The organism is Streptomyces sp. NPDC091371 (assembly GCF_040684275.1).
Classification (GTDB): domain Bacteria; phylum Actinomycetota; class Actinomycetes; order Streptomycetales; family Streptomycetaceae; genus Streptomyces.
This window is the reverse complement of the sequence record NZ_JBFBFP010000026.1, coordinates 4,698-62,368: the sequence shown is the minus strand read 5'-3', so window position 1 is coordinate 62,368 and position 57,671 is coordinate 4,698. Positions and strand designations below refer to the sequence as shown.

Sequence of the window (57,671 nt, the reverse complement as noted above, 5' to 3'; positions counted from 1 at the left end):
CCGCCGCGGGCGTCGCGGGCATCATCAAGATGGTCATGGCGATGCGCCACGGCATCCTGCCGAAGTCCCTGTACGCGGACACCCCTTCCGACCAGGTCGACTGGTCCGAAGGCAACGTGGAACTCCTCGCCGAGGCGCGCCCGTGGGAGCGCACCGGTGCGGTACGACGGGCCGGCGTGTCCTCCTTCGGGATCAGTGGGACGAACGCCCACGTGATCCTCGAGGAGGCGCCGGCCGAAGCGGGGGAGACGGCCGTGCGGGCCGAACTCCCCGTGCTCCCCTGGGTGGTGTCGGCCAAGACCGAGCAGTCCCTCGGCGCTCAGGCCGCCCGCCTTCGGGAACGGGTCACGGGAGGGCCCGAGACCGGTGCGGCGGACATCGGGCTCTCCCTGGCCACATCACGCTCCGCCTTCGCCCACCGGGCGGTGGTCCTGGCCGACCCCGAGAACGGACTCGCCGCGCTCGCCGAGGGCGAGTACCACCCCGGGGTGGTGACGGGCCGCATCCGCCGCGGCGGAAAGACCGCGTTCCTGTTCACGGGGCAGGGCGCGCAGCGGCTCGGCATGGGCCGGGAGCTGTACGAGGCCTTCCCCGTCTTCACCGAGGCCTTCGACGCGGTGTGCGCGGAAATCGACCCGCACCTCGGCACCTCCCTGCGCGACCTGGTCTGGGGCGAGGACGCGGAGGCACTGAACGCGACCGCGATCACCCAGCCCGCCCTGTTCGCACTCGAAGTCTCCCTCTACCGCCTCGTCGAGGCCTGGGGCGTCAAGCCAGACGCGGTCGCCGGCCACTCCATCGGCGAACTGGCCGCCGCGCACGTCGCGGGAGTCCTCTCCCTGGCCGACGCGGCGCGGCTGGTCGTGGCCCGCGGCCGGCTGATGCAGGCGCTTCCACCCGGCGGCGCGATGCTCGCGATCCAGGCCGCCGAGGAAGAGGTCCTCCCACTGCTCGCCGACGAGGTGGGCATCGCGGCGATCAACGGGCCGGACTCCCTGGTCGTCTCGGGCATCGAGCGCGCCGTCCTGGCAGTCGGCGAACACTTCGCCGCCACCGGCCGGAAGACCAGCCGACTCGCCGTCTCGCACGCCTTCCACTCCTCCCTCATGGACCCGATGCTCGACGAATTCCGTTCAGTGACCCGGCAGTTGACCTACACCGAACCGAAGACCGGCTTCGTCTCGACCGTGACGGGCGGCTCCGACGCGGACTGGCGTTCCCCCGACTACTGGGTGAACCAGGTCCGGGAAGCCGTCCGCTTCACGGACGCCGTCGAAGCGCTCGAGCGGCAGGGCGTCACCCGCTTCCTGGAGATCGGCCCGGACGGCATCCTCACCGGCCTCGCCACGCAGAGCCTCGACTCCGACGAGGCCGTCCTCGTACCCGCCCTGCGCAGGAACCGGCCCGAACCCGAAGCCCTGGTCGCAGCGCTCGCCCACCTCTACGTGGACGGCGTACGCGTCGACTGGCCGGCCCTCTACGCCAACTCGGGCGCCCGGGTCACCGACCTCCCCACCTACGCCTTCCAGCGCACCCGCTACTGGGTGGACGCCGCCGGCTCCGGGCCCGTCGGCCCGCCAGCCGTCCATGACGTGCCCTCCGCCGAGGAGTCCCGCGAAGCCGCGGCCGCCCTGCGGGCCAAGCTCGACGGGGCCGGGGCGGCCGAAACCGGCAGGCTGCTGCTGGCGCTGGTACGCACGCACGTCGCGGCCGTCCTCGGCCACACCTCCAGCGCCGCCGTCGAAACGGACCTCGCCTTCCGCGACATGGGCTTCGACTCCCTCGCCGCCGTGGAACTGCGCAGGCGCCTCACCGCCGCCAGCGGGTGCGACCTGCCCGCCACGCTGATCTTCGACTATCCGACCCCGCGGGCCGCGGCCGCCTTCCTCGGCGAGCGGCTGGCGGCCGAGCGCACGGGCAGTGACCCGGCCGCGGCGGCGCTGGCCGAACTCGACCGCATCGAGGCCGTACTCGCAGGGTTCCCCGCCTCCGGCGGTGACACCGGGCAGATCGGCGCTCGCGCGGACGCGATCACCGCCCGGCTGGAGACCGTCGTACGCCGCTGGCGCGACACCCACGGCGGCACGGCCGACGACGGCCCCGACTTCGAAACGGTCACCGACGAGGAGCTGTTCGACGTGCTCGACAGCGAATTCGGCAACTCCTAGATTGGTTGAGGTTCGATGAGCAACGACGAGAAGCTCCGGGACTATCTCAAGCGCGCCACCACCGAACTCCAGCGCACCCGGCGCCAGTTGCGCGAAGCCGAGGAGCGCGGCAGCGAGCCGGTCGCGATCGTGGCGATGGGGTGCCGTTTCCCCGGCGGCATCACCTCGCCCGAGGAGCTCTGGCAGCTGGTGGACGCCGGCCGGGACGCCGTCTCGATCTTCCCCGACGGCCGCGGCTGGGACACGGAAGCCCTGTACGACCCGGAGCCGGGCACGCCCGGCAAGACGTACTGCCGCGAGGGCGGCTTCCTGCACGACGCGGGCCGCTTCGACGCCGACTTCTTCAAGATCAGCCCGCGTGAGGCCCGGGACACCGACCCGCAGCAGCGGCTGATGCTGGAGGTGTCCTGGGAGACGATCGAGCGCGCCGGGATCGATCCCACCTCCCTGAAGGGCAGCCGCACCGGGGTGTTCGCCGGCGTGGTCTACCACGACTACCCGGGCGGCGGCGGTACCGGCGGCCTGGCCAGCGTCGCCTCCGGGCGCGTGGCGTACTCCCTCGGCCTGGAGGGCCCCGCGGTCACCGTGGACACGGCCTGCTCCTCCTCCCTCGTCGCCCTCCACCTCGCCGTCCAGTCGGTACGCAGCGGCGAGTGCACGCTCGCCCTCGCCGGCGGCGTCACCATCATGGCCAGCCCCGACTCCTTCGTCGGCTTCAGCCAGGACCGCGGCCTCGCCCCCGACGGACGCTGCAAGTCCTTCGCCGCCGCCGCAGACGGCACCACCTGGTCCGAGGGCGTGGGCATGGTCCTCGTCGAGCGGCTCTCCGACGCCCGCCGCCTCGGCCACCCCGTCCTCGCCGTCGTCCGAGGCTCGGCGATGAACTCCGACGGCGCGTCCAACGGCCTGACCGCACCCAACGGCCCCTCCCAGCAGCGGGTCATCCAGCAGGCGCTGGCCTCCGGGCAGCTGACCCCCGCCGATGTCGACGCCGTCGAGGCACACGGCACCGGCACCACCCTCGGCGACCCCATCGAGGCGCAGGCCCTCATCGCCGCGTACGGCCGCGACCGGCCCGCCGACCAACCCCTCTGGCTGGGCTCGTTCAAGTCGAACATCGGCCACGCCCAGGCCGCGGCCGGAGTAGGCGGGGTGATCAAGATGGTGCAGGCCATACGGGCCGGGGTGCTGCCGCGCACCCTGCACGTGGACGAGCCGAGCCACAACGTCGACTGGAGCGCGGGCACCGTACGCCTCCTGACCGAACCGATCCCCTGGCCGGACCGCGGCCGCGCCAAGCGCGCCGGAATCTCCTCGTTCGGCCTGAGCGGCACGAACGCCCACGTGATCATCGAAGAACCCGAGGCTGCCGCCCACCCCAGCCGGGGTCGGGTGTGCGCCGGGGCGCCCCCGCAGGGCTCCGAACTGGGCCTCCCTCTCCCCTCCGACCCCTGGAAACGTTCGGAGCCCGAGGAGGTGCCCCGGCGCGCGCCCGGCCCCGGCGGCACCACCGAGCCCGCCGCAGGCGCCCCCGCCACCGCCGAGCCGGCCGCAGGCCACACCGCCGGCCCCCGCTTCGTCCCCGTACTGCTCTCCGCCCGCCGCCCCGAGGCGCTCGCCGCGCAGGCCGCCCGCCTCGCCGACCACGTGGAGGCCCACCCCGGCGACGCACTCGCCGACACCGGCTGGTCCCTCGCCACCACCCGCGCCGCCCTGGAGCACCGCGCCGCGGTCGTCGCCGACGGCCGCGCCGAAGGCACGGCCGAACTCGTCCGCGCCCTCCGCGCCCTCGCCGCCGACCCCGCCCCGCCCGCCGCAGGCGCCGGCGCGGACGCGCTGTGCGCCGTACTCTTCACCGGCCAGGGCGCCCAGCGCCTCGGCATGGGCCGCGAGCTGTACGCCGCGCACCCCGCGTTCGCCGAGGCCTTCGACGCCGCCTGCGCGGAGCTCGACCCGCACCTCGACGGCCCGCTGCGCGACACCATGTGGGGCGAGGACGGCGCGCTGCTCGACGACACCGGCCGCGCCCAGCCCGCCCTGTTCGCCTGCGAAGTGGCCCTGTACCGGCTCGTCGAGTCCTGGGGGATCCACCCCGACTTCCTCGCCGGGCACTCCGTCGGCGAGCTGGCCGCCGCCCACGTCGCCGGCGTGCTCACGCTCGCCGACGCCGCCCGCCTGGTCGCCGCCCGCGGCCGGCTGATGCGGGCCCTCCCGCAGGGCGGCGCGATGGTCGCCGTCGAGGCCGCAGAGGACGAGGTGCAGCCCCTGCTCACCCCGGCCACCGGCATCGCCGCGCTCAACGGCCCCCGCGCCGTGGTCGTTTCCGGGGAAGAAGCCGAAGCCCTCGCCATCGCCGCGCACTTCACCGCACTCGGCCGCAGGACCAAGCGGCTCGCCGTGTCGCACGCCTTCCACTCGCCGCTGATGGAGCCGATGCTCGACGAGTTCCGTACCGTCGCCGAGAGCATCGCCTACGGGACCGCCCGCACCCCGATCGTCTCCACGGTCACCGGTGAGCTCGCGGGCGACGACGAACTGTCCTGCGCCGACTACTGGGTGCGCCACGTCCGCGCGAGCGTCCGCTTCAGCGACGCGGTCCGGCTGCTCGCGGCCAAGGGCGTCGCCACCTTTCTGGAACTCGGCCCCGACGCGGCCCTCACCCCGCTCGGCCCCGACTGCCTCACCGGTCCGGAGGCGGACGACGCCGCGGACCGGCCGGTGTTCACCGCCGTCCTGCGCCGCGGCCGCGGCGAGGAGCGTGAGATCGCCACGGCCGTCGCCCTGGCCCACACCCGGGGCGTCCACGTCGACTGGAACGCGTACTTCACGGCGGCCGGCCACGCTCCCCACCGGGTGGACCTGCCCACGTACGCCTTCCAGCACCGCACCTACTGGGCCGACCAGCCCGACGCGCACGCGGCCGCCACCCCGACCGACTCCGCCGCCGCCGACCCCGGCGAGGCCCAGTTCTGGGAGGCCGTGGAGCGCGAGGACACGGCCGGGCTCGCCGAGCGGCTCGGCATCGACCCCGCCGCACTCGCCCCCGTCCTGCCCGCGCTCACCACCTGGCGGACGGGCCGCCGCGAGGCCGCCGCCGTGGACGCGCTGCGCTACCGGATCTCCTGGACGCCCATCGCCCCCGCACCGGCCGCCCCCGCCCCGCTCGCCGGGGACTGGCTCGTGCCGCACACCGCCGCGCACCGGCCCCTCGCTCAGGCCCTCGCGGCCGCGCTGACCGCCCGCGGCGCCACCCCCGTCCTCGTGGAGGCCGGCGGCGCGGACGGCCCCGTACTCCCCGGCACCCCCACAGCCCCCGCCGGGGTACTGAGCCTGCTCGCCCTGGACGACACCCCGCACCCCGAGCACCCCGCGCTCTCCCGGGGCCTCGCGGACACCGTCGCCCTGCTCCAGGAGACCGCCGCCCGGCAGTGGACCGCCCCCGTGTGGTGCCTCACCCGGGGCGCCGTCGCCACCGACGACGCCGACGCGGCGGCCCGGCCCGTGCACCCCGAGCAGGCCGCCGTCTGGGGTCTGGGCGCGGCCCTCGCCCTGGAGGCCCCCGGCACCTGGGGCGGGCTCGTCGACCTCCCGGCCGGGACCGACCCCGGCGAGGCGCTCGCGCAACGGCTCTGCGACGTCCTCGCCGGGACCACCGGCGAGGACCAGGTCGCCCTCCGCCCCGAAGGCGCCTACGCCCGCCGCATGGTCCGCCCCGCGCAGCCCGACCCGGTCGGGCCCTGGCAGCCCCGCGGCACCGTCCTCGTCACCGGAGGCACCGGCGGACTCGGCGCCCACGTCGCCCGGATGCTCGCCGCCGACGGCGCCGAGCACCTCGTCCTCGTCGGCCGGCGCGGCCCGGACGCCCCCGGGGCGGCCGAACTCGCCGCCGAACTCGCCGAGTCGGGCGTACGGGTCTCCCTGGAGGCCTGCGACATCGCCGACCGGGAAGCCGTACGCTCCCTCCTCGCCGGCCTGCCCGACCTGACGGCCGTCATCCACGCGGCCGGCGTGCCGCAGCGCATCGCCCCGCTCGGCGAGCTGGGCCTCGCCGAGCTCGCCGAAGTGGCCGGGGCCAAGGTGCTCGGCGCCCGCCACCTCGACGAACTCCTCGCCGACAACCCGCTCGACGCCTTGGTGCTCTTCTCCTCGGGAGCCGCCGTGTGGGGCAGCGCCGGCCAGTCCGCCTACGGCAGCGCCAACGCGTACCTCGACGGCCTCGCCCACAGCCGCCGCGCCCGCGGCCTCGCCGCGACCTCCGTGGCCTGGGGTTCCTGGGACGGAGGCATGGTCGACGCCGAACTCGCCGCCGTGATGCGCCGGATCGGCGCCCCCGCGATGCGTCCCGACCTGGCCGTCGGCTCCCTGCGCCGCATCCTCGCGGGCGGGGCCTCGCACGCGGTCGTCGCCGAGTTCGACTGGCAGCGCTTCGCCCCCACCTACGTACTCGCCCGCCCGCGCCCGCTCCTCGACGCCCTGCCCGAAGCCCGCGCCGCCGTCGGCGCGAACGGACCGCAGGAAAGCGGCGCAGAGGACACCGGCCTCACCCGCCGACTGGCCGGCCTGGCCCAGCCCGAACAGCGCTCCGTACTGCTCGACCTGGTCCGTACGCACGTCGCCGCGCTCCTCGGCTACGAGGACCCGGCCGAGGTCGCGCCCGACCGCGGCTTCACCGACCTCGGCTTCGACTCCGTCGCCGCCGTCGACCTGCGGACCAGGCTCGTCGCCGCCACCGGCCGCCCCCTGCCCACCAGCATGATCTACGACCACCCCAGCCCCGCGGCCCTCTCCGCCCACCTGTGGTCCGAGCTCTGCCAGGACGACAGCGACGGCGAACTGCCGGTGCTCGCCCAGCTGGACCGGCTCGAAGAGGCCGCCGGCGCGCTGGCCGCCGAGGACATCGAAGCCACCCGCATCACCGCCCGCCTGCAGAGCCTGCTGGCCCGGCTGACCGGAACCCTCGACGCGAACAGCACGGGCGGCGGACAGGGCATAGGCGACCAGCTGGAGACCGCCTCCGCCGACGACGTCTTCGCCTTCATCGACAACGAACTCGGCCTCACCTGACCGACCGCGCGACCCCGCGACCCGACTCGACCTCACGCCATGAACAAGGACTCGGTGGGACCCAAGATGTCCAATGACGACGCAAGGCTTCTCGACTACCTCAAGCGGGTCACGGCGGATCTGCACCAGACCCGGCGCAGGCTCCAGGAGGTCGAGAACCAGGACCACGAACCCATCGCCATCGTGGCGATGAGCTGCCGCTACCCGGGAGGCGTCAGTACCCCCGACGACCTGTGGCGGCTCGTGGCCGAGGGCCGGGACGCCATCACCACCTTCCCCACCGACCGCGGCTGGGACCTCGACGGGCTCCGCGGCGACGAGGCCGACACTGCCGGCGGGTCCGGCGGCAGCTACGTCGACGAGGGCGGCTTCGTCCAGGACGTCGCCGACTTCGACGCGGGCTTCTTCGGGATCAGCCCCAACGAGGCGCTCACCATGGACCCCCAGCAGCGGCTGCTGCTGGAGGTGTCCTGGGAGGCCATCGAGCGCGCCGGGATCGACCCGGCGTCGCTGCGCGGGAAGCCCGTCGGCGTGTTCGCGGGCTCCGGGATCCAGGACTACGAGTACCTCATCGGCGCGGCGGGCGAGGTCGCCGAGGCCTACATGACCACCGCCAACGCGGCCGCCGTCATCTCCGGCCGGATCTCCTACGCCCTGGGCCTCGAAGGCCCCGCCGTGACCGTCGACACGGCCTGCTCCTCCTCGCTCGTCTCCCTCCACCTGGCCGCCCAGGCCCTGCGCCAGCGCGAATGCTCCCTGGCCCTCGCCGGCGGCGTCATGGTCATGTCCACCCCGTCGCCGTTCATCGCGTTCAGCCGACAGCGCGGACTCGCCCCCGACGGCCGCTGCAAGGCCTTCGCCGAAGCCGCCGACGGCACCGGCTGGTCCGAGGGCGCGGGCATGCTCGTACTCGAACGCCTCGCGGACGCGCGCCGCAACGGCCACCCCGTGCTCGCCGTCGTACGCGGCAGCGCCGTCAACCAGGACGGCGCCAGCAACGGCCTGACCGCCCCCAACGGACGGGCCCAGCAGCGCGTCATCCGCCAGGCCCTCGCCAACGCCCGGATCCCCGCCGGCCACGTCGACGTCGTCGAGGGACACGGCACAGGCACCACCCTCGGCGACCCGATCGAGGCGCAGGCACTGCTGGCCACGTACGGGCAGGACCGCACGGAGGACCGGCCGCTGTGGCTGGGCTCCATCAAGTCCAACATGGGCCACGCACAGGCCGCCGCAGGCGTCGGCAGCGTCATCAAGATGGTCGAGGCGATACGCCACGGGCTGGTGCCCAAGACCCTGCACGTGGACGAACCGTCCAGCCACGTCGACTGGTCCGCGGGCCGCGTCCGGCTGCTGACCGAGTCCCGCGAGTGGGAGCGCGCCGAGGACCGGCCGAGACGGGCCGGCGTCTCGGCCTTCGGCGTGAGCGGCACCAACGCCCACATCATCCTGGAGGAAGCCCCGGCCGAGGCACCGGCACAGGCCCCCGCCGAGGCGGCCGAAGCACCCGCCGCGCCCACCGCCGCGACCCCGCTGCCCGCCGTGCTGCCCTGGCCGGTCTCCGGCCGCGACGCCGCCGCCCTCGCCGCCCAGGCGGGCCGCGTGTACGCCCACACCCAGGCGGAACCCGAGCCGGCCGCAGCGGACCTCGCCTACTCCCTGGCCACCACCCGTGCGGCACTCGACCACCGCGCGGTCGTCCTCGCCGACGACCGCGAAGCGGCCCTGGCCGGGCTCGCGGCACTGGCCGAAGGGCAGGCACACCCGAACGTCGTGCGCGGAGTCGTCACCAAGGGGTCGACGGCGTTCCTGTTCACGGGTCAGGGTGCGCAGCGGCTGGGGATGGGGCGGGAGTTGTACGCCGCGTTCCCGCTGTTCGCGGCGGCTTTCGACGCGGTGTGCGCGGAGGTCGACGTACACCTGGGTCGGTCGTTGCGCGAGGTGGTGTGGGGCGAGGACGCGGAGGCGCTGAACGCGACGGCGCTCACGCAGCCGGCGCTGTTCGCCTTCGAAGTCGCCCTGTACCGGCTCGTTGAGGCGTGGGGCGTCAAGCCGGATGTGGTGGCGGGGCACTCGATCGGCGAGCTCGCCGCCGCGCATGTCGCCGGGGTGCTGTCGCTCGCGGACGCGGCCAAGCTGGTGGCGGCGCGCGGACGGTTGATGCAGGCGCTGCCGGCCGGGGGCGCGATGCTCGCCGTACAGGCCACCGAAGAGGAAGTGCTGCCGCTGCTGACCGACGAGGTGGGCATCGCGGCGGTCAACGGGCCCCGGTCGGTGGTCGTTTCCGGTGTGGAGGCCGCCGTCCTGGCGGTGGGCGAGCACTTCGCCGCCGCCGGCCGGAAGACCAGCCGACTGGCCGTCTCGCACGCTTTTCACTCGGCGCTCATGGACCCGATGCTCGACGAATTCCGGGCCTTGGCCGCCGGGTTGACGTTCAACGAGCCGTCGGTATCCGTGGTGTCGACCGTGACGGGTGAGGTTTCGGCGGGCTGGCAGTCGCCGGAGTACTGGGTCGGCCAGGTCCGGGAGGCCGTCCGGTTCGCCGATGCGGTGCGCACGCTGGAACGGCAGGGAGTGACCCGCTTCCTGGAGATCGGCCCGGACGGCATCCTCACCGGCCTCGCCGCCCAGAGCGTGGAAGACACCGTCCTCGCGGCGGCCCAGCGCAGGAACCGCCCCGAGGCCGAGAGCCTGTTCACCGCCCTCGCCCAGCTGCACGTCTCCGGCGTGGCCGTCGACTGGCAGGCCCTCTACGCGGGCACCGGCGCCCGGGTCGTCGCCCTCCCCACCTACGCCTTCCAGCGCTCCCGCTACTGGGTCGAGGGCACCGGCTCCCTCGGTGACATCTCCGCCGCCGGCCTCGCCGCCGCCGGGCACCCGCTGCTCGGCGCTGTCGTCTCCCTCGCCGACTCCGGCGGTGTCGTGCTGACCGGCAGGGTCTCCGTGTCGGCCCAGCCGTGGCTCGCCGACCACGTCGTCGGGGACTCCGTGGTCTTCCCCGGCACCGGTTTCGTGGAGCTGGCCGTCCGCGCGGGCGACCAGGTCGGCTGCGAGCTGCTCGAAGAGCTCATGCTCCAGTCCCCGCTCGTCCTCCCCGAACGGGGCGCCGTCGCCCTCCAGGTGGAGGTCGGCGCCGCCGACGCGTCCGGGCGGCGCCCGGTCAGCGTCCACTCCCGCCGCGACGACCAGCCCGACCAGCCGTGGACCCTGCACGCGGCCGGCGTACTGGCGGCCGCCGGGGCAGCCGCGTCCGGCTCCTTCGACCTCGCCACCTGGCCGCCCGCCGCTTCCACCCCCATCGACACCGACGGGGTGTACGAGGCGCTGGCCGCCGCCGGGCTCCCGTACGGCCCGGCCTTCCGTGGTCTGACGGCCGCCTGGCAGGCCGGTACCGAGGTGTTCACCGAGGTCGCGCTCCCCGAGCGGGCCCACGCCGAGGCCGCCGCGTTCGGCCTGCACCCGGCGCTGCTCGACGCCTCCCTGCACGGCTCCGTGTTCACGGACCTCTTCGCCGATGCCACCGGGCCGGTGCTGCCGTTCGTCTGGACGGGCGTACGGCTGCACGCCTCCGGCGCCGCGCGCCTGAGGGTCCGTATCGCCCCGGACGGCGCGGGCGCCGTCGCCCTGTCCGTCGCCGACGAGACCGGCCGGCCGGTGCTCTCCGTGGATTCCCTCGCGATGCGCGAGGTCTCCGCCGAGCAGCTCGCCGCCGCCCGCACCGTCGCCCACGAGTCCCTCTTCGGCCTGGACTGGGCCGAGCTGCCCGCCGCGGTCCCGGAGGCCGTACCGGCCGACTGGGCCACCCTGACCGCCGACGGGCCCGTACCCGACAGCGTCGTCCTGCGCTCCCGGCACTCCGGCTCGGAGCCCGCCACCGTGCGCGCCGCCACCGCCGAGGTGCTCGCCGCCCTCCAGCAGTGGCTCGCCGACGAGCGGTACGCCGACACGCGCCTGCTCGTCGCGACCAGCGCGGCGGTGGCCCGGCCCGGCGAGGCCCGCGAGGACGTCACCGACCTCGCCGGCGCCGCCGTCTGGGGCCTGGTCCGGTCCGCGCAGATGGAGAACCCCGGCCGGTTCCTCCTCACGGACCTCGAAGACCTCGGCAGCGCAACGCAGGCCGCCGCAGCACTGGCCGCCGAAGAACCCCAGACCCTCGTCCGCGGCGCCACCGTGTACGGGGCCAGGCTCGCCCGCCTCACCGACGACCCCGAACGCCGCGCCCGCCCCGACTTCGGCAACGGCACCGTCCTCGTCACCGGCGCGACCGGGGCGCTCGGCCGCCTGGTGGCCCGGCAGCTCGTCGAAGCCCACGGCGTACGGAGCCTGCTGCTGGTCTCCCGGCGCGGTACGGACGCCCCCGGCGCGGTGGAACTGCGCGCCGAGCTCCGCGGCCTCGGCGCGGAGGCCACCATCGCCGCCTGCGACGTCGCGGACCGCGACGCCCTCGCAGCGCTCATCACCGGGGTGCCGCTCACCGGCCTCGTCCACCTCGCGGGCGTGCTCGACGACGCGCTCGTCGCCTCGCTGACCCCGCGGAGCCTGGACACCGTACTGCGGGCCAAGGCCGACGCGGCGCTCCACCTGCACGAGCTGACCCGGGACCTGGAGCTGTCGGCCTTCGTGCTGTTCTCCTCCGCGACCGGCGTCCTGGGCGTCCCCGGCCAGGGCAACTACGGAGCGGCGAACGCCCTGCTCGACGGGCTCGCCACCCACCGGCGCGCCCACGGCCTGCCCGCCCAGTCCCTCGCCTGGGGCCTGTGGGCGAGCGGCATGTCCGGCGCCCTGACCGACGCCGACCTCCAGCGGATGAGCCGCACCGGCATCGGCGCGCTCACCGCCGAGTACGGCCTGGACCTCTTCGACCGGGCCCTGACCGTCGACACCCCCGTCGTGCTGCCGATCCGGCTGGACGTACGCACCCTCGCCGAGGCGGGCGAGGCCCTGCCGCCGCTCTTCCGCGGACTGGTCCGCGTACGGGCCCGCCGTGCCGCGGTGTCCGCGGCCGAGGCGGCCGGAGCGCTGCGCGGCCGGCTGGCCGGCCTGGACCGGGAGCAGCGCGAGGGCGTCCTGCTCGACCTGGTGCGCACGCAGGTCGCCGTGACCCTCGGCTACCCGGGGCCGCACGCCGTCGACGAGACCCGCGCCTTCAGCGAGCTCGGCTTCGACTCGCTCACCGCCGTCGAGTTCCGCAACGCCGTCAGCGCCGCCGCCGAAGTCCGGCTGCCCGCGACGCTGGCGTTCGACTACCCCAACCCGCGCGCCCTGGCCCGTCACCTGCTCGACGAACTCGACGGCGTCGGCGGCGAGTCGGCTCCGGCGTCGGCGGCGGTCCGTACCGGTGCGGGCGATGACGACCCGATCGTGATCGTGTCCATGGCCTGCCGCTACCCCGGCGGGGTGCGCACCCCCGAGCAGCTGTGGCAGCTCGTCGCCGACGGCGTGGACGCCGTCACCGCCTTCCCCGCCAACCGCGGCTGGGACCTCGACCGCATCTACGACCCGACCGCCGAGCGGCCGCACACCAGCTACGCCCACGAAGGCGGATTCCTGCACGAGGCCGGCGAGTTCGACCCGGCGTTCTTCGGGATCAGCCCCAACGAGGCCGCCGTCATGGACCCGCAGCAGTTCCTGCTGCTGGAGACGGCCTGGGAGGCCTTCGAACGGGCCGGCATCGACCCGGAGACCCTCCGGGGCAGCATGACCGGCTGCTACGCCGGAATGATGTACCACGACTACGCGGCCAACAACAGCACCGGAGCCATCGCCTCCGGCCGCGTCTCGTACGTGTTCGGCCTCGAAGGCCCGGCCGTCACGGTCGACACGGCCTGCTCCTCCTCGCTGGTCGCCCTGCACATGGCCGTCCAGGCCCTGAGGTCGGGGGAGTGCTCCTTGGCGCTCGCCGGCGGCGTCGCCGTCATGGCCACCCCGGAGGTCTTCGTCGAGTTCAGCCGGCAGCGCGGACTCGCCCCCGACGGCCGCTGCAAGTCCTTCGGCGTCGGCGCGAACGGAACCGGCTGGGGCGAGGGCGCGGGCATGCTCCTCCTGGAGCGGCTTTCCGACGCCCGCCGCAACGGCCACCCCGTGCTCGCCGTGGTCCGGGGCTCGGCCCTCAACCAGGACGGCGCCAGCAACGGCCTCACCGCCCCGAACGGCCCCTCCCAGCAGCGGGTGATCCGCCAGGCGCTGGCCAACGCGGGCCTCACGGCCGCCGAGGTCGACGCCGTAGAGGCGCACGGCACGGGCACGGTGCTCGGCGATCCGATCGAAGCGCAGGCGCTGCTGGCCACCTACGGCCAGGGGCGGGCGGAGGGGCAGCCGCTGTGGCTGGGCTCCATCAAGTCCAACATGGGCCACACGCAGGCCGCCGCGGGCGTCGCCGGCATCATCAAGATGGTGATGGCGATGCGGCACGGCACGCTGCCGCCGACCCTGCACGCCGAAGAACGCTCGGACCAGATCGACTGGTCCGCCGGTGACGTGGAACTGCTCACCGAAGCCCGGGAATGGCGGGCGGAGGGCCACCCCAGGCGGGCCGGCATCTCCTCCTTCGGCATCAGCGGCACCAACGCCCACGTCATCGTGGAGGAGGCCGCCGCCACCGAATCCGCCGAACTGTCGGCCGACGTCGAACTGCCCTTCACCCCCTGGGTGTTGTCGGCCAAGTCCGCACCGGCGCTGGCCGCCCAGGCCGAACGGCTGCTGGCCGTCGCCGACGAGCACGACCCGGCGGACATCGGCCACACCCTCGCCTCGGCGCGCAGCACGATGGACCACCGCGCGGTGGTGGCCGGCGACCGGGCGGGCGCGCTCGCGGCTCTCGCGGCGGGGGAGGAGCACCCGGGTCTGGTCGTCGGCCAGGCCCAGAGCGGCGGTCGGACGGCGTTCCTGTTCACCGGGCAGGGTGCCCAGCGCCTCGGCATGGGACGGGAGTTGTACGCGTCCTTCCCGGTGTTCGCGGGGGCCTTCGACGCGGTGTGCGCGGAGGTCGGTACGCACGTGCGCGAGGTGGTGTGGGGTGAGGACGCGGAGGCGCTGAACGCGACCGCGATCACCCAGCCCGCACTGTTCGCCTTCGAGGTGGCCCTGTTCCGGCTGGCCGAATCCTGGGGCGTCACCCCCGACGTGGTGGCCGGGCACTCCATCGGCGAGCTCGCGGCCGCACACGTGGCAGGAGTCCTCTCCCTCGCCGATGCGGCCCGGCTGGTCGTGGCCCGCGGGCGCCTGATGCAGGCCCTGCCCGCCGGCGGCGCGATGCTCGCCGTACAGGCCACCGAGGAAGAGGTCCTGCCGCTGCTCACCGACGAGGTGGCCATCGCAGCGGTCAACGGGCCCGACTCCGTGGTCGTTTCGGGCGTGGAGGCCGCCGTCCTGGCGGTGGGCGAGCACTTTGCGGCGGCGGACCGCAAGACGAGCCGACTGGCCGTCTCGCACGCCTTCCACTCGCCGCTCATGGACCCGATGCTCGCTGAATTCCGGTCAATAGCCGAGCAGTTTACCTTCAGTGAGCCGCGCATCCCGGTGGTCTCCACCGTCACGGGTGAGGTCTCGGCCGACTGGCAGTCCCCGGAGTACTGGGTGGGCCAGGTCCGGGAAGCCGTCCGCTTCGCCGATGCCGTGCGCACGCTCGAACGGCAGGGCGTGACCCGCTTCCTGGAGATCGGCCCCGACGGGATCCTCACCGGCCTCGCCGCGCAGACCCTGGATGACGCGCTCCTTGCCGCGGCCGTGCGCAAGAACCGTCCCGAGGCCGAGACCCTCATCACCGCCCTGGCCCAGCTCCACGTGTCCGGCGCCCGCGTCGACTGGGAGGCCTTCTACCCGGCCGGCGGTGCCCGCCGTGTCGAACTCCCCACCTACGCCTTCCAGCGCACCCGCTACTGGATCGGCATGGAGGAGTACCTCGCCAACTCGTGGATCGGCTCCGGCAGCGGCAGCATGGCCACGGCCGGTCTCACCGATGCCGGGCACCCGCTGCTCGGAGCCGTACTGCCGTCCCCCGACACCGACGTGGTGACCTTCACGGGCCGCCTGTCGGCCGGCACCCACGCCTGGATCGCCGACCACGACGTCCTCGGGAGCATCCTGCTGCCGGGCACCGGGTTCGTGGAGCTGGCGATCCGGGCCGGCGACCAGGTGGGCTGCGACGTACTCGAAGAGCTCGCCCTGCAGGCGCCGCTCATCCTCCCCGCACGCGGGGCCGTGACCGTACAGATGGTCCTCGGCGCCGCCGACGCCTCCGGCCGCCGCTCCGTGAGCGTCTACTCCCGCGCCGAGGACCGGCCGGACCTGCCGTGGACCCTGCACGCCGACGGCGTACTCGCCTCCGGCGCCGAGCCCGCCGGCTTCGACCTCGCCGCCTGGCCGCCCGCCGGGGCGGCCGAACTGCCGCTGGAGGGCGCGTACGAGGGCCTGCGCGAGCGGGGCTTCGGATACGGGCCGACGTTCCAGGGCCTCAAGGCGGCCTGGCGGCGCGACGGGGAGGTCTACGCCGAGGTCGCCCTCCCGGAGCAGGCGCACGCCGAAGCGGGGGAGTTCGGACTCCACCCGGCGCTCCTGGACGCCGCCATGCACGCGGCGCTCGTGAACGGCACCGGCGGCGACGAGACGGTACTGCCCTTCGTCTGGAAGGACGTCACCCTCCACGCGGCGGGAGCCTCCGTCGTACGGGTGCGGATCACCCAGCCCACTCCGGAGAGCCTCTCGTTGCAGGTGGCCGACGCCACCGGCGCCCCGGTCGCCACCGTCGGCGCGGTCGTCGGCCGCCCGGTCTCCACCGAGCAGCTCGACTCCCACGGCGCCGACTCCCTCTTCCGCATCGCCTGGAACCCGCTGCCCGGTGCGGCCTCCACTGCCGCGCAGGAGCCGGCCGAGGGCACGGTGGTCTTCGCGTGCGAGGCGGCCGGCGGGGACGTCCCGACCGCCGTGCACGACCTGGCCAACCAGGTGTTGGCGGCCGTGCAGGACTGGCTGTCCGTGGAGCGTCCCGAGGGTGCGGTGCTGGCGGTGGTCACGCGGGGCGCGGTGGCCGTCGTGGACGGTGAGCCGGTGGATGTGCGGCAGGCCCCGGTGTGGGGTCTGGTGCGGGCGGCGCAGGCGGAGAACCCGGGCCGCTTCGTGCTCGTCGACACCGACGGATCCGTCGCGTTCGAGCCCCTGCTCGCCCTGGGCGAGCCGGAGTTGGCGGTGCGTGCAGGTGAGGTGTCGGTGCCGCGGCTGGCCCGTGTGGCCGTCGACGGCGGCGCTGAGCCGGTCTGGGACGCGGCGGGTACCGTGCTGATCACGGGCGGTACGGGCGGTCTGGGCGCGCTGGTGGCCCGCCACCTGGTCGCCGAGCACGGCGTACGCCATCTGCTGCTCCTCGGGCGTCGCGGTGCGGATACCCCCGGAGTCTCCGAACTCCTCGCCGATCTGACCGGCCTGGGTGCTTCGGTCGCGGTCGCCGCGTGCGACGTGGCGGACCGGGAGGCCCTGGCGGCCGTCCTCGCGGCCATCGACCCGGCCCACCCGCTGTCGGGTGTGGTCCATGTGGCGGGTGTCGCCGACAACGGTGTGATCGGTGCGCTGACGTCCGAGCGGATGGACGCGGTGTTGCGTCCGAAGGCGGACGCGGCGTGGCATCTGCACGAGCTGACCGCTGGAATGGACCTGTCGGCGTTCGTGATGTTCTCCTCGGCCGGCGGTCTGGTGCTGGCGGCGGGGCAGGGCAACTACGCGGCCGCGAACGTGTTCCTGGACGCGCTCGCCGCCCACCGGCATGCCGAAGGACTCCCGGCCACCTCCATGGCCTTCGGTCTCTGGGGTGTCACCACCGGCATGACCAGCACCGACATGCTCGACCTGGCCGAAGAGCGGATGGCGGCCCAGGGCCTGCCCGCCCTCTCCCAGGCCGAGGGCCTCGCCCTCTTCACCAGCTCCCTGCGCTCGGGCCTGCCCGCCGTGGTGCCGCTGCTGATCGACACGAACGTGCTGCGCGCACGCGCCGCCGCTCTCCCCGCCCTGCTGCGAGGACTCGTACGGGTCCCCGTACGCCGGGCCGCGCAGTCCGCGGACGGCGGCGACGGGCTCCTCGCCCGCCTGGCCGGCCTCGACGCGGATGCGCGGGCCGCCGCGCTCCTCGACCTCGTACGCACTCAGGTGGCCGGTGTGCTCGGCCACGCGTCCGCGGACGCGATCGAGCCGGAGCGGGCCTTCAGCGAGCTGGGCTTCGACTCCCTCGCCGCGGTCGAGCTGCGCAACCGGCTCGGTGCGGTGACCGGGCTCCGGCTCCCGGCCACGCTGATCTTCGACTATCCGACCGCGCAGGCCGTCGCCGCCCACATCGGCGAACAGGTCGGCGGCTCGGACGGCGCCGCGCTCGTCCCCGCCCGGGCCCTGCCCGCCGGCGGCGGAGCGGGCGGGGACGACGACCCGATCGTGATCGTCGGGATGGGCTGCCGGTACCCGGGCGGGGTCACCACGCCCGAGGAGCTGTGGCAGCTCGTCGCGGACGGGGTGGACGCCATCGGCGGCTTCCCGGCCGACCGCGGCTGGGACCCGGAGGTGTACGACCCGGAGCCGGGCACGCCCGGCCGCACCTACGCCCGCGAAGGCGGATTCCTCTACGACGCGGCCGACTTCGACCCGGTCTTCTTCGGGATCAGCCCCAACGAAGCCCTCATGATGGACCCGCAGCAGCGGCTGCTGCTGGAGGTGTCCTGGGAGGCCATCGAACGCGCCGGGATCGACCCGACGGCGCTCAAGGGCTCGTCGACCGGTGTGTTCGCCGGGGTCATGTACCACGACTACGCCCTCGGCGTGGAGGCCGCGGCCAGCAGCGGCGGCAGCCTCGTCTCCGGCCGTACCTCCTACACGCTGGGCCTCGAAGGCCCCTCCGTCACCGTCGACACCGCTTGCTCGTCCTCCCTCGTCGCCCTGCACATGGCCGCCCAGGCCCTGCGGGCGGGCGAGTGCTCGCTGGCCCTGGCCGGCGGTGTCGCGGTCATGGGCACCCCGGGCATGTTCGTCGAGTTCAGCCGGCAGCGCGGGCTCGCCCCGGACGGCCGCTCGAAGTCCTTCGCGGCCTCGGCGGACGGTGTCGCCTGGGGCGAGGGCGCGGGCGTGCTGCTCCTGGAGCGGCTCTCCGACGCCCGCCGCAACGGCCACCCGGTCGTCGCCGTGCTCCGCGGGTCGGCGCTCAACCAGGACGGCGCCAGCAACGGCATGACCGCCCCCAACGGCCCCTCCCAGCAGCGGGTGATCCGCCAGGCGCTGGCCAACGCGGGCCTGACGGCCGCCGAGGTCGACGCCGTCGAAGCGCACGGCACGGGCACCACCCTCGGCGACCCGATCGAGGCGCAGGCACTGCTGGCCACCTACGGGCAGGGGCGGGCGGAGGACCGGCCGCTGTGGCTGGGCTCCATCAAGTCCAACATGGGCCACACCCAGGCGTCTTCGGGCATCGCGGGCGTCATGAAGATGGTCATGGCGATGCGGCACGGCATCCTGCCCAGGACCCTCCATGTGGACGCGCCCTCGGACCAGGTGGACTGGGCGGCGGGCAACGTCGCCCTGCTCACCGAGGCCCGCGCATGGCAGGCCGCGGACCGGCCCCGCAGGGCCGGCGTGTCCTCCTTCGGCATCAGCGGGACGAACGCGCACGTGATCGTCGAGGAGGCGCCCGCGGAGGTCGCGGAGGCGGCGGTCGACCGCACCGAACTCCCCGCGATTCCCTGGTTGTTGTCGGCGAAGACTCCGCAGGCCCTGGCCGCCCAGGCCGAACGGCTGCTGGAGCACGTCACCGAGCAGCCCGGCATCGAGCCGGCCGACCTCGGCCTCTCGCTGGTCTCCGCACGCACCACGTTCGCCCACCGGGCGGTGGTCGTCGGGGCCGGGCGGGACGAGCTGCTGCGCGGCCTGACCGCACTGGCGCAGAGCCGCAACGCACCCGCCGTGATCCGCGACCAGGCCCGCCGCAGCGGAAGGACCGCGTTCCTGTTCACGGGTCAGGGCGCGCAGCGGCTCGGCATGGGGCGGGAGCTGTACGAGGCGTTCCCGGTCTTCGCCGAGGCTTTCGACGCGGTGTGCGCGGAGGTCGACGTACACCTCGGACAGTCCCTGCGCGAGGTGGTGTGGGGTGAGGATGCGGAGGCGCTGAACGCGACCGCGGTCACGCAGCCCGCGCTGTTCGCGCTGGAAGTCGCCCTGTACCGGCTTGTTGAGGCGTGGGGTGTCCGGCCGGATGTGGTGGCGGGGCATTCGATCGGTGAGCTGGCCGCCGCGCATGTGGCCGGGGTGCTGTCGCTGGCGGATGCGGCCAGGTTGGTGGTGGCGCGTGGTCGGTTGATGCAGGCGCTGCCGGCCGGCGGCGCGATGCTCGCCGTCCAGGCCACCGAGGAGGAGGTCCTGCCGCTGCTGACCGACGAGGTGGGCATCGCGGCGGTCAACGGGCCCGATTCCGTGGTGGTTTCGGGTGTGGAGGCCGCCGTCCTGGCGGTGGGCGAGCACTTCGCCGCCGCCGGCCGGAAGACGAGCCGGCTCGCCGTCTCGCACGCCTTCCACTCGGCGCTCATGGACCCGATGCTCGACGAATTCCGGGCCGTGGCCTCCGGGTTGGCCTTCAGCGAGCCGCGTATCCCGGCCGTCTCCACCGTCACCGGAGCGGCGTCCGCCGACTGGCGGTCCCCGGAGTACTGGGTCGGCCAGGTCCGGGAGGCCGTCCGCTTCGCCGACGCCGTCGAGGCGCTGGACCGGCAGGGTGTGACCCGCTTCCTGGAGATCGGTCCCGTGGGCGTCCTCACGGGCCTCGCCCAGCAGGTGCTCGACACAGACCGGGCGGCCGTCCTCGTACCGGCCCTGCGCAAGGACCGCCCGGAGCCCGAAGGGCTGCTGACGGCCCTCGCCCAGCTGCACGTGTCCGGCGGGCGCGTCGACTGGCGGGCCTGCTACGCCGGCACCGGCGCCCGGGTCGTCGACCTGCCGACCTATCCGTTCCAGCGCGGCCGCTTCTGGGTCGACGCGGCCAAGCCGGCCACCGACGCCGTCGCCGTCGGGCAGGACGCCCTCGACCACCCGCTGCTCGCGGCGGTCGTGGCGTCCCCCGACTCCGACGCGGTGACCTTCACCGCCCGCGTCTCCCTGGACGCCCAGCCCTGGGTGGCCGACCACGCCGTCCACGGCAGCGTCCTGCTCCCCGGTACCGGCTTCGTGGAGCTCGCCCTCCAGGCCGCCGACCACGTCGGCTGCGGGCTGCTGGAGGAGCTCACGCTCTACTCGCCGCTGGTCCTCCCCGAACGCGGCGGCGTCGCCCTCCAGGTCGTCGTCGGCGAGCCCGACGCGCAGGCCCGGCGCAGCGTACGCGTGTACTCGCGCCCGGAGGGCAGCGCCGAGGAGCCGTGGACCCGGCACGCCGACGGGCTCCTCGCCCCGGCCGCCGGGGACTCGGGCGACGGGCTCACCGCCTGGCCGCCCGCGGGCGCCGAGGAGCTGGATGCCGACGGGCTGTACGACGGGCTCCAGGAGCGCGGGTTCGGCTACGGGCCGGTGTTCCAGGGGCTGACGGCGGCCTGGCGGCTCGGCGACGCGCTGTACGCGGAGATCGCGCTGCCCGAGCAGGCGCACGCGGACGCCGGACGCTTCGGACTGCACCCCGCCCTGCTCGACGCCTCCATGCACGCGCTCGGCTTCGGCGGGCTCGGCGCGGAGGAGGACGAGGGGCGGGCCCTGCTGCCCTTCTCCTGGGCGGGCGTCACCCTGCACGCCGCGTCCGCGACCTCCGTACGGGTCCGGCTCGCGCCGGTCGAGGGGCAGCGCAACGCGGTGCGCCTCGACCTCGCCGACCCGACCGGTGCCCCCGTGGCCTCGGTGGCCGCCCTGCAGCTGCGGCCGGTGGCCGTCGAGCAGCTCGGCGCCGGCGGGTTCCGGGACGCGCTGCTGGCCGTCGAATGGCACCCCGTAGGCGGTGGCAGCGGGCCGCGCGGGGACTGGGCCATCGCCGGCCCGGGCCTGGAGGTCGCCGGAGTGCCGGTGGTCGGCGGACTGGACGCGCTGGGCGCCTCGGGCACCGGCGTACCGGACACCGTGCTGCTGCCCGTCCTCGCGGACGGGCCCGCCGCGGGCGGGGAGCACGAGGTCCCCGCAGGGGTCCGTACCGCCGTCGGCGCGGCGCTGGCCGCCGCCCAGCAGTGGCTGGCCGAGCCGAAGTCTGCGCAGTCGCGGCTGGTCCTGGTGACCCGGGCCGGGGCGGCCGTCGCCGACGGCGACCCGGTCGACGTACGGCAGGCACCCGTCTGGGGTCTGGTCCGGGCCGCGCAGGCGGAGAACCCCGGCCGGTTCGTCCTGCTGGACCTGGAGGAGGGCGAGGTGTCCCCGCGGGCCCTGGCCGCCGCACTCGCCTCCGACGAGCCCGAACTGGCCGTCCGCCGGGGCAAGGTGCTCGCGCCCCGGCTCGCCCGGTCCGCCGCGCCCGGCGGCGACACGCCCTGGGACCCCGAGGGCACCGTCCTGATCACCGGCGGTACCGGGGGACTGGGCGCGCTCGTCGCCCGGCACCTGGTGGCCGAGCACGGCGTACGGCACCTGCTGCTCACCAGCCGGCGGGGACTCGGCGCGCCCAACGCGGCCGGCCTGCGCGAGGAACTCGCGGCGCTCGGCGCCCGGGTGGAGATCGCCGCCTGCGACGTCTCCGACCGGGCGGCCGTGTCCGGGCTGATCGACGGCATCGACCCGGCGCACCCGCTGCGCGGGATCGTCCACGCCGCCGGCGTTGCCCACAACGGCCTGATCGGGGCGCTCACCCCCGAACAGGTGGACCACGTGCTCGCCGCCAAGGCGGACGCGGCCTGGCACCTGCACGAGCTGACCGCCGGACTCGACCTGTCCGTCTTCGCGCTGTTCTCCTCGGCCGGCGGCCTGGTCATGGCCGCCGGACAGGGCAACTACGCGGCGGCGAACGTGTTCCTCGATGCCCTCGCCGCACACCGCCGCTCGCGCGGCCTGGCCGCCACGTCGATGGCCTTCGGACTGTGGGACACCGAGACCGGGCTGAGCCAGTGGCTCGGCGAGGCCGATCTCCAGCGGATGCGGCGCACCGGAACCCCGGCGCTGACCGAGGAGGAGGGCCTGTGGCTCTTCGACGCGGCCGTCGCCGCCGACGCCCCGGCGCTCGTCCCGCTCCGGGTCGACCTGGCCGCCCTGCGGGCCCGTACCGACGAGGTGCCCGCGCTGCTGCGGGCCCTGGCGCCCGCCGGGCGCCGCCGGGCCGGCGCGGCGGCCGCCGCCACGGAGGCCGGCGGGCTCGGCCGACAGGTGCGCGGGCTCGGCGACGCGGAACGCGAGCGGGTCGTGCTCGACGCGGTCCTCACCCACGCCGCCGAGGTCCTCGGGCACGCCGACGCCGGCGCGGTCGACGCCGAAGCGGGCTTCCTGGAGGCCGGGTTCGACTCGCTGACCGCCGTCGAACTGCGCAACCGGCTGGGCGCGGCCTCCGGGCTCGCCCTGCCGGCCATGGTGGTCTTCGACAGCAAGAACCCCCTCGAGCTGGCCCGGCTGCTCGCCGGCCGGCTGGCCGCCGCCCAAGGCGACGCGGGGCAGGACGCCGCGCCCGCCACGCACGCCGACCACCGGGCCGACGACACCCTCTACGGGCTGTTCCTCGACGCGATCATGTCGGGGAACCTCCAGCCCGGCCTGGCCATGCTGCGCGCGGTGGCCGCACTGCGGCCCTCCTTCGCCACGGCCGCCGACCTGGACGGGCTGCCCGAGGCGGTCTCGTACGGGGCGCGCACCAAGGCGGACGGCGAGGGGCCGAAGCCGCCCCGGTTGATCTGCCTCAGCACCCCGACCGTGGCCGGCGGCGTGCACCAGCACGCGCGGCTCGCGGCCCGCCTCTCGATGCCGGTCGTCGGGATCCCCACGCCCGGGTTCGGGCGCGGGGAGTCGCTGCCGGAGTCCTTCGACGCGGCCGTCGACGTCCTCGCCGAGGCCGTGCTGCGGGCCGCGGACGGCGAACCGTTCGCCCTGCTCGGCTTCTCCTCGGGCGGCCTGCTCGCGCACGCCGCGGTGGCCCGCCTGGAGCGGGTGCACGGGGTGCGGCCGGCCGGACTGGTGCTCCTGGACACCTACTACATGGGCGCGGCGAACGACGCGCTCTTCGACCAGATGGCCTTCGCGGTCCCCGACAAGGCGGCCACGCTGGGATCCTTCAGCAGCGCCGAACTCTCCGCGATGGGCCGCTACGTGGAACTCCTGCCGCAGTTCCGGCAGGAGGACATCGAGGCTCCCGTGCTGTTCGTACGGGCCGGGGACCTCTTCCGGACGGCCGAGGACGCGGGGATCGAGCCCGATGCCGACTGGCAGGCCGACTGGGAGGGCGCCGACACCGTGGCGACCGTCCCCGGCACGCATTTCACCATCGTCGAGCAGCACGTCGACACGACGGCCCCCGTCATCGACAGCTGGCTGACGGACCTGAAGGAGCGGATCTCCTGATGAGCACCGGACGACACACGAGCACCGGACGAGCAGAGGTGGCACAACGGTGAGCCTGAGCACGGAACTTCCGGCCGCGGTCCGCGGACCGGCGGAACGCATCCACGAGTTCATGCTGGCGGCGGCCCGCACCGCACCCGACAGCCCGGCCGCCTGGGAGCCCGGCGAGGACGGCGCCGGCCGCGTGCTGAGCTACCGCCAACTGGAGCGCAGGGCCCGCGACTACGCCCTGACCCTGGACTCCCTCGGCCTCGACATCGGCGACCGGGTGATCCTGGAGTCGGACAACTCGGCCTGCGCCGTGGCCGCGCTGCTCGCCTGCTCGATGCTCGGGCTCACCTTCATCCCGGTGAGCCCCGAGGTCCCCACCCCGCGGCTGCTCGCGATCGCCGCCACCGCGGAACCCGCCCTCCACCTGCAGACGGTGCAGGGCGGCCGGGAAGGGGTCCCCGAGTCCATCGGGACGGCCCGGTTCGGGCCCGACGGGGTGGTCGTGGAGCGCGCCCCCGCCCCGCGCACCCGGCACCGCCGGGAGCCGGTCGGCACCGACGCCGCGTACATGATCTTCACTTCGGGCACCACGGGCCGGCCCAAGGGCGTGGTCATGAGCCACCGCGGGGTCCTGTCCTTCTACCGGGGGATGCGCCGGCACGGCATCGTCACCGCCGCCGACCGGCTGGCCACCACCTCGCCGCTGCAGTTCGACTTCGCGCTGCTGGACATCGGGCTGGCGCTCGGCTCGGGGGCCCAGCTGATCCCCGTACCGCGCGAACTGATGCACTGGCCGCGCCGGTTCCTGCGCTTCCTCTCCGACACCGGAGCCACCCAGGTCGACGGGGTGCCGTCCATCTGGCGGCCCGTCCTGCGCCACGAGGCCAAGGGGCTGGCGGCGCTGGCCGGGCAGGTGCGCGGGGTGCTGTTCTCCGGCGAGGCCTTCCCGCTGCCCGAACTGCGCCAGCTCCAGGACCTGTTGCCGCAGGCGCGGGTGGTGAACTGCTTCGGGCCGACCGAGGCGATGGCGTTCTCGCTCACCGACGTGCCGAACCCGCTGCCCGAGGGCGTCGACAAGCTCTCCATCGGCTTCGCCTACCCGGGCGCCGAGATGCTGCTGATCGACGAGCAGGGGCGGCCCGTGGAGGAGCCGGGCGTGGTCGGCGAGATCCACCTGCGCGGGCCCTCCCTCTTCACCGGCTACTGGGACGACCCGGAGGCCACCCGGTCGGTGCTCGTACCCGATCCGCTCAATCCCAGGTCCGGCCAACTGGTCTACAAGTCAAATGACTTGGCATACCGTGGCGAGAGTGGTGAGCTGTACTTCGTGGGACGGTCCGATCTCCAGGTCAAGATCCGCGGCAACCGGGTGGAGCTGGGCGAGATCGAGCGCCGGCTCCTGGAGTTCCCGGGCGTCGAGGCGGCCGCGGCGGTGGTCCGCCCGCGGCCGGGCGAGGACCCGGAGCTGTACGCGTACGTGGTTCCCGCCCGCGGATTCGACGCCGACCCCGTGTCGATGAGCGCCTTCTGCAAGCAGACCCTGCCCGACTACATGGTGCCGCGAAAAGTGGGTTTGATCCCCGCCCTCCCGCTCACCCCCAACGGCAAGACCGACCGCCGGGCCCTGGCGGCACTCGTCGCCGAGGAAGGCTGACCCCGATCGGGAACGCCGACCCGCCAGGGCCGGCCGACCCCAGGGGAAGGCCGGTCGGGGCCCGGGCCAGCCGCCCGGGCCCCGACCCCTGTCCGGACCCCTGTTCCCACCCCTATGCCGTTCCCGCTCCCCACCCCTGTTTCCACCCCTGTTCCGGCTCCCGGAGCATGCCGCCGCGCCGCTCCATCCGTTCACTGGTACATACGCCCCGTCCCAACTGCATTGGACAGTCCCCATGACCAGCTCCCTGAGCGAGAACGGCACCACCGGACCGGAGGCCAAAGCGGGCCGCAAGGAATGGATCGCCCTCGGCGTACTGCTCCTGCCCGTGCTGCTCGTCTCCATGGACCTGACCGTCCTCTACTTCGCGATCCCCTCCATCAGCGAGGACCTCCGGCCGTCCGGCAGCGAGCAGCTGTGGATGATCGACATCTACGGCTTCGTCCTTTCCGGAGTCCTGCTCACCATGGGTGCGCTCGGCGACCGCATCGGCCGCCGCCGCCTCCTGCTCATCGGTGCCCTGGTCTTCGGCGGCGGCTCCCTGCTCGCCGCCTACGCCTCCAACCCCGAGATGGTGATCACCGCCCGGGCGCTCCAGGGCATCGGCGGCGCCACCCTCATGCCCTCCACGCTCGCCCTCATCCGGAACCTGTTCCGCGACCAGACCCAGCGCCGCACCGCCGTCGCGGTCTGGTCCACCGGCATGGCCGCCGGCGCCGCGCTCGGCCCCGTGGTCAGCGGCGCGCTGCTCACCGGCTTCTGGTGGGGTTCCGTCTTCCTGATCAACGTCCCTGTGATGCTGCTCCTGCTGGTCGCGGCGCCGTTCCTGCTGCCGGAGTTCAAGGACGCCGCGGCCGGGAAGTTCGATCCTGTAAGCGCCGCGCTCTCGCTGGCCATCGTGCTGCCGGTCATCTACGGCTTCAAGAAGATCGCCGTGGACGGCTTCTCCGTCACGTACGTCGTCGCCATCGTGGTCGGCCTGGCCCTCGTCCCGCTGTTCCTGCGGCGCCAGCGCACCAGCGCGGACCCGATGGTCGACATCTCGATCTTCCGCACCGGTGCCTTCGGCGCCTCGGTCACCGTCAACATGCTGGCCTGCTTCACCCTGGTCGGCTACTCGCTCTTCTCCACCCAGTACATGCAGTCGGTGCTCGGCATGAGCGCCCTGAAGTCCGCGCTGTGGACCATCCCCGGCACCCTCGCGGTCGGCGCGGTCGTGCCCGTCGCCACCGTCCTGGTCCGGACCGTCCGGCCCGCGGTCATCATCGCCACCGGGTTCGCCATCGCCACCGTCGCCCTGCTGATGCTCACCCAGGTGCCCGAGGAGGACGGCCTGGTCCTGATCCTGATCGGCATCATCGCGCTCGCCGTCGGCCTCACCCCCGTGCTCACCCTGGTCACCGAGCTCGTCGTCGGCCAGGTGCCGCCGGAGCGGGCCGGTACCGCCTCCGCCCTGCTCCAGACCGGCCAGGAGCTCGGCGGCGCCCTCGGTGTCGCCGTCCTCGGCAGCATCGGCGCCGCCGTCTACCGCAACAGCGACTCGCTGGACGCCCCGGCCGGGGTGCCCGCCGACGCGCTGGACCAGGCCCGCGAGACCATCGGCGGCGCCCTGGCGGCGGCCGGGAAGCTCACCGGCGAGGCGTCCGCCAGCCTGGTCGACGCGGCCCGAGCGGCCTTCACCAGCGAGGTGCACGCCGCCTCGGTGGCCGGCGCGGTCGTGATGGCCGGTGCGGCCGTCTACGCCCTGATCGGGCTGCGCGCCGTCAAGACCGACAACGCGCGCGCCGCCGAGCTGGCCGCCGAGTCCGCCGCGGAGGCACCCAAGGCCGCCGTCCAGCAGCCCGGCACCGGCATCGCGTAACACTCGGCGCGGCCTCCGCCCGGAGGCCCGCCGACAGCCGTCCAGGACCTCAACCCCCGCCGGTCCTGGGCGGCTTCGCCATGTCCGGCGAAGACCGGAGGGATCCCGCGGGCGGTGCGTCGTAAGGGTAGGGCTGGGGTCGGTTCTGGGGTCCGACGGCCGATTCGTCTCCCTAGCATCGAATCGCGTTCGAGCACACGCTCGGAACTGCCAGGCACCAGGCTGGAGGAATTCCGCATGTCCCTGCTGGCAACCGATCCTGTCGAGACGACACGGTTCCGCGCATACGGGCCGCGGCAGCTCGACGAGATCGCCGAGCGCCACGGCCTGCCCGCCGACATACGGGAAACCGTCCGGCTCGTGTCGATGGTGCTGCCCTTCCGGGTCAACGAGTACGTCCTGTCGCAGCTCATCGACTGGGACCGGATCCCCGACGACCCCATGTTCCAACTGGTCTTCCCGCAGCGGGGGATGCTCACCGAACAGAACGAACGCGACCTGGCCGCCCTGTCCGCGGACCCCGCGCAGAAGGTCGCCCTGCGCACCCTCGTGCAGCAGATCCGCGGCCGGCTCAACCCGCACCCGTCCGGGCAGAAGGAGCTCAACGTCCCCACCCGGGACGGCGCCGAGGTCCCCGGTCTCCAGCACAAGTACCGCGAGACGGTGCTGTACTTCCCGAGCCAGGGCCAGACCTGCCACTCGTACTGCACCTACTGCTTCCGCTGGGCCCAGTTCGTCGGTGACGCCGACCTGCGCTTCGCCGCCCCCGACCCCCGCGGGCTCATCTCCTACCTCGAAGCCCACCCGGACGCGGGCGACGTGCTCGTCACCGGCGGCGACCCGATGGTGATGTCCACCGAACGGCTGCGCAGCCACCTGGAGCCGCTGCTCTCCCTGGAGAGCGTGCGGACCATCCGGATCGGCACGAAGTCCGTCGCGTACTGGCCGCAGCGCTACGTCGGCGACCCCGACGCGGACGACGTCCTGCGGCTGTTCGAGAAGGTCGTCGCCTCCGGGCGCAACCTCGCCGTGATGGCCCACTTCAGCCACCCGTGCGAACTCGAGACCGACCTCGCCCGGCGGGCCGTCGCCCGGATCAGGTCCACCGGCGCCCTCGTCTACTGCCAGGCCCCCCTCATCGCCAAGGTCAACGACGACCCGGACGTGTGGAGCCGGATGTGGCGGGCCGAACTCGCCCTGGGCGCCGTCCCGTACTACATGTTCGTGGAGCGCGACACCGGCCCGTACGACTACTTCCGCGTGCCGCTCGCCCGCGCGGCCGAGATCTACCAGGCCGCCTACCGCACCCTGCCGGGCCTGGCCCGCACCGTCCGCGGCCCGGTGATGTCCGCGACCCCCGGCAAGGTGGCCGTCGACGGGATCATCGAGAACGCGGAAGGCCGCTTCTTCCAGCTGCACATGGTGCAGGCCCGCGAGCCCGGCCTGGTCGGCCGTCCCTTCCTCGCGCACTACGACCCCGACGCGGCCTGGCTGGACGAGCTGCGGCTCGACCGCTCGGCGCCGGCCGACATCGCCCGCGCGATCGCCGGCCCCGCCTGGCGGGCCGAACCGGAACTCTTCGGCACCCGGGCCGCCGCGCCGGTGGGGAGCCAGGCATGACCGACATGAGGATGTCCCCGAACCTGGCGCTCAACCAGCTGGTGGCGCAGCGCCAGGCGGCCGGGGAGCCCCTGATCCACCTCGGCTTCGGCGAGTCGCGGCTGCCGGCCTTCGGCCCGCTCGTGGAACGCCTCGCCCAGGGGGCCACCCGCAACGCCTACGGCCCGGTCGCCGGTTCGCCCGGGGTGCGCGCCGCGGCCGCGGGCTACTTCGAGCGCCGCCGCATCCCCACCGACCCCGAGCAGATCGTGGTCGCCCCGGGCAGCAAACCGCTGCTGATGGCCATCAACCTGGCCGTCCCCGGCGACGTCCTGCTGCCCCGCCCGGCGTGGAACACGTACGCCCCCCAGGCCCGGCTGGCCGGCAAGCACCCGATCGCCGTCCCCATCCCCGAGGAGTGCGGCGGCGTACCGGACCCGGACGCGCTGCGCGAATGCGTCAACGCGGCCCGGGTGCTCGGCCACGACCCGCGCATCATGGTGCTGACCCTGCCGGACAACCCCACCGGCACCCTCGCCCCGCCAGCGATGATCCGCGAACTGTGCGCGATCGCCGAGGAGGAGGGCCTCCTCATCGTCTCGGACGAGATCTACCGGGACGTCGTGCACGACCCGGCCACCGACTACCTCAGCCCCGCCGAGGTGGCCCCCGAGTCCACCGTGATCGCCACCGGCCTCAGCAAGAGCCTGGCGCTGGGCGGCTGGCGCATCGGCGTGGCCCGCTTCCCCGAAGGGCCGTGGGGCGACTGGATCCGCACCGGCGTGGTCTCCGTGGCCAGCGAGGTCTGGTCGACGCTGGCGGGGCCCATGCAGGAGGTCGCCGCGTACGCCTTCTCCGAGCCCGAGGAGATCCGGGACCGGCTGCGGGCCAGCGCCCGGCTGCACGGGATCGTCGCCCGGGACGTCCACCGCATCTGCGTCGCGGCCGGAGCCAAGTGCCGGCCGCCCACCGGGGCGTTCTACGTCTACCCCGACTTCGAACCGGTCCGCGAGGAACTCGCCAAGCACGAGGTGGGCGACTCGCCGTCACTGGCCCGCAGGATGCTCGACCTCGGGATCGTGGTCCTCGCCGGACACCTGCTCGGCGACGAGGGCGAGGCCCTGCGCTTCAAGTGCGCCACCAGCATGCTGTACGGCGAGACCGCCGAGCAGCAGCAGCTGGCGCTGGACGCCGAGGACCCCCTCTCCCTGCCGCACGTCCGGTCCGTACTGGACCGGATCGAGGACAGTTTCCAGCGGCTCCTTTAGCCCCGTAAATGAAGCGGCCCGACAAGGATCTGAAATCCTGGTCGGGCCGGCCGGTGGATCCGGTTTTTCACGCGGTGGACTCTGTCGAGGTCATCAGCGTTTTCCAGAGAATATCCGGACTGGCGAAATTCTCCAGCTTCAGCGCGTCGTCCAGGAAACGGACGTCATAGGCGCCTTCCAGTGCGGCGAGCAGTTCGACCGTACCCATGGAGTCCAGTCCCAGATCCTTCAGTTGGGAATCTCCGGTCAGTTTCTCGTCGGGGGAGAGATAGGGCAGGAACGGACGGATGACGGCCTCGAAAGCGCCATCCCAGGTGTGATTCGCGAGTTCTGGCATACGGGAATGATGAGGGCGGCCCGCGACGGCTGTCAATGCGTCCCGGAAATGCGCCGGAAAATGAGGAGCAGAAATGGAATCAATAGCTTCGACAGCGCTGCACGCGCGTTTCCTGCGCGGCCTGGAAACATCCCCCCACGGGGTGGCGGTCCGCGTCGGGAAGGACACCGTCGACTACACGACGGCCCACGAACTGGCCCTGTCCTGGGCGGGAGCGCTGCTGGCCGCCCCCGGCGGGCCGCCGACGGCCGTCGGCATCCTGGCCGGCCGCAGCCTGACCTCGTACGTCGCCATCCTGGCGAGCCTGTACGCGGGCCTGCCCGCCGTGCCGGTGCTGGCCGACTTCCCGGCCGGGAAGATCGCCTCGATGCTCGACTCGGCGCAGGTCTCCGCCCTGGTCGTGGACGAGGAGGGCGCGGCCCTGCTCGGCGGGGGACTGGCGGGGCGGCTCGGCGGCCTCCCGGTGCTCGCCCCCCACCTCGACGAGGCCGACGCGTTGGCCCTGGCCGACGTCAGCGCCCTGCTGCCCCTGGCCGCGGGCCCGGACACGGCGCTGTCGGCGCCGCGGTCCGCCGCCCCCGAGGACGTGGCCTACGTCCTGTTCACCTCGGGATCCACCGGCCGCCCGAAGGGGGTCCGGCTCACCCACGGCAACATGGCGCACTACTTCTCGCTCATGGACGCCTGGTACGACTTCACGGCCGACGACGTCTTCTCCCAGGCCGCCAACCTCAACTGGGACTCGGCGGTCTCCGACCTGTGGTGCGCCTGGGCGGTCGGCGCCCCGCTCGTCTCCGTCTCCCCGCACGCCTACCGCGACCTGCCCGGCTTCGTCGCCGAGCACGGCATCACCGTCTGGTTCTCGGCGCCCAGCGTGATCTCGCTGTCCCGCCGCACCGGCCGCCTGGTGCCCGGCAGCATGCCCTCGCTGCGCTGGACGTACTTCGGCGGCGAGGCCCTCCAGTTCGAGGACACCGACGCCTGGCAGCGGGCCGCCCCCCACTCGGCGGTGGTCAACGTCTACGGCCCGACCGAGATGACCATCACCACCCACCGCCACACCTGGTCGCCCGAGGAGTCGACCCGGCTCGGCGTCAACGGCGTCGTCCCGCTCGGCCTGCTGCACGACGGCCACGCGGAACTGCTCCTCGACGAACACGGCGAACCCGCCTCCGACGAGGGCGAACTGTGGCTGTCCGGGCCGCAGCTGTCGGCCGGCTACCTCGACCCGGAGGACGGCCGCGGCAAGTACCGGGAGCAGGACGGCGTGCTCTGGTACCGCACCGGCGACCGGGTCCGCCGGCTCGCCGGCGGCGAACTCGTCTACCTGGGCCGTACGGACTCCCAGGTGCAGGTGCAGGGCTACCGCGTCGAACTGGCCGAGGTGGAGCACGCGCTGCGCGCCGCCTCGCCCGTCAGCGGGGCCGTCGTGGTCGGCGTACCCGTGGCCAACAGCACCGAACTCGTCGCCTTCTACCTCGGCGAGCAGCGCTCGCCGCAGGAGTTCCACCGCGACCTGGCCCCCGTACTGCCCGCCCAGCTGATCCCGCGCCACTACCACCGGCTGGGCGAGTTCCCCCTCAACACCAACAAGAAGACCGACCGGCTGGCGCTCACCGCCCGGGCGGCCGAACTGCACGGCACACGCGTGCCGGTGCCCGTCCCGTGAGCCCCGGCTTACCGACCCGATCCACGCGATCCACCCGAAGACCATCACAGCCACCACAGTCCCAAAGAGGAAGTCCCCCATGCACAGAAGACCCTGGCACCGCCACACCGCGTTCCGCAGGCTCGTCCTGCTCGCCGTACTCGCACTGACCGCCACGCTGTTCACCGCCCCGTCCACCAGCGCGGCGTACGTCAAGTCCTCCTGGGCGTCCGGCGGGCACGACATCCGCAACAGCCGGTTCAACCCGCAGGAAACCACGATCAACAAGGGCAACGTCGGCCGGCTGAAGGCCAAGTGGACCTTCGCCACCCGCGGCGACGTGTCCGCGACCCCCGCCGTGGTCGACGGCGCCGTGTACTTCCCGGACTGGGGCGGCTACCTGCACAAGGTGGACGCGAAGACCGGCAGCCCGATCTGGTCGCGCAAGGTCTCCGACTACACGGGCGACGCGGCCTCCGTCTCCCGGACCAGCCCCGCCGTCGTCGGCGGCAAGGTGTACATAGCCGACTGGAGCAAGGCCGTCCTGATCTCGGTCGACGCGGCCACCGGCAACAAGGTCTGGAGCAAGGAGGTCGACACCCAGTACAAGGCGGTGCTGACCCAGTCGCCCGTCGTGCACAACGGCGTGATCTACCAGGGGGTTTCCTCCCGCGAGTCCGAGGGCGCCCTCGACCCGAACTTCCCCTGCTGCACCTTCCGCGGCAGCGTGAACGCCTTCGACGCCGCCACCGGCGACCGGATCTGGCGCCAGTACACGACCCCCGACAACGGCGGTCAGCCGGGCGGCTACAGCGGCGTGGCCGTCTGGGGCACCCCGGCCCTGGACCCGTCGACGAACACCGTGTACTTCACCACCGGCAACAACTACACGGTCCCGCAGTCCGTCAGCGACTGCCAGTCCGCCGGCCACACCCCGGCCGAGTGCTACGCCCCGGACAACTACGTGGACACCGTCCTGGCCCTCGACATGGGGACCGGCCAGGTCAAGTGGAACACCGGAGCCAAGCGGTTCGACGCCTGGAACACCGGCTGCATCCCCGGCTTCCCGCCCAACAACTGCCCGCCGAACCCGGGTTACGACTACGACTTCGGCGACGGAGCGCACCTGATCACCATCAAGGGGCCGGACGGATGCCCCCGCAAGGTGATCGGCGCGGGCGAGAAGAGCGGCGAGTACTGGCTGATGGACGCGACCACCGGACAGGTGGTCTGGAGTGCGGCGGCGGGCCCCGGCGGCCACATCGGCGGCATCCAGTGGGGTACCGCCAATGACGACAAGCGGATCTACATCGCCGAGGCCAACTTCAACCGCGGGCCCTACCAGCTGGCGGACGGCACCACGACCAACCGCAGCTCCTTCGCGGCGCTCGACCCGCAGACCGGCAAGATCCTCTGGCAGGTCGCGGACCGCACCGACGGCTTCGCCTGGGGCGCCCTGACCACCGTGAACGGGGTGGTCTTCGGCGGCTCCACCAGCGGCCGCATGTACGCCTTCGACGGGGCGACCGGCGCCTACCTGTGGGACTTCACCGCGCCGTACTCCTCCAACGCGGGCCCGGCCGTCGTGGACGGCACCGTCTACTGGGGCAACGGCTACGCCCGCTTCGCCAACGGCGGCGGCACCACCGGCAGCTTCACCGAGGGCACCTTCTACGCCTTCACGGTGGACGGCAAGTAGCGGATGCGCAGGACGGGCCGGTACCCGACGGGTACCGGCCCCTCCTGCCGCGGCCGCCTCAGACGGCCACCGGCAGCCGCCGCCGCACCGGCCGCATCGCCGACCTCGGCGTCACCGGCACCACCTCGAAGGCGCGGGTGGTGCACGCGACCCGGGTGAACAGCCCGTCCTGCCCGGACACGTACAGCCGGCCGACCCCCGCCCCCTTCAGCGCGGACACCACCTCGGGCCAGCGCACCGTACGCACGAACCCGTCCAGCAGCATCTCCCGCACCCCCTCACCGGTGGTCACCAGGCGGCCGTCCTGGTCGGCGACGACCGGCAGCCGCGGATCGTTCCAGGTCAGGCCGGAGAAGATCTCCTCGGCGACCCGGTCGCGCAGTCCGCCGAACAGGTAGGAGTGCATGGGCGGCTTCATCGTGTACATCGGCATCCCGCCGAAGGACCGGATCCGCCGCTGGAGCCAGTCCAGGACCGACTCGTGCACGGTGAGCATGGTGAAGTCGTCGTCGACGACGCAGGACACGTCGCTCCACTCGCCCCGTTCGTCCAGCTCCCGGCGCAGCACTTCGACCTTGTCCTGCGGCACCCGCGCGATCGACTGGGTCACCAGCGCCGGGTGTTCCCGCGTGAAGTACTCCTCCATCGTGTCGGCCAGCCGCGCGGTCATCGACACGGCATCGGCGAATTCGAGCACCCCGGAATGGACGGCGGCGGCGCGGGCGCCGAAACTCGGCCCCGCCACGAAGGCCGGGTCGATGTCCAGCCGCTCCCCGGCCCAGCGCGCCAGGGCGAGGCAGTTCACCACGAAGGAGATCTGCCCGTACAGGGAATAGTCGCCCTCGGTCTGCTGGTAGCGGTCGGCCAGCCGATATCCCAGTACGTCGTCGGCGGTCGCGTACAGTTCGCGCGCGTACGGATTGACCAGCATGAATTTGGCGACCTCGGAGAAGGCCGTCGGCTGCATTCCGGGAAAGACGATCGCCGTCTTCGGCACGCTCCCGGTTCCGGTGTGAGTGTTCATGGGCCGAGCGTTGCCCTTCGGCCCTTCGCCGAGCACCCCTGCCGCCCCCTGAGTTGGCGGCCGCGCAAGCGAACCTTAAGGACGCTTCTGGAGGATCGGCGGGAAACGAGGTCCGCACAATCCACGGGCCCGCAGACGCGAGGGGATGCCGCGGATGTCAGAGTCACGCTTCGCCACCTTCACCGAACTGCTCCGCGTGCAGACGGCAGAACTCGCCGACGAGGATGTGCACATCTTCCTCCGCGACGCGGCCGGCGGGGCGGTGGCCGAGCACCTCACCTACGGAGAGCTGGACCGCGAGGCCCGGCGCATCGCGGCCTGCCTCCAGGGGTACGGCGTGGCCGAGCAGCCCGTGCTGCTCGTCTACTCCTCGACCGTGGAGTTCCTCAAGGCCTTCGCCGGCTGCCTGTACGCGGGAGCCGTCGCCGTCCCCGTCCCGCCGCCGGGCGAGGCCGGGCGCGACAAGCGGCTCAACCGCACCACCGCCGTCCTGAAGGACACCGGCGCCAAGGTCGTCCTCACCGAGACCTCCGCCGCCCCCGAGGTCGCGCTGTGGCTCGCCCGCAACTCCCGCTCCGACGCCGCCTGCGTGGTCAGCGACGTCCCCGGGATCGGCGACCCCGACGCCTGGCAGCCCGTCACCGTCCGCCCCGACGACCTCGTCTTCCTCCAGTACACCTCCGGCTCGGTCTCCGAACCGCGCGGCGTGACCGTCTCGCACCGCAACCTCCTCGCCAACCAGGCCGCCCTGCAGAAGCTCCTGCACACCACCCGCGAGGACGTCTTCGGCAGCTGGCTGCCCTACTTCCACGACATGGGACTGGTCGCCCACCTGCTCCACCCGGTCTACCTCGGCAGCCGCAGCGTCCAGGTCACCCCGCTGTCCTTCGTCAAGCGCCCGCTGCGCTGGCTCCAGGCCATCGACGAGTACGGCGTCACCGTGGGCGGCGGCCCCAACTTCTGCTACGACCTGTGCGTCCGCCGCGTCAAGGACGAGCAGATCGCCGCCCTCGACCTGTCCCGCTGGCGCCTCGCCCTCAACGGAGCCGAACCGGTCCGCCCCGAGAGCCTGGACGAGTTCGCCGAGCGCTTCGCCCCCGCCGGCTTCCGCCCCGAGGCGCTGCGCCCCTGCTACGGACTGGCCGAGGCCACCCTCGTCGTCTCCGGCGGCGTCCCCGGCACCCCCCACGTCCGCAAGTCGTTCAACAAGACCGCCCTCGAACGCGACCGGGTCGTCACTGCCGGGACCGAAGAGCGCCGGCAGACCCTCATCGGCTGCGGCGCCCCCGTGGACATCGAGGTCCGCATCGTCGACCCGCTGACCCACCACGAGCTCCCGCCCGGCGCCGTCGGCGAGATCTGGCTGCGCGGCTACAGCGTCGCCCGCGGCTACTGGAAGCGGCCCACCGAGACCGTGCGCACCTTCCGCGCCAGCCTCAACGACGAGGAGAGCAACTTCCTGCGCACCGGCGACCTGGGGATGCTCGAGGACGGCGAGCTGTTCGTCACCGGGCGGCTCAAGGAAGTCGTCATCATCAACGGGCGCAACGTGTACCCGCAGGACGTCGAATGGGCGGCGCGGACCGTCAGCCCGGCCCTGACCTTCGGCGCGGGCGCCGCGTTCTCCGTGGACGCGGGCCGCGAGCACCTCGTCCTCGTCCAGGAGGTGCGCGGCGCGGGCAGCGCCGAACTGCGCACCGTCGCACAGAAGATCCAGGCCCTGATCGGCCAGGAGTTCGAGGTCCCGGCCGGCAACATCCTGCTCGTGCGCCCCGGCACCGTCCGCCGCACCAGCAGCGGCAAGGTCCAGCGCACCCTGATGCGCAAGCTGTTCCTCGACGGCGTCGTCCGCGGCGAGTACGAGGTGCTCACCCCCGACGTGTGGGCGCTGGCCCGCGCCGAGGACGTGCTGTTCGGGGAAGACCTGCTGCGGCCGGAAGGAGCCGACGGAGGAAGGCGGTGGTGACCGCCCTGCTCGGCGAGCGGTCGGCCGCCGGCAGCGCCGCGCAGCAGCGCGAGAGCGCCGTCCGGGCCCGCGTCGCCGAACTGGAGGCCCTGCTCGGCGACCCCTCGGACCCGGCCAACCCGGCCGGCTACACCGCCCTGCTGGAAGCCGACCGGGCGGCCGTGCCCTTCGCCGCCGGAGAGGCGCTCCTCGACGAGTTCGGCATCACCGACGAGTACATCCCGCGCGCGCTCGGCGGCCGGCTCGACGCCATGGACACCCTGGTCAGGATCATGCGCCCGGTCTTCCGCCGGGACGTGGGCCTGGCCATGGGCCACGGCATGACCACCTTCATGGCCGCCTCCGACGTGTGGACCGCCGGCAGCTCCCGGCAGCGGCACTGGCTCGCCGGACTGCTGCGCGAGGGCGGCAAGGCGGCCATCGCCCAGCACGAGACCGCCCACAGCAACGACTACGTACGCAGCCAGGTCACCGCCCGCCGGGGCCCCGACGGCTACCTGATCAGCGGCGGCAAGCCGATGGTCAACAACCTGGAACGGGCCGGGGCGCTCGTCCTGTTCTGCCGCACCGACCCGGGCCCCGACAGCTCCGGCCGCAGCCGCAGCCACTCCGTGCTGCTGCTGGAGCCCGAACAGCTCACCGACGTCCGCGCGGCCGTCACCGCCCGCAGGATCCCCGTCGGGCTGCGCGGCTGCCGGTTCGCCGGCGTCGAGTTCGACGACTGCCCGGTGCCCCGGTCCGCGCTGCTGGGTCCCGAGGGCAGCGGCATCGAGACCGCCCTGCGCTCCTTCCAGATCAGCCGCACCGTCATCGCCGCGACCGCCGTCGCAGCCCTCGACACCAGCCTGCGCACCGCCGTCCGCTTCGACCGCGAGCAGTCCGGCGGCTGGCAGGGCCGCGGCACCGACGGCAGCCGCACCGGCGCGGCCCTCACCAACGCCTTCGTCAACCTGCTGCTCTACGACAGCCTCGCCGTCGTCGCCACCCGCGCCCTGCACCTGCTGCCCGCCGAGACCAGCGTCTACTCGGCGGCGCTCAAGTACCTGCTGCCCCGCGTCCTCACCGAGACCATGTACGACCTGTCCATCGTGCTGGGCTCCGGCTTCTACACCCGCGAGGGAACCCTGGGCATCTTCCAGAAGCACGTCAGGGACGTACCGGTGCTCAGCCTCGGCCACGCCGGGACCGTCGCCTGCCAGGCCACCGTCATCCCGCAGATGCCCCGCCTGGCCCGCGGCTCCTGGTTCATCGAGGACGAGGCGCCCTCCGGCCTGTTCCGGCTGCGCGGCGACCTGCCGCCGCTGCGCACCGACCGGCTCTCCCTCGCCTGCGGGCGGGACTCGCTCAGCGCCACCCTGCTCGCCGTCGCCGCCGGCATCGACGGCAACGGCCCCGTGGAGCGCGCCCTGCGCACCCTCGCCGGCCAGCTCGTCGAGGAGTTCCGCGACGTACGCGGCCGGGTGCTGCGGCTGGAGGCCGCCGGCTCGGGGGCCGGCGCGCAGCCCGCGACGTTCGCCCTCATGGACCGCTACGCCCTGCTGCTGGCCGGGGCCGCCGTACTCGGCCTGTGGGACCAGGGCCGCTACGGGCCCGACCCGTTCCTCGCCGACCCGTCCTGGGCGGCCGCCGCCCTGCACCGCATCGCGCAGCGCCTCGGCGCGCGCGTCGCCGACCTCCCCCCGGAATGCGAGACGCGGATCCGGCACGAGGTCCAGCTCCGCTTCTCCACCCAGACCAGCTACGACCTCTACTCGACCCCGATCCCGGGTTGACCGAAGGAGTCCCGTCATGAGCATTCCCACCGGCCGGCCCGCCGTGGCCGCCGACACCGCGAAGGCCGACGGCGTGTACGAGTGGCTGTCGGCCCGCCTCTCCCTCTACCTGCGGCGGGCACCCGAGACCATCGACCCGACCGTGCCCCTCGCCGAGTACGGCATGGACTCCGTGGCCGCCCTCAGCCTGTGCGGCGACCTGGAGGAGGAGTTCGACCTGGAGGTGGAGCCCACCCTGCTGTGGGACTTCCCGACCGTGGCGAGCCTGGTCCGCCACCTGACGGCCGTGCTCCCCGACGTGCCCGCGGCCGCGGCCCCCGTGCGGGACCAGCGCTGATGGGGGACATCGCCATCGTCGGGATCGACTGCGCGTTTCCCGGGGCGGCGGGCGTGCGGGCGTACTGGGACCTGCTGATGCGCGGCGGGGCCGGCACCGGCCCCGTCCCCGGGCAGCGCTGGGAAGCAGCGGACTTCCCCGCGGCCGGCGACAGCGGCGGTTTCATCGACGACGCCGATGTCTTCGACAGCGACTTCTTCTCCGTCACCCCGCGCGAGGCCGCCGCGATGGACCCGCACCACCGGCTGCTGCTGCCCTGCGCCTGGCGGGCCCTGGAGGACTCGGGCCGCGCCCCCGGGGACCTCGCGGGCACCGAGACCGGCGTGTTCGTCGGCGTGATGGGCGGCGAATGGGGCCGGCTCACCATGAGCGACCTCGCCCGCGTCACCCCGCTGCTCGGCGCCGGAAGCAGCGCCGGGATGGCCGCCAACCGGATCTCGTACCACTTCAACTTCACCGGCCCGAGCCTCGCCGTCGACACGGCCTGCTCCTCCTCCCTCGTCGCCGTCCACCTCGCCGCGAACTCCCTGCTCGCCGAGGAGTGCGACACCGCCCTGGCCGGCGGGGTCAACATCGTGCTGTCGCCCTCGCTGGGGCTGGTCTACGGACAACTCGGCCTGGCCGCCGCCGACGGGCGCTGCAAGCCCTTCAGCGCCGACGCCGACGGGATCGGCCGCAGCGACGGCGTCGGCCTGGTGGTGCTGCGCCGCCTCGACGACGCCCTCGCCGACGGCCAGCGGATCTACGCCGTCCTGCGCGGCAGCGCCGTCAACCAGGACGGCCGCAGCAACGGGGTGATCGCCCCCAACCGCTGGTCGCAGGAGCGCGTCCTGAACTCCGCCTACCGGCGCGCCGGGGTCACCCCCGACCGGGTCGCCTTCGTGGAGGCCCACGGCACGGGCACCGTGCTCGGCGACGCCATCGAGTGCGCGGCGCTCGGCGCGGTGCACGGAGTCCCGCGCGACACGCCCTGCGCGATCGGCTCCGTCAAGGGCAACCTGGGCCACACCGAGGGCGCCGCCGGCATCGCCGGGCTGATCAAGACCGCCCTGGCCCTGCACCACCGCATCGTCCCCGCCAGCCCGTTCTCCGAGCGGGAGAACTCCCGGCTGCGGCTCGGCGAGCGGGGCCTGCGGCTGCTGAAGTCCCCGATGCGGCTGCCGCGCGGGGAGAACCTCGCCGGGGTCAGCAGCTTCGGCATGGGCGGCACGAACGCCCACGCCGTCCTCGCCGCCGCACCCCGGACCCCCGCGGCCCTGCCCGCCCGGGCCCGTACGGACGCCCACGCCGTCGGCGTGTTCACCGTCAGCGCCGACACCCCCGAGGCACTGCGCCGCAACCTCGCCGCGCAGGCCGAGGCGATCGCCGCCCGCCCCCGGGGCGCCGCGGCCGCCCTGTGCTGGAGCAGCAACCGGATCAAGACCGGCCTGCCGCACCGGTACGCGGCCACCGTGCGCGACACCGGCGAGCTCGTGGAGCGGCTGCGCCTGGCCGCCGCCCCGGCCACCGGCGCCTCGAAGGCGGACGGGGCCGTCGGCGGCCGCCCCTGGGGCCGGCCCGTCGTGGCCTTCCTCTTCACCGGTCAGGGCAGCGAGTTCCCCGGCATGACCGCGGGCCTGCACCACGACTCCCCGGCCTACCGCCGCCACCTCGGCGAGGCCGACGAGGCGCTCGCCCCGCACCTGGGCACCTCGGTGCGCGACCTCCTCCTCGGCGGCGACGAGCGCGTGCGCCGGACCGAGTTCGCGCAGCCCGCCCTGTTCGCCGTCGGCTACGCCCTCGCCCGTACGCTCACCACCCTCGGCGTCACCCCGGCCGCCGTCCTGGGCCACAGCCTCGGGGAGTACGCGGCGGCCGTCACCGCGGGCGCCCTCGACCTGGACGAGGCGGCCCGGCTGGTGGCCCTCCGCGCCGGCCTGATGGGCGAACTGCCCCCGCTCGGCGGCATGCTCGCCACCGCCGCCGGCCCCGACGCGCTCGCCCCGGCCCTGGAAGGGGAGCCGGAGGTGGTCGTGGCCGCGCTGAACGGCCCCGCGGACACCGTGCTCTCCGGCCCCCTGGACGCGCTGGCCCGGATCGGCAAGGAGCTCGCCGGGCGCGGCGTCCGGGTCAGGGAACTCCCGGTGGCGCACGCCTTCCACTCGCCCCTGATGGCCCCGGCGGCGGCCGGGCTGCGCGCCGCCTCCGTGCGGTGCGCGCCGCCCGCGCTGCCGGTCGCCTCGACCCGGCACGGCCGGATGCTGCGCCACGAACTCATGGACGCCGGCTACTGGGCCGACCAGATCGAGGAGCCCGTGCTCTTGGACACCGCGCTGGGGGCGCTCGTACGCGACATCGCCCCCACCCATCTGATCGAGATCGGCCCGCGCACCCAGCTCCTGCAGATCGCCGCCCGCGGCGGGCGCGCCTGCGGCGTGGAACTCCTGCACCCCGCGCCGGAGCCGGGGGCGACCGGCCGGGAGCTCGCGGAGGCCCTCGCGGAACTCCACCGCTGCGGACTCGACCCGCTCTGGGAGGAGCTGTACGCGCCGGAGCACCGGAGCGTCGAACCGCTCGCCCCGTACGTGTTCTCGTCCGCGCAGCGCTACTGGGACCGGCGGCCGACGGTCGCGCCCGCCCCGGCGCCCGCCCCGGCGCCCGCGGCGGGCGAGGAGCAGCCGTCCGCGGCGGAACGCCGGCCCGGGCCGGCGGCCGTACCCGGCTGCGACCCGGTGCTGCTGGCCGTGGTCCAGGCCGTCACCGAGGTCGGCGGGTATCCCGAGGAGCGGGTGGTGCGCGAGGCCCGCTTCCACGAGGACCTCGGCTTCGACTCGGTGATGATCATGCAGCTCAAGAACCGGGTGGAGGCCCGGCTTCCGCGGGTCGGCGAGGTGTCCGTACAGCAGATGCTGCCGGCCCTGCGCTCGGTCGGCTCCCTCGCCGAGTTCCTCGGCGACGTGATCACGGCGAGGTCGGCATGACGGCCGTCCACATCGCCGCGACCGGCACGGCACTGCCCGGCGACCCCGTCGACAACGCCGCGCTCGGCGCGATGCTGGGCGTCAGCGAGGAGTGGATCGACCTGTTCGTCGGCACCAGGACCCGGCACTTCGGCTGGGACCCGGTGACCGGCGAGGTCCGCGGCTCCCTCGCCGACCTGTGCGCCGAGGCCGCGGCCCGGGCCGTGCGCGCATCGGGGCTCGACCCCGCCGACATCGAGTTCCTGGTGCTCGCGACCGCCACCCCCGACACGCTCCTGCCGACCACCGCGACCGAGGTCGCCGACCGGCTGGGCCTCGACCACCTGCCCGTCTACCAGATCCAGGCGGGCTGCTCCGGCGCGATCCAGGCCCTCGACCTCGGCCGCACCCTGATCCAGGGCGGCCGCCGGGCCGGCCTGGTCATCGGCGGGGACGTCACGCACCGCTTCCTGTCGCCCCGCCGGGACACCGCCAAGCTGCCCACCGAGGAACTCGTCAACTACGTCCTGTTCGGCGACGGGGCCGGGGCCGCCGTACTCACCGACGAACCGGAGGGCGAGCGGATCGCCGTCCGGGCGGTGCTCAACTCCTGGACCGGCCGCGGCCGCCCGCCCGGCCAGCTCCTCGACTGGTACGGAACCACCGACCGCGACTCCGGCCGCAGGATGCTCGCCGAGGACTACAAGGCGATCGAGGAACACGTGCCCACGATCTCCGTGGAGATCCTCTGGGAGCTGCTCGGCGGGCTCGGCTGGAGCCTCGACGAGGTCGGCTTCCTGCTGCCGCCCCAGCTCTCCGAGCGGATGACCGCGCGGATCGTGGAACGGCTCCCGGACGGCCCCGCGCACGAGGTCTCCTGCGTCGCGGACACCGGCAACACCGGCAACGCCCTGCCGTTCCTGCAACTCGACCGGCTGCTGCCGAAGTTCGCGGCGGGCGAGCGGGCGGTGGCCCTGTGCGTGGAGTCCAGCAGGTGGATCAGAGCCGGGTTCGCCCTGGAGAAGGTGTGAGGGACGCATGACCACGGGACTGGACCGGCTGCGCGAACTGCGCACGCGGGGCCTGCTGGAGAAGGTGTACGACGAGATCGCGACGGTGCTCGCGGAGCCGGACGAGGTCGGTGGGACGGCCGGCGCCGCCGCGGCCGGCCGGCTGCTCGGGGGGATCGACCCCGACGCCGTACTGGCCCACCATCCGGCGACCCCCGTCGTGACCGTGGCCGTCACCGGCCAGTCCACGGTGGGCCAGGTCATCGATCCGCTCCGGGGCGAACTGGCCCGCCACGGCATGCTCCTGCGGCCGGTCCTCGGCGAGCACGGCACCTACCTGCGCGACCTGACCGACCCCTCCTCGGAGCTGCACGCGGCGGCCCCGGACCTCACCCTGTGCCTGCTGGACGCCGACACCCTCTTCTCCCAGGTCCCCGCCGTGTGGCGCCCCGAGGACGTGGCGGCCGCGGGCGAGGAGGTACTGGCCCGGTGCGCCGCACTCGCGGAGGCGGCCCCGGGGACCTTCGTGCTCAACACCCTCCCGCTGCCCCGCGCCCACACCCACCAGCTCGTCGACCACCGCTCCCGGGCCCTGCTCGGCGCCGTGTGGCGGGAGTTCAACGCCCGGCTGCTGCGGCTCACCGCATCCGCGCCCGCGCTGGTGGTGATCGACCTCGACCCCCTCGTCGGCGAAGGCGGCCCGGTCACCGACCCCCGCCTCGCCCGCTACGCCAAGGCGCAGCTCGGGGCGGAACTCCTCGGCGCGTACGCGCGCGAGGTCGCGCACCTGGCCCGCGCGGTGCGCGGCGCGACCCGCAAGTGCCTGGTGCTCGACCTGGACAACACCCTGTGGGACGGCGTCCTCGGCGAGGAGGGCCCCGACGGGATCGCCGCCGCCGGCACCCTGCGCGGAGAGGCCTTCGGGGCCTTCCAGAAGTGCGTCAAGCAGCTCGGCTCCCAGGGCGTGCTGCTCGCCGTCAGCAGCAAGAACGACCGCGAGCAGGTGCTGCGGGCCCTCGCCGCGCACCCCGATCTCGTCCTGCGCGAGCCGGACTTCGTGGCGGTCAACGCCAACTGGGAGCCGAAGGACGCCAACCTCGCCGACATCGCCCGGCAGCTGGACCTCGCCACCGACGCCCTCGTCTTCGTGGACGACTCGCCGGCCGAGCGCGCCCAGGTGCGCCACGGCCTGCCCGAGGTGGCCGTCGTGGCGCTCGACGAGGAGCCCGCGCTGCACGTGACGCGGCTCCTGGCGGACGGCTGGTTCGACACGATGAGCCTGACCGACGAGGACCGGGCCAGGACGGGGGAGTACCGGGTCCGGCGGGAGCGCCGGGAGCTGCACGCGAACTCGGGCTCGCACGAGGAGTTCCTGCGGGCCCTGGACATCCGGCTGGAACTCGGCCCGCCCCGCCCCCACGAGTTCGCCAGGATCTCCCAACTGACGCTGCGCACCAACCAGTTCAACCTTGCCGGCGGCGGCCACTCGGAGGCCGGGCTGACCGCCCTGGCAGCCGACCCGGAGCGGCACCTGCTGCTGGCGGCCCGCAGCGCCGACCGCTTCGGCGACAACGGCCTGGTCGGCGCCCTGCTGGTCACGGTCACCGGGCGGCAGTGGCACCTCGACAACATGTGGCTCAGCTGCCGGGTCCTCGGACGGGGCATCGAACAGGCCTGCCTCGCCGTGCTGTTGAGGAGCGCCCGCGATCACGGCGCGTCCGGGGTGGGCGCCCGCTACGTACCCACCGCACGCAATCACCGGGCCCGTGACTTCTACCCGTCCAGCGGGTTCGCCCCGCGCGAACTCCGCGTGTCGGGGGAACCCGGGGACGGGCCGGTGGAGTTCCACCATGACCTGACACTGCTGCCGGAAGTCCCCGGCCACGTACGCGTCACCGAATCCGGGAAGGCCGGTCGATGAGCCCCGACAGTCTGGACAGTCTCGACGGGTTCCTGCGGACCGTCCGCGACGACCTCGGCCTGGACGTCGACACCCCGGCCGGCGCGGACGCCGCGCTGGCGGACCTTCCCGGCTGGGACTCGCTGAACCTGCTCCGGCTGGTGGCGCTCCTGGAGGAGTCCGGCCACCGCGTACCGGTGCACCGTCTGCTGGAGGCGCACAGCCTCCGGGACATCCACATACTCGTGAAGGAGCACGGATGACCGCCCCGGGCAGCCCCACGCTCGGCCCACCGCTCGGTGAGCCCGTCGCCGTGGTCCCGGGAGGCGACTCGTGGGACAGGGTCAGGGACGACCTCGCCACCCACGGCACCGCGCTGGTCTACGCGTGGCTGAAGGACCTGGAGCCCGGCGTGCCCTCCGGCGACGAGCTGCGCGAGCTCCTCGGCCGCGACTGGACGCGCTACCTCGACCTCACCCACGCCGACGTGCGCGGCCGCTACATCGCCTCCCGGATGCTCCTCAAGCACGCCGCGGGCGCGGTCCTCGCCAGCGAACCAGCCGACCTGGAACTGGCGTACGGGCCGACCGGCCGTCCGTACCTGCGCGGCTGCGACCAGATCGACATCAGCCTCAGCCACACCGAGGACCTGCTGCTCGTCGGGCTGACCACCTGCGGGCTCATCGGCGTGGACGCCGAGCGCGCCGACCGGGACATGTACGGCGGCGGGCTCGTCCGGCACATCTGCACCCCGTACGAGGCGGTCCTGCTGTCCGGGATGCCGGAGCAGGAGCGCAACGGCGCGCTGGTGCGGCTGTGGACGCTCAAGGAGGCCTACAGCAAGGCGATCGGGCAGGGCATGCAGTTCCGCTTCACCGAGTTCGGCTTCGGCCCGGACGGCCGGCCCGTCCGGGTCCAGCGCCCGGACGGCACGGCCGGCACCGGCGAGGAGTGGATCTTCCGGACCTTCCCGCTGGACGGCGGCTACGTCGTCAGCGCGGCGGTGTACGACGCGGGCTTCGGCAGGCTCCAGGACGCCCACGTGACGACCATGCTCGACCAGGACTGCGTGGACGCGATCACCGAGGCGCTGGAACACGAAGCCGGCCGGTGACGGGCGGCGCGCGGCGGATCAGGGTAAGGAGTGCGTCGGCACCTCGCCGGAGAGCATCTCCTGGCGCGCCGCGTTGTAGCCGGCCTGGAACCGGCTGGTCGCCTCCAACTCCTCGGTGATCTCGGCGATGTGGCGGCGGCAGGTGCGCACCGACATGCCGAGCCGGCGGGCGACCATCTCGTCCTTGTAGCCCTTGGTCATCAGCCGGATGATCGACCACTTCAACTCGTCGGAGGAGGCGGGGGACCGCTGGGACTCCACGACGTACGGGGACGCGCCGTCCCACAGGTACTCGAAGACGGCGCACAGGAACGCCACGAGCGTGGGCTCGCGGACGATGGCCGCCCCGGGTACCACGTTCTCGCAGGCGGAGCGTTCCGGCAGGAAGGCGACTTCCCGGTCGTAGATGATCAGCCGGTCGATGACCTCGTCGGCGGTACGGATCTCCGCGCCCTGGAGGGTGACGTCGCGGACGTACGAGCGGGTGGGCAGGTCGTTGCGCGCGGTGTGCTGGTAGATGGTCCGGATCCGGACCCCGCGGCCGAGGATGGACAGGGCGCTCTCCCGGGCCTGCACGAGCCGGTCCGCCGGGCGCGCACCGCCAGGCTGGACGGTCATCATCTCGGTCGTGCAGTTCTGGCCCAGGTGGTCGAGCAGCGCCTGGATCCGGGAGGGATCGCTGATGACGTCGAAGGCCTCCAGCCGGTTGCGCAGCCTGCGCCCTTCGAAGTACAGCGGCGTCAGGGACATCAGCTTGGCGCGGACATCGGTGACCGCCTGCTGGAGGTCGCGGATCTGCCGCTCGGCGGGGCCCACGAGGGAGGCGGCGGCCACATCGGGTGTGACGGGGGTCAGTTGGCAGGGGTGGCCCGGCATGGACTGCAGCAGGCGGACCCCGGTGAGCACCTGCTCGACCCGTGCGATCTCGTCGGGGGTGAGGGACAGCTGGTCGGCGATCTTCTCCCGCTCGAAGAGGCCGTACTCGACGGCGAGACCGTAGGCCGCGGCGCTGACGTCGTCCAGCTCGGCGAACCCCGAATCCGCGTCCTCCCCTTGGAACACGCCAGCCCCCACTGATCGGTGTAATAGCTGCCACGTAACTTTACGCCAACGTACAGGCCTTGGCGCGTGTGATCGATATCAAGCACTCTATTCGCATCACCCAGGCGCGCCAAAGCCGGAAATATCGGGCGAAGGTGCAGGTGGGGGTGATCTCGATCAACGACTGGGGGAAGTCGTGAGTGCAGTTTCCGGTAAATTCTTTTCGATTTCCTTGACCTTACTTGCCGGTATCGTTACGGCTGTTATGGGGGCGCAGTCCATGTCCGGCCTGGTGGCACAGGGCGCGTCCGCGGGGTCCGGCACGACGGCGTCGGCGGAGGGATTCCTCCCGGTGGTCTGGGACCGGATCCTTCCGGTGACCCTGGACGGGCCGGAGGACGACCAGTGGACTTGACCTGATCCCGCTCCGGTCAGGTCGTTCCGGTCAGGTCCCCTTCTCGGCAAGCGCTCCCTGCACGGCAGATGCGGGGAGCGCTGCCGTGTGCCGGGGCGCCCGCCGCGGCCGGCCTGCGGGCCGGTACCGCGATGGCGCTCAACAGCACGCCCCGCTCCGCCGACCAGCGACCGCTGAACGCGGTCGGCCCGGCCGGGGACAGGCTCTCGGGCGCCGGGAGCAGCCGCGCGCGGAACGTCTCCTGCCCCGCGTCCACGCTGACCAGCGCGTCGGTGAAGTCCAACTCCTGGCCGGTCAGCGGGAACCAGGTCTTGTAGACCGCCTCCTTGATGCTGAACAGCAGCCGGTCCCACGCGATCTCCGGCGCCGCCCGCTCCAGCTCCCGGGTCCGGCGCAGCTCCTGCGGCAGCGCGATCGACTCCAGCACCCCCTCCGGGAGCGGTGCGTTCGGCTCCGCGTCGATGCCCACCGCGGCGAACTCCTCCGCCCGGGCGAGCGCCGCCCCCCGGAAGCCCGCGCAGTGCGTCATCGACCCCACGACCGACGGCGCCCACTGCGGGACACCGCGCCGGCCCGGCACCACCGCGGCCGGCTCCACCCCCAGCGCGCCCATCGCGCGGCGGGCGCACCAGCGCACCGTGCCGAACTCCAGGCGCCGCTTCGGGACGGCGTTGCGGATCAGCGCCTCCTCCTCGGGGAAGAGGAACAGCTCGTCGGGGCTCGGGTCGGCAGTGGCCTCGGCGGTGGCGACGTTCGGGGGCAGGAGCTTCGTGAGCACGGCGTTCCCTCGGGTCGGTGTGTCGGTCTGACAGCTCCCACGCTCCCGCCGCCGCCCCGCCCCGACCAGCGCGGAAGGCACCCGCCGGCCCGGCCGACCCACCGGAACCCCGGCTTCCTCCCCGCCCGCTGCCATCCGGCGGCCCGCGCGCACCCCGCCTGCCCGAGGCCTGCCACCCCCGCCGCCGGCATTGCCATCCCCCTGCCATCCCCCCCCCGCCATACGCCCGCACATGGGCATCCGCCACCAATTCAGGGGCGGAGCAGGGGTGTTCACATCAGGAGCAGCCATCCATCCTTGGTGAATGCCGCACGGAAACCTCATGGGCATCAGCGACCTGCATGTGGCATTCCCGGAGAACCGCCGGATCGTCGAGGAGCTGTATCCCGACAGCCCCGCCGACTGGCTCATCGTGGCCGGTGACGTCGGAGAGTCACCGGACGATCTGCGATGGGTGCTCGACCGTCTCACTCAGCGGTATGCGAGCGTGGTCTGGGCGCCCGGAAACCACGACCTTTGGACCCTTCGAGACGATCCGCTGCCCCTGCGTGGAGATGCCCGCTACCGGCGGTTGGTCGAAATCTGCCGGTCATACGGCGTACACACGCCCGAGGATCCCTATCCCGTCTGGTCGGGCCCCGGCGGGCCGCTCGTCGTGGCCCCCCTCTTCCTGCTGTACGACTACAGCTTCCGCACGCCCACCGCCGCCACCAAGGAACAGGCGCTGGAGCAGGCGTACGAGGCCGGGGTGGTCTGCACCGACGAGTTCATGCTGCACCCGGACCCCTACCCCTCGCGCGAGGCCTGGTGCCGGGCCCGGGTGGCCGCCACCGAACAGCGGCTGGCGGCCTGCGACCCCGAGCTGCGCACCGTACTGGTCAACCACTTCCCGCTGGTCCGCACCCCCACCCGGATCCTGCGGCACCCCGAGTTCGCCCAGTGGTGCGGCACCGAGCTCACCGCCGACTGGCACCTCCGGTTCAGGGCCGCCGCCGTCGTCTACGGACACCTGCACATCCCGCGCACCACCTGGTACGACGGCGTGCGCTTCGAAGAGGTCTCCGTCGGCTACCCCCGCGAGCGCCGCACCCCGGGCCGCCCGCAGGGCGTCCCGCGGCGGATCTTCCCCGCCGGGCCCGGGGATTGATGTCTGGCAACTTCCGGACACCGTGAGGACGCCGACCCGGCCCATAGACTGGTGCCGAATTCTCGATTCTCTCTCAAGCACTGCTCGATCAGCCCCGTATCCGACTCGCGCTCCCGTTTTCGGACGCACGGAACGGGGACACTGGGGGATCTTATGGTGTTGTTCCGCCGCGCCGAGGAACTGTCTCTTTTGAATGCGCTGATCGACGGCTGCACAGAAGGAAATTCCGGATTACTTCTCATCGAAGGCGCGGTCGGCTGCGGAAAGAGTGAATTCCTCGAAACCGTGGCCGTGAATGCCGAAAGCCGCGGCGGCGTCGTCCTGCGCGCCATGGGAACGGCCGGCGAACGGGACCACCCGCTGGGCGTACTCCGCCAGCTGACCGCCGACGCCCCGGCCGGAGCACTGCCGTCGCCGCCCGCGCCGGACGAGGCGGGACGGGTCGAGACCATGCGGCAGTTCGCCGCCGCCGTCCGCGAACTCAGCACCGCCGCACCGGTGGTGGTCTGCGTCGACGACCTCCACCACGTCGACGAACTCTCCAGCCGCTACCTGCTCCACCTCACGCGCGGCACCCGGCAGGCCAAGGTCCTCCTCGTCCTCGCCGAATCCGTCCACGAACGCGCCGACGACCCGCTGCTGCGCACCGAACTGCTCCGGCTCCCGCACTTCGTACGCCTGCGCCTGGAACGGTTCACGCCCGACGCGATCCGCACGATGCTGCCCGACCGCCCCGAAGCCGAGACCGGCCGGCTGCACCGGGCCAGCGGAGGCAACCCGCTGCTGCTGCGGGCGCTGCTCCAGGACCGTGGGAACATGCCCGGCGAGGCCTACGCCCAGGCCGTACTCGCCTGCCTGCACCGCTGCGGCTCCGCCACGACCGAACTGGCCGAGGCCATCGCCGTACTCGACACCCTGGCGAGCGCCCCGCACGTCGCCCGGCTCACCGGCGCCACCGAATCCGCCGCCACCCGGGCCCTGGCCGCCCTCGACGCCGCGGGCCTGCTCGCCGCGGAGCCCGGGCAGGGACTGCGCCACCCGGCCGCACGCGCCGCCGTACTCGACCGGATGGACCCGGCGGCCCGCCGCGCCCTGCACCGGGAAGCAGCCCTGCTGGCCCGCGCCGCGGGCGCCCCCGACACCGCCGTCGCGGGCCAGCTCCTCGCCGCGGGGCACACCGGCGAGGAATGGGCCCTGCCCGTCCTGCGCTCCGCGGCCGACCAGCACGTGGCCGACGGCGCCCTCACCGAGGCCACCGCCCTGCTGCGGCTCGCCCACGAGGCGTGCCCGGACGACGCCCGGCGCGCCGAAGTCAGCGTCCGGCTCAGCGTCGTCGTGGGACGCACCGACCCCGCCGCCGCCGAACGCCACCTCGCGGAACCCCTCGCCGCCCTGGCCGCCGGCCGGCTGCAACCGCGCGCCCTCGGGCCGCTCGCCCGCGCCCTGGCCGCGCAGGGCCGCATCGACGAATCCACGGAGGTCCTGGAACGACTCGCGGCGGGCGAGGGCCGCCACCCCGGCGAGGCCCGCCACGCAGGCACCGACCGCGACCGCGATCGCAGGCAGCCCGTGGGGGACATCCCCGGCGAGGACCCGCTCGACGGGCTGTCGGCGTTCCCCCAGTGGGGAGCCTCCCGCCGCCGCGGAGCCCCCACCGAGCCGGGAACCCACCCGGCGGGCCGCGGCGCCCGGGGAGCCGTCCACCCCGCCGCCCTGTGGGCCCTCCCGGTGGAAGCCGAGGAAGGCGCCGCCGCACAGGCCGCCGACCTGTTCCTGCGCGGCGCCACCCTGGCCGAAGGCACCGTCGAGCCGGCCGTCCAAGCCCTGCGGACCCTCCTCTACCTGGACGGGGCCGGCCGGGCCCTGCCCTGGTGCGAGGCGTTCGCCGAACAGGCGGAGCGGCGCGGCGCCACCGGCTGGCAGGCCGTCTTCGCCGGCCTGCTCGCCGAGGCCAGGCTGCGCCTCGGCGACCTCACCGGCGCCGCCGCGGCCGCCGAGGCCGTACTGTCGGCCGCGCCCGCGCGCGGCGGCGGCATCCAGCTGAGCGCCGTCGCGGGCACCCTGGTGCGGGCCTTCACCGCCATGGGCCGCCCCGAGGAGGCCGCGGCCGTACTCAGCCGGCCCGTCCCCGCGCAACTGACCGGCAGCATCCACGGATTGGCGTACCTGCGGGCCCGCGGCCACTACGCCCTGGCCACGAGCCGGTTCCACGCGGCCCTCGGCGACTTCCTCGACATCGGCCGCCACATGAAGCGCTGGGGCCTGGACCGCCCGCGGGTGCTGCCCTGGCGGGCCGACGCGGCGGAAGCCCTGCTCCGGCTCGGCGAATCCCACCAGGCCGACCGCTTCCTCGCCGACCAGCTCACCACCCGGGACGCCGCCGACCCCTGGGTCCGGGGCATGTCCCTGCGCCTGCGGGCGTCCCTGCGCGAGCCGAAGGAACGCCAGGCGCTGCTCACGAAGGCCGTCGACGACCTGCACCGCTCCGGCGACCAGTACGAACTGGCCCGTGCCATGGGCGACTTCGGCCAGGTCCTGCGGGAACTCGGCGAACCGGCCCGCGCGGCGATGGTCAACCGCCGGGCCTGGCACGTGGCGAAGGAATGCGGCGCGGAGGCCCTGTGCGTGAAGATCCTCCCCGGCCACACGGGAGACGGCCCCGCGACCCCGGAGACCTCCGAGGCCCCGCACGCCGACCTGGTGGCGAGCCTCAGCGAATCGGAGAAGCGGGTGGCCCTGCTGGCCGTGCACGGCCACACCAACCGGGAGATCGCGCAGAAGCTGTACATCACGGTGAGCACGGTGGAACAACACCTCACCCGCGTCTACCGCAAACTGGAGATCCCGGGCCGCCAGGCCCTCCCGGTCGACTTCCACCTGGGCGTGGCCGAGTTCGCGTAGCCCCGCCGGGAGTCCGGGGGCGCTGGTCCCGCTGCGCGGAGCCCCTCCCCGCCCCGCCCTTCCACCGTTCCCCGGGCGCTGCCCGGACCCCGTCCTCAAGCGCCGGACGGCTGGAACGTTCAGCCCTCCGGCGTTTGAGGAGCGGGGTCTGGGGCGGAGCCCCAGGGTCTTTCAGCCTCGCCGGCGTTTGAGGCGCGGGTCCGGAACCTGTGGAGCTCCCCCTGCCCGGGCCAGCGCACGCGGCATGGCAAGGTGATGGCAAGGTCCCCCCGCCCCCGGCAGCCCCTGGCAGACAACTGGCGCCCCGCACCCCCTCCCCCCACCGGTTTCCCCCGCTCCAGCCTCCCGCGCTCGCTCCCGCGACCCCCGTGCCGGAAGGTCGGGTCATGAGCCGCAGCCCACCAGGGAGGGCACGCACCATGACCACCACACCCATGCACGACCAGCCGTGGCGGACGGCGACACCCGGACAGATGCGGGACGCGATGCTCGACCGCGTCGAGGAACGCCTCGCCCGGCTGCTCGCCGAGGAGCACCGGACCCGCCGTACGTCCGACCCCCGCAGCGCCGTACTGGTGGCGGGCGTGGCCGAACTCGTCCAGGCCGGCGCCGAGCGGGCCCACCCGGTCATCTGCCTCACCGGCTACCTCGCGGCCGGCGGCGACCCGGACGGCGACGACGCCGTGGCCGCGTCCGCCGCGCTCGAACTCCTCGACACCTGCCTGATGATCCGCGACGACGTACGCGAGAACGCGACGCTCCGCCGCGGCATCCCCACCCTGCACATCAGCCACGCCGCCGAGCACGAGCGCAACGGCTGGCGCGGCGAGTCCCGCCGCTTCGGGGAGGGCACGGCCGTCCTCGCGGGGGACCTCGCCCTCGCCTACGGGGACCGGCTGGCGGTCCGGCTCCCGCACGAGGCCTGGCAGTTGTGGGACGACCTGCGCACCGAGCGGGCCATCGGCGCCCACGCGGAGGCCGCCGCGGCGACCGAGTACCTCGACGACGCCTGGCCCGGCCAGTGCCTCCAGGGCTGCGGGAGCGGTTGCGGGGCGGGCTGGTACGGGCTGCGCCACGCGCTGCTGATCGGCGCCGCGCTCGCCGGGCGGGAGGACCTGCGCGAGACGTACGAGGAGTACGCGCGGGCCCTGCACGGCGCCTGGCGGATCCGCGGCTTCCTGCGCGGCGGCCCCGGCTTCGACGGCGACGCCCAGTTCCTGCGCGACATCTTCTTCGACGCCCGGGCCCGCGACACCGCGGAGGAGACCATCGCGGGACTCTTGGACCGCGCGGACGCTGCGGTGACCGGCGCCCCGATCGACCCCCGCTGGCGCACGGAACTCATGGCCTTCGCCCGCCGAGTCGCCGGCTGCGAGCCCTGACCGCCGAACCGGCCGTGCCGCACCCTCCAGCCCGTCCGGCGCACCCTTCAGCCCGTCCGGCGTTTGAGGACCGGGGTCTGGGGCGGAGCCCCGGGTCTTTCCGGCCGGGCCGCACCCTTCAGCCCGTCCGGCGTTTGAGGACCGGGTCCGGGCAGAGCCCGGTTTCGGGAAGGGGCGGGGTGGGGGAAGGCCCCGCGCAGCGGCCCGCGCGCAGGCGGCCGCCGGGGCCGGGCGCGCGCCGGGGCGTCTCCTCGGGCGTCGAACGTTTCCAGGGGCCGGAGGGCCGAGGGCGGCCCAGTTCGACGCCCTGCGGGGGCGCCCCACCGCACACCCGACCCCGGCGGAGGCGCGGCGCCCCTACTCCGGGGCCGGGCGCGGGCCGCCAGGCCTGAGGCGGGTGAGCCACGTGCGGAGGGCGGCGTGCCGGACATGGCCGTGTTCGTCGCGCGGCAGGGCCCCGACGATCTCCAGCCGCGTCGGCAGGAACGCCTCCGAGACGCCCAGCGCCGTCAGGTGCTCGCGCAGCTCGGCCGGCCCCGGCGGGCGCTCCCGCGCGGCCGGGACCACGACCGCGCAGGGCAGCTCCCCGTGCTCCGGGTCGGTGTAGGCGACCACCGCGGCCTCCCGCACCCGGGGGTGGGTCAGGAGGCCCGCCTCCACCTCGGCGACCGGCACCATGAAGATCGCGCCGGTCCGCGTCCCGGCCCTGGCCAGCACCCGGATCCCGCCCCGCGGGTCGGCGGCCGCCAGGTCGCCGGTGTCCAGCCAGCCGTCCCCGTCCTCCCAGGTGGACACCGGGGCCGGAGCGCCGTGCGGCCACGTGGCCAGGGCGACCGATGGCCCGCGGACCTTGAGCGAGGCGCCTTCGGCGGACAGTTCCAGCCCCCGCAGCGGCACTTCGACCCCCGACGCCGACAGCGTGCCCATGCCCAGCTCCGGTGCCCCCCACGCGGACAGCACCGGCACCCCGAACACCTCCCGCAGTTCGGCCGCGAGCGGCTCCGGTGTGCTCGTGCGGCCCCCCGAGAGGATCAGCCGCAGCCGCTCCAGCGGGCGGGGCCGGCGCCGCTGCGTGGTGAGCAGCTCCGCGAAGTAGGCCGGCTCGGCATAGACCTGGTCGACCCCGGCCGCCGCCATCAGGTCCAGGCACCGGCCCGGATCCCACACGTCCTGGTAGACGCCCGTCCCGCCCACCGCCAGCGGCCAGCACACCGTGTAGATCAGCGAGGCCAGCGAGGTCAGCGGGAGGGTGCTCAGGAACGCCTCGCGGGGCCGCCGGCCCGGGCCGTCCGGATGGTGCTGGGCGGAGAGGTTGGCGTAGAGGGTGTCGGGGGAGTGCAGGACCGAGGTGTACGAGTCCCGCAGCCCCATGACGCTGATCAGCAGCGAGGGCCGGTCGGCCTGCCCCGGCAGCGGCCTGCTGCGCCGGCCCGCCTCGGTCCGCTCGTGGGCGGTGCGCGCGAAGTACCCGTCGAAGTCGATCGCCCCGGTCGCCGCCGCGTCCCCGAGGACCACCCGGTGGCGCAGCCATGGGAGTGCCGGGGCGAGTTCGGAGAGGGCCTCGGCGTGCCCGAAGCCCTCCCAGGCGTCCGGCACCACGCACACCCGGGCCCGCGTGCCGTCGAGGATCCGGTGCAGTCCGCGGGCCCGTACGGTCGGCAGCACGGGCACCGCGACCGCCCCGGCCCGCAGGCAGGCCAGGGTGAGTGCCGCCGTCTCCCACCAGTTCGGCAGCTGGTAGGCGACCGGATCGCCCGGCGCGATACCGAGGGAGGTGAATGCTGCCGCGAACCGGTCGACGTACAGGGCGAGTTGGGCGTACGTGAGAGTGACTCGCTTTCGGCCGGCCGGCAGCAGTGCGCGTTCCGAGACGATCGCGGGCCGCTCGGGCGCGGCGGCCGCCGTACGGTAGAGGTCGTCGAGGAAGGTTTCCGGCCGCCACCAGCCGGCCGCCCGGAAGCGGGCCGTCACCTCGGCGGGCGCGGTCAGCTCCAGGACGCGGCGTTCCACCGTGCCGTGGGTCAGGCCCATCGGCCCACCGCCCCGGCCACCTGCACCCGCGAAGTGCAGCCGAGCCGGCGCATCACCTGGCGGACGTGGTTCACCACCGTCCACTCGGAGATGTCCAGCCGGGCCGCGATATGACGGTTGGTCAGGCCTTCGGACACCAGCAACGCCACCTGGACCTGGCGCGGGGTGAGGGACGGCGCCTCGGCCGCCGACCCGGCCGCCGGGCGGTGCGAGGGCGCGGGCGCCGACAGGGCCTCCGCCACCGCCATCGGCGCCGTCATCCGTACGCCCTCCGCCCACGCGGTGGCGAAGTCGGTCCAGTCCAGCCGGGAGCTCAGTTCCGTACGGGCCCGTTCGGCCTCGGAGCGCCACTCCTGCGGCACCTCCGCGCCGGTTTCCCCCCGCAGGGCGTCCGCCGCCGCCAGCAGCCGGACGGCACGCGGCCGCTGGGCGGGCGAGGTGCGGAGCAGGAGCAGGGCGAACTCCTCGAGGAGGGAGGGGAGTTCGGTCCGCTCGTTGACGGCCTCGTACAGTCTCAGGGCCTCCCGCAGCGCTGCTTCGGCCCGGTCCGGCTCGTCGCCCTCCAGTGCCATCGCGGCCGCGGTCCGCAGGGCGCCCGCCAGGCCGCGCCCGTCCCGGATCCGGCGGAAGGCCTCCTCGGCCCGCTCCAGCATGTCGAGCGCCTTGCGCCGGTCGCCTTCGGCGTGCAGGGCGGCGGCGAGCGAGGCGGCCGCCTCGGCGGTTCCGCCGGTGACCCCCATCGCGGTCAGGGCGCTGACGGCGGTCACCAGCACGGCGCGGGCGCCCGGCATGTCACCGGACCTCAGCAGGGCCGTGCCGAGCCGGACGGAGGCGAGGGCGTTCTGCCGGCGGTCGCCGACGCCCTTGCCGAGCGAGAGCGCGTGCCGGTGGCGGCGTACGGCCTCCTGCGGATCGCCCAGCGCGAGCGCGAACACCCCGGAAAGGTCGGCCAGCCGGGCCCGCAGGGCCTCCGGGAGCTGCTGCCCCCCGCCCTCGGCGAACGCGTCGCACCACTCCAGGCCCTCCCGCAGCCGCCCCTGCGCCAGCCACGGCAGGTGGCAGCCCAGCACCATGGCCGCGGCCGCCTCGCCGTCGCCCCGCGCGCGCAGCCGGCGCAGCGCCGCGCGCACGTTCGCGGCCTCGGCCGCCGACTCCCGCAGCAGCCGGTCCTGACCGGTCCCGGCCAGCCCCGGCAGCGCGGCGGCCACCAGCCGCCGGTAGCGCTCGGCGTGCGCGTCCAGTGCCGGGGCCTCGCCGCCCGCCTCCGCCAACTCGGCGCGCGCGTAGGACCGTACGGGCTCGGTCACCGCCAGCCGCAGCTCGCCCCGCTCCTCCTCGACCACCGCGAGCAGCCCGCGGTCCATCAGCGGCTCGACGCCCTCCTCCTCCGCGAGCCCCGCCGCGGCCAGGCCGAAGCCGGGCTCGTACACCGAGAGCCGCCCCAGCAGGGTGCGGGCCGCGGGGTCCAGGCCGCGGCAGCTCCACTCGGCGAGCGCGGCGAGCGAACGGTGCCGCTCGGGCGCGTTCGCCGGGCCGCCGGCGAGCACGGTCGTACGGCCGCCGCGCAGCCGGGCGGCGAGCAGGTGCGCGGGCAGCAACCGCAGCCGCAGCGCGGCGAGTTCGAGCGCGAGCGGCAGGCCGCCGAGCAGCGTGCAGATCTCGGCGACGGCCCCGGCGTTCTCCAGGGTCAGCGCGAACGACGGATCGGCGTCCCGGGCCCGGCGCACGAACAGCGCCACGGACGCCGCGTCGTGCGGCTCTCCCTCCGCACGTGCGCCGGGGACGGGCAGCGGCGCGAGCGGCAACAGCTGTTCCCCGTACACCCCGAGCGGCTCCACGGCCGTGGCCAGCACCACCACCCGCGCGTCGTCCGCGAGGCCCACGACGGCCGCGGCGGCGGCCGCCCGCGCCTCGTGATCGCACCCGTCGAGCACCAGCAGCACCCGCCCGCCGCCATCCCCTCGGCAGGTGTCCCGTTGGCCGTCGGACCGTACGCCGTCGCCCTGCGAGCCCTCGCCTCGCCCACCGTCGCCTCGCGCGCCGTCGCCTTGCGCACTGTCGTTCCGCGCGCCGTCGCCTTGCGCACTGTCGTTCCGCGCGCCGTCGCCTTGCGCACTGTCGTTCCGCGCGCCGTCGCCTTGCGCACTGTCGTTCCGCGCCG

The 57,671-nt window shown here is 74.1% G+C and carries 27 protein-coding genes (1 of these 27 only partly in view); 21 read left to right on the top strand and 6 right to left on the bottom strand.

Features of this window, described 5'->3' with window-relative positions:
- The 7 genes from AB0O21_RS25510 to AB0O21_RS25480 form a co-directional block, all read left to right on the top strand.
- Positions 1 to 2,168: the 3' portion of a type I polyketide synthase gene (locus tag AB0O21_RS25510; protein ID WP_365174342.1), read on the top strand. 1,150 nt of this gene lie to the left of the window's left edge; the window shows 2,168 of its 3,318 coding nt (coding positions 1,151–3,318); its start codon lies off the left edge, out of view; it ends in the stop codon at positions 2,166 to 2,168.
- Between the two features lie 15 nt (positions 2,169 to 2,183).
- Positions 2,184 to 7,232, top strand: a complete 5,049-nt coding sequence (locus AB0O21_RS25505; protein ID WP_365174339.1) for an SDR family NAD(P)-dependent oxidoreductase — start codon at positions 2,184 to 2,186, stop codon at positions 7,230 to 7,232.
- A gap of 66 nt (positions 7,233 to 7,298) precedes the next feature.
- Positions 7,299 to 23,696: a type I polyketide synthase gene (locus AB0O21_RS25500; RefSeq protein ID WP_365174337.1), complete on the top strand. Its 16,398-nt coding sequence runs from the start codon at positions 7,299 to 7,301 to the stop codon at positions 23,694 to 23,696.
- Positions 23,697 to 23,745: 49 nt separating this feature from the next.
- The gene (locus AB0O21_RS25495) at positions 23,746 to 25,341 is read left to right on the top strand and encodes an AMP-binding protein (RefSeq protein WP_365174335.1); all 1,596 of its coding nucleotides are present in this window, start codon (positions 23,746 to 23,748) and stop codon (positions 25,339 to 25,341) included.
- A 235-nt stretch (positions 25,342 to 25,576) separates the two neighbouring features.
- Positions 25,577 to 27,202 carry an MFS transporter gene (locus AB0O21_RS25490; RefSeq protein ID WP_365174332.1) on the top strand — a complete coding sequence of 542 codons (1,626 nt, stop codon included), beginning with the start codon at positions 25,577 to 25,579 and terminating at the stop codon, positions 27,200 to 27,202.
- Positions 27,203 to 27,439: 237 nt separating this feature from the next.
- Positions 27,440 to 28,822 carry a lysine 2,3-aminomutase gene (locus tag AB0O21_RS25485; RefSeq protein WP_365174329.1) on the top strand — a complete coding sequence of 461 codons (1,383 nt, stop codon included), beginning with the start codon at positions 27,440 to 27,442 and terminating at the stop codon, positions 28,820 to 28,822.
- Entirely contained in the window at positions 28,819 to 30,069 is a 1,251-nt protein-coding gene (locus AB0O21_RS25480; protein ID WP_365174326.1) for an aminotransferase class I/II-fold pyridoxal phosphate-dependent enzyme, read from the top strand. Before AB0O21_RS25485 ends, AB0O21_RS25480 begins: the two co-directional genes overlap by 4 nt.
- A gap of 67 nt (positions 30,070 to 30,136) precedes the next feature.
- Here AB0O21_RS25480 and AB0O21_RS25475 read toward each other — a convergent pair whose 3' ends face one another.
- Entirely contained in the window at positions 30,137 to 30,406 is a 270-nt protein-coding gene (locus AB0O21_RS25475) for a phosphopantetheine-binding protein (RefSeq protein WP_365174323.1), read from the bottom strand.
- Positions 30,407 to 30,479: 73 nt separating this feature from the next.
- Between AB0O21_RS25475 and AB0O21_RS25470 the strand changes: the two genes are divergently transcribed.
- Positions 30,480 to 32,075 (top strand): AMP-binding protein, encoded by a 1,596-nt coding sequence (locus AB0O21_RS25470; protein WP_365174321.1) that lies wholly within the window; start codon positions 30,480 to 30,482, stop codon positions 32,073 to 32,075.
- A 79-nt stretch (positions 32,076 to 32,154) separates the two neighbouring features.
- Positions 32,155 to 33,753 carry a PQQ-binding-like beta-propeller repeat protein gene (locus AB0O21_RS25465; protein ID WP_365174318.1) on the top strand — a complete coding sequence of 533 codons (1,599 nt, stop codon included), beginning with the start codon at positions 32,155 to 32,157 and terminating at the stop codon, positions 33,751 to 33,753.
- Between the two features lie 58 nt (positions 33,754 to 33,811).
- Here AB0O21_RS25465 and AB0O21_RS25460 read toward each other — a convergent pair whose 3' ends face one another.
- Complete coding sequence (locus AB0O21_RS25460; protein ID WP_365174316.1) at positions 33,812 to 34,777, bottom strand: ACP S-malonyltransferase; 966 nt, start codon at positions 34,775 to 34,777, stop codon at positions 33,812 to 33,814.
- Between the two features lie 154 nt (positions 34,778 to 34,931).
- Here AB0O21_RS25460 and AB0O21_RS25455 point away from each other — a divergent pair, with 154 nt between their 5' ends.
- The 8 genes from AB0O21_RS25455 to AB0O21_RS25420 are packed head-to-tail and all read left to right on the top strand — an operon-like array spanning position 34,932 to position 45,815.
- Positions 34,932 to 36,743, top strand: coding sequence for a fatty acyl-AMP ligase (locus AB0O21_RS25455; RefSeq protein ID WP_365174313.1), 1,812 nt, complete (start codon positions 34,932 to 34,934; stop codon positions 36,741 to 36,743).
- Complete coding sequence (locus AB0O21_RS25450; RefSeq protein WP_365174311.1) at positions 36,740 to 38,515, top strand: acyl-CoA dehydrogenase; 1,776 nt, start codon at positions 36,740 to 36,742, stop codon at positions 38,513 to 38,515. Before AB0O21_RS25455 ends, AB0O21_RS25450 begins: the two co-directional genes overlap by 4 nt.
- 16 nt (positions 38,516 to 38,531) lie before the next feature.
- On the top strand, positions 38,532 to 38,852 hold the full coding sequence (locus AB0O21_RS25445) for an acyl carrier protein (RefSeq protein WP_365174309.1): 321 nt from the start codon (positions 38,532 to 38,534) through the stop codon (positions 38,850 to 38,852).
- Positions 38,852 to 41,812 carry a beta-ketoacyl synthase N-terminal-like domain-containing protein gene (locus AB0O21_RS25440; RefSeq protein ID WP_365174307.1) on the top strand — a complete coding sequence of 987 codons (2,961 nt, stop codon included), beginning with the start codon at positions 38,852 to 38,854 and terminating at the stop codon, positions 41,810 to 41,812. The genes AB0O21_RS25445 and AB0O21_RS25440 overlap by 1 nt, the downstream gene beginning before the upstream one ends.
- Positions 41,809 to 42,822: a 3-oxoacyl-ACP synthase III family protein gene (locus AB0O21_RS25435; RefSeq protein WP_365174304.1), complete on the top strand. Its 1,014-nt coding sequence runs from the start codon at positions 41,809 to 41,811 to the stop codon at positions 42,820 to 42,822. Before AB0O21_RS25440 ends, AB0O21_RS25435 begins: the two co-directional genes overlap by 4 nt.
- Positions 42,823 to 42,829: 7 nt before the next feature.
- The gene (locus AB0O21_RS25430; protein WP_365174301.1) at positions 42,830 to 44,722 is read left to right on the top strand and encodes an HAD-IIIC family phosphatase; all 1,893 of its coding nucleotides are present in this window, start codon (positions 42,830 to 42,832) and stop codon (positions 44,720 to 44,722) included.
- Positions 44,719 to 44,964: a phosphopantetheine-binding protein gene (locus tag AB0O21_RS25425; RefSeq protein WP_365174299.1), complete on the top strand. Its 246-nt coding sequence runs from the start codon at positions 44,719 to 44,721 to the stop codon at positions 44,962 to 44,964. Before AB0O21_RS25430 ends, AB0O21_RS25425 begins: the two co-directional genes overlap by 4 nt.
- Entirely contained in the window at positions 44,961 to 45,815 is an 855-nt protein-coding gene (locus tag AB0O21_RS25420) for a 4'-phosphopantetheinyl transferase superfamily protein (protein ID WP_365174296.1), read from the top strand. The genes AB0O21_RS25425 and AB0O21_RS25420 overlap by 4 nt, the downstream gene beginning before the upstream one ends.
- 18 nt (positions 45,816 to 45,833) lie before the next feature.
- On the opposite strand, the gene AB0O21_RS25415 is transcribed toward AB0O21_RS25420, so the two are convergent.
- On the bottom strand, positions 45,834 to 46,877 hold the full coding sequence (locus AB0O21_RS25415; RefSeq protein ID WP_365174294.1) for a hypothetical protein: 1,044 nt from the start codon (positions 46,875 to 46,877) through the stop codon (positions 45,834 to 45,836).
- 244 nt (positions 46,878 to 47,121) lie between these two features.
- Here AB0O21_RS25415 and AB0O21_RS25410 point away from each other — a divergent pair, with 244 nt between their 5' ends.
- Entirely contained in the window at positions 47,122 to 47,271 is a 150-nt protein-coding gene (locus AB0O21_RS25410; protein WP_365174292.1) for a hypothetical protein, read from the top strand.
- Positions 47,272 to 47,287: 16 nt separating this feature from the next.
- Here AB0O21_RS25410 and AB0O21_RS25405 read toward each other — a convergent pair whose 3' ends face one another.
- The gene (locus tag AB0O21_RS25405) at positions 47,288 to 48,049 is read right to left on the bottom strand and encodes a 4'-phosphopantetheinyl transferase superfamily protein (RefSeq protein WP_365174290.1); all 762 of its coding nucleotides are present in this window, start codon (positions 48,047 to 48,049) and stop codon (positions 47,288 to 47,290) included.
- A gap of 304 nt (positions 48,050 to 48,353) precedes the next feature.
- Between AB0O21_RS25405 and AB0O21_RS25400 the strand changes: the two genes are divergently transcribed.
- The 3 genes from AB0O21_RS25400 (at position 48,354) to AB0O21_RS25390 (ending at position 53,479) form a co-directional block, all read left to right on the top strand.
- Positions 48,354 to 49,196 (top strand): metallophosphoesterase, encoded by an 843-nt coding sequence (locus AB0O21_RS25400; protein WP_365174288.1) that lies wholly within the window; start codon positions 48,354 to 48,356, stop codon positions 49,194 to 49,196.
- Between the two features lie 153 nt (positions 49,197 to 49,349).
- Positions 49,350 to 52,097, top strand: coding sequence for a LuxR family transcriptional regulator (locus AB0O21_RS25395; RefSeq protein WP_365174286.1), 2,748 nt, complete (start codon positions 49,350 to 49,352; stop codon positions 52,095 to 52,097).
- A 419-nt stretch (positions 52,098 to 52,516) separates the two neighbouring features.
- Positions 52,517 to 53,479 carry a polyprenyl synthetase family protein gene (locus AB0O21_RS25390; RefSeq protein WP_365174284.1) on the top strand — a complete coding sequence of 321 codons (963 nt, stop codon included), beginning with the start codon at positions 52,517 to 52,519 and terminating at the stop codon, positions 53,477 to 53,479.
- 357 nt (positions 53,480 to 53,836) lie between these two features.
- Here the strand turns inward: AB0O21_RS25390 and AB0O21_RS25385 are convergent, their stop codons facing one another.
- Together AB0O21_RS25385 and AB0O21_RS25380 are read right to left on the bottom strand one after the other, a co-directional pair.
- A complete protein-coding gene (locus tag AB0O21_RS25385; protein ID WP_365174282.1) occupies positions 53,837 to 55,510 on the bottom strand; it encodes an AMP-binding protein in 1,674 nt (557 codons plus the stop codon).
- Positions 55,501 to 57,453 (bottom strand): LuxR C-terminal-related transcriptional regulator, encoded by a 1,953-nt coding sequence (locus tag AB0O21_RS25380; RefSeq protein ID WP_365174279.1) that lies wholly within the window; start codon positions 57,451 to 57,453, stop codon positions 55,501 to 55,503. Before AB0O21_RS25380 ends, AB0O21_RS25385 begins: the two co-directional genes overlap by 10 nt.
- Positions 57,454 to 57,671 lie beyond the last annotated feature (218 nt).

Bases quoted from the DNA above. Each gene is read 5' to 3' on its own strand.
- AB0O21_RS25465 (WP_365174318.1), top strand. From the start codon at position 32,155: ATGCACAGAAGACCCTGGCACCGCCACACCGCGTTCCGCAGGCTCGTC.
- AB0O21_RS25475 (WP_365174323.1), bottom strand. From the start codon at position 30,406: ATGCCAGAACTCGCGAATCACACCTGGGATGGCGCTTTCGAGGCCGTC.
- AB0O21_RS25455 (WP_365174313.1), top strand. From the start codon at position 34,932: ATGTCAGAGTCACGCTTCGCCACCTTCACCGAACTGCTCCGCGTGCAG.
- AB0O21_RS25425 (WP_365174299.1), top strand. From the start codon at position 44,719: ATGAGCCCCGACAGTCTGGACAGTCTCGACGGGTTCCTGCGGACCGTC.
- AB0O21_RS25430 (WP_365174301.1), top strand. From the start codon at position 42,830: ATGACCACGGGACTGGACCGGCTGCGCGAACTGCGCACGCGGGGCCTG.
- AB0O21_RS25440 (WP_365174307.1), top strand. From the start codon at position 38,852: ATGGGGGACATCGCCATCGTCGGGATCGACTGCGCGTTTCCCGGGGCG.
- AB0O21_RS25485 (WP_365174329.1), top strand. From the start codon at position 27,440: ATGTCCCTGCTGGCAACCGATCCTGTCGAGACGACACGGTTCCGCGCA.
- AB0O21_RS25420 (WP_365174296.1), top strand. From the start codon at position 44,961: ATGACCGCCCCGGGCAGCCCCACGCTCGGCCCACCGCTCGGTGAGCCC.
- AB0O21_RS25400 (WP_365174288.1), top strand. From the start codon at position 48,354: ATGCCGCACGGAAACCTCATGGGCATCAGCGACCTGCATGTGGCATTC.
- AB0O21_RS25435 (WP_365174304.1), top strand. From the start codon at position 41,809: ATGACGGCCGTCCACATCGCCGCGACCGGCACGGCACTGCCCGGCGAC.
- AB0O21_RS25385 (WP_365174282.1), bottom strand. From the start codon at position 55,510: ATGGGCCTGACCCACGGCACGGTGGAACGCCGCGTCCTGGAGCTGACC.
- AB0O21_RS25390 (WP_365174284.1), top strand. From the start codon at position 52,517: ATGACCACCACACCCATGCACGACCAGCCGTGGCGGACGGCGACACCC.
- AB0O21_RS25410 (WP_365174292.1), top strand. From the start codon at position 47,122: ATGGGGGCGCAGTCCATGTCCGGCCTGGTGGCACAGGGCGCGTCCGCG.
- AB0O21_RS25395 (WP_365174286.1), top strand. From the start codon at position 49,350: ATGGTGTTGTTCCGCCGCGCCGAGGAACTGTCTCTTTTGAATGCGCTG.
- AB0O21_RS25445 (WP_365174309.1), top strand. From the start codon at position 38,532: ATGAGCATTCCCACCGGCCGGCCCGCCGTGGCCGCCGACACCGCGAAG.
- AB0O21_RS25470 (WP_365174321.1), top strand. From the start codon at position 30,480: ATGGAATCAATAGCTTCGACAGCGCTGCACGCGCGTTTCCTGCGCGGC.
- AB0O21_RS25460 (WP_365174316.1), bottom strand. From the start codon at position 34,777: ATGAACACTCACACCGGAACCGGGAGCGTGCCGAAGACGGCGATCGTC.
- AB0O21_RS25500 (WP_365174337.1), top strand. From the start codon at position 7,299: ATGTCCAATGACGACGCAAGGCTTCTCGACTACCTCAAGCGGGTCACG.
- AB0O21_RS25480 (WP_365174326.1), top strand. From the start codon at position 28,819: ATGACCGACATGAGGATGTCCCCGAACCTGGCGCTCAACCAGCTGGTG.
- AB0O21_RS25490 (WP_365174332.1), top strand. From the start codon at position 25,577: ATGACCAGCTCCCTGAGCGAGAACGGCACCACCGGACCGGAGGCCAAA.
- AB0O21_RS25505 (WP_365174339.1), top strand. From the start codon at position 2,184: ATGAGCAACGACGAGAAGCTCCGGGACTATCTCAAGCGCGCCACCACC.